Annotated in this window: 54 protein-coding genes, 1 tRNA gene and 1 riboswitch (2 of these 56 running past the window's edge); of the genes, 34 read left to right on the top strand and 21 right to left on the bottom strand. The window is 68.2% G+C overall.

What is annotated here, in order from left to right:
• On the bottom strand, positions 1-35 hold the 5' portion of the coding sequence (locus PWS46_RS19990; RefSeq protein ID WP_434622318.1) for an ABC transporter permease. The gene continues 1,108 nt to the left of window position 1, outside the view; the window shows 35 of its 1,143 coding nt (coding positions 1-35); its start codon is at positions 33-35; its stop codon lies beyond the left edge, outside the window.
• 183 nt (positions 36-218) lie between these two features.
• Here PWS46_RS19990 and PWS46_RS19985 point away from each other — a divergent pair, with 183 nt between their 5' ends.
• The 8 genes from PWS46_RS19985 (at position 219) to PWS46_RS19950 (ending at position 9,839) form a co-directional block, all read left to right on the top strand.
• Positions 219-551, top strand: a complete 333-nt coding sequence (locus tag PWS46_RS19985; RefSeq protein WP_434622316.1) for a (2Fe-2S) ferredoxin domain-containing protein — start codon at positions 219-221, stop codon at positions 549-551.
• A 241-nt stretch (positions 552-792) separates the two neighbouring features.
• Positions 793-1,707, top strand: a complete 915-nt coding sequence (locus tag PWS46_RS19980; RefSeq protein ID WP_434622315.1) for a DMT family transporter — start codon at positions 793-795, stop codon at positions 1,705-1,707.
• 33 nt (positions 1,708-1,740) lie between these two features.
• Positions 1,741-1,855, top strand: a riboswitch (TPP riboswitch).
• Between the two features lie 71 nt (positions 1,856-1,926).
• Positions 1,927-3,063, top strand: a complete 1,137-nt coding sequence (locus PWS46_RS19975) for an ABC transporter substrate-binding protein (protein WP_434622313.1) — start codon at positions 1,927-1,929, stop codon at positions 3,061-3,063.
• Between the two features lie 4 nt (positions 3,064-3,067).
• The gene (locus tag PWS46_RS19970) at positions 3,068-3,940 is read left to right on the top strand and encodes a branched-chain amino acid ABC transporter permease (RefSeq protein ID WP_434622312.1); all 873 of its coding nucleotides are present in this window, start codon (positions 3,068-3,070) and stop codon (positions 3,938-3,940) included.
• Positions 3,941-4,079: 139 nt separating this feature from the next.
• A complete protein-coding gene (locus tag PWS46_RS19965) occupies positions 4,080-5,783 on the top strand; it encodes a branched-chain amino acid ABC transporter ATP-binding protein/permease (protein WP_434622311.1) in 1,704 nt (567 codons plus the stop codon).
• Positions 5,780-6,481, top strand: a complete 702-nt coding sequence (locus PWS46_RS19960; RefSeq protein WP_434622309.1) for an ABC transporter ATP-binding protein — start codon at positions 5,780-5,782, stop codon at positions 6,479-6,481. Before PWS46_RS19965 ends, PWS46_RS19960 begins: the two co-directional genes overlap by 4 nt.
• Positions 6,482-6,607: 126 nt before the next feature.
• On the top strand, positions 6,608-7,936 hold the full coding sequence (locus tag PWS46_RS19955) for a hypothetical protein (protein ID WP_434622307.1): 1,329 nt from the start codon (positions 6,608-6,610) through the stop codon (positions 7,934-7,936).
• 61 nt (positions 7,937-7,997) lie between these two features.
• Positions 7,998-9,839 carry a chloride channel protein gene (locus PWS46_RS19950; protein ID WP_434622306.1) on the top strand — a complete coding sequence of 614 codons (1,842 nt, stop codon included), beginning with the start codon at positions 7,998-8,000 and terminating at the stop codon, positions 9,837-9,839.
• A 7-nt stretch (positions 9,840-9,846) separates the two neighbouring features.
• Here the strand turns inward: PWS46_RS19950 and PWS46_RS19945 are convergent, their stop codons facing one another.
• Together PWS46_RS19945 and PWS46_RS19940 are read right to left on the bottom strand one after the other, a co-directional pair.
• Complete coding sequence (locus tag PWS46_RS19945; protein ID WP_434622304.1) at positions 9,847-10,293, bottom strand: TIGR02588 family protein; 447 nt, start codon at positions 10,291-10,293, stop codon at positions 9,847-9,849.
• A 31-nt stretch (positions 10,294-10,324) separates the two neighbouring features.
• The gene (locus PWS46_RS19940) at positions 10,325-11,191 is read right to left on the bottom strand and encodes a TIGR02587 family membrane protein (RefSeq protein ID WP_434622302.1); all 867 of its coding nucleotides are present in this window, start codon (positions 11,189-11,191) and stop codon (positions 10,325-10,327) included.
• A 312-nt stretch (positions 11,192-11,503) separates the two neighbouring features.
• On the opposite strand from PWS46_RS19940, the gene coxB reads away from it, so the two are divergent.
• The 3 genes from coxB to PWS46_RS19925 are packed head-to-tail and all read left to right on the top strand — an operon-like array spanning position 11,504 to position 15,342.
• On the top strand, positions 11,504-12,409 hold the full coding sequence (gene coxB / locus PWS46_RS19935; RefSeq protein WP_434622300.1) for a cytochrome c oxidase subunit II: 906 nt from the start codon (positions 11,504-11,506) through the stop codon (positions 12,407-12,409).
• Positions 12,406-14,967: a cytochrome c oxidase subunit I gene (gene ctaD / locus PWS46_RS19930; RefSeq protein WP_434622298.1), complete on the top strand. Its 2,562-nt coding sequence runs from the start codon at positions 12,406-12,408 to the stop codon at positions 14,965-14,967. Before coxB ends, ctaD begins: the two co-directional genes overlap by 4 nt.
• Before the next feature lie 12 nt (positions 14,968-14,979).
• Complete coding sequence (locus PWS46_RS19925; protein WP_434622296.1) at positions 14,980-15,342, top strand: hypothetical protein; 363 nt, start codon at positions 14,980-14,982, stop codon at positions 15,340-15,342.
• 116 nt (positions 15,343-15,458) lie between these two features.
• Here the strand turns inward: PWS46_RS19925 and PWS46_RS19920 are convergent, their stop codons facing one another.
• The 3 genes from PWS46_RS19920 to PWS46_RS19910 form a co-directional block, all read right to left on the bottom strand.
• On the bottom strand, positions 15,459-16,151 hold the full coding sequence (locus tag PWS46_RS19920) for a peptidoglycan-binding domain-containing protein (protein ID WP_434622294.1): 693 nt from the start codon (positions 16,149-16,151) through the stop codon (positions 15,459-15,461).
• A gap of 141 nt (positions 16,152-16,292) precedes the next feature.
• A complete protein-coding gene (locus tag PWS46_RS19915; protein WP_434622293.1) occupies positions 16,293-17,462 on the bottom strand; it encodes a c-type cytochrome in 1,170 nt (389 codons plus the stop codon).
• A gap of 4 nt (positions 17,463-17,466) precedes the next feature.
• Positions 17,467-18,306: a cytochrome c oxidase assembly protein gene (locus PWS46_RS19910; RefSeq protein WP_434622291.1), complete on the bottom strand. Its 840-nt coding sequence runs from the start codon at positions 18,304-18,306 to the stop codon at positions 17,467-17,469.
• A 488-nt stretch (positions 18,307-18,794) separates the two neighbouring features.
• On the opposite strand from PWS46_RS19910, the gene PWS46_RS19905 reads away from it, so the two are divergent.
• The 3 genes from PWS46_RS19905 (at position 18,795) to PWS46_RS19895 (ending at position 20,867) form a co-directional block, all read left to right on the top strand.
• Positions 18,795-19,976, top strand: coding sequence for an OpgC family protein (locus PWS46_RS19905; RefSeq protein WP_434622289.1), 1,182 nt, complete (start codon positions 18,795-18,797; stop codon positions 19,974-19,976).
• A 97-nt stretch (positions 19,977-20,073) separates the two neighbouring features.
• Positions 20,074-20,517, top strand: coding sequence for an aspartate 1-decarboxylase (panD, locus tag PWS46_RS19900; protein WP_434622287.1), 444 nt, complete (start codon positions 20,074-20,076; stop codon positions 20,515-20,517).
• 53 nt (positions 20,518-20,570) lie between these two features.
• The gene (locus tag PWS46_RS19895; RefSeq protein ID WP_434622285.1) at positions 20,571-20,867 is read left to right on the top strand and encodes a hypothetical protein; all 297 of its coding nucleotides are present in this window, start codon (positions 20,571-20,573) and stop codon (positions 20,865-20,867) included.
• 109 nt (positions 20,868-20,976) lie between these two features.
• On the opposite strand, the gene PWS46_RS19890 is transcribed toward PWS46_RS19895, so the two are convergent.
• Entirely contained in the window at positions 20,977-21,603 is a 627-nt protein-coding gene (locus tag PWS46_RS19890) for an ATP-dependent Clp protease proteolytic subunit (protein ID WP_434622283.1), read from the bottom strand.
• A gap of 459 nt (positions 21,604-22,062) precedes the next feature.
• On the opposite strand from PWS46_RS19890, the gene PWS46_RS19885 reads away from it, so the two are divergent.
• The 5 genes from PWS46_RS19885 to PWS46_RS19865 all read left to right on the top strand — a co-directional run bounded on the left by PWS46_RS19885 (position 22,063) and on the right by PWS46_RS19865 (position 28,126).
• Entirely contained in the window at positions 22,063-22,908 is an 846-nt protein-coding gene (locus tag PWS46_RS19885) for a glycosyltransferase family 2 protein (RefSeq protein ID WP_434622281.1), read from the top strand.
• A gap of 94 nt (positions 22,909-23,002) precedes the next feature.
• Complete coding sequence (locus PWS46_RS19880) at positions 23,003-23,350, top strand: hypothetical protein (RefSeq protein WP_434622279.1); 348 nt, start codon at positions 23,003-23,005, stop codon at positions 23,348-23,350.
• Positions 23,351-23,453: 103 nt separating this feature from the next.
• Positions 23,454-24,611, top strand: a complete 1,158-nt coding sequence (locus PWS46_RS19875) for an efflux RND transporter periplasmic adaptor subunit (RefSeq protein WP_434622278.1) — start codon at positions 23,454-23,456, stop codon at positions 24,609-24,611.
• A 4-nt stretch (positions 24,612-24,615) separates the two neighbouring features.
• A complete protein-coding gene (locus PWS46_RS19870) occupies positions 24,616-27,729 on the top strand; it encodes an efflux RND transporter permease subunit (RefSeq protein WP_434622277.1) in 3,114 nt (1,037 codons plus the stop codon).
• Positions 27,730-27,745: 16 nt separating this feature from the next.
• A complete protein-coding gene (locus PWS46_RS19865) occupies positions 27,746-28,126 on the top strand; it encodes a response regulator (protein WP_434622275.1) in 381 nt (126 codons plus the stop codon).
• A 120-nt stretch (positions 28,127-28,246) separates the two neighbouring features.
• On the opposite strand, the gene PWS46_RS19860 is transcribed toward PWS46_RS19865, so the two are convergent.
• The 3 genes from PWS46_RS19860 to folK form a co-directional block, all read right to left on the bottom strand.
• Positions 28,247-28,405: a hypothetical protein gene (locus PWS46_RS19860; protein ID WP_434622273.1), complete on the bottom strand. Its 159-nt coding sequence runs from the start codon at positions 28,403-28,405 to the stop codon at positions 28,247-28,249.
• Between the two features lie 295 nt (positions 28,406-28,700).
• Positions 28,701-29,108, bottom strand: coding sequence for a dihydroneopterin aldolase (locus tag PWS46_RS19855; RefSeq protein ID WP_434622271.1), 408 nt, complete (start codon positions 29,106-29,108; stop codon positions 28,701-28,703).
• A gap of 124 nt (positions 29,109-29,232) precedes the next feature.
• Positions 29,233-29,763, bottom strand: a complete 531-nt coding sequence (folK, locus tag PWS46_RS19850) for a 2-amino-4-hydroxy-6-hydroxymethyldihydropteridine diphosphokinase (protein WP_434622269.1) — start codon at positions 29,761-29,763, stop codon at positions 29,233-29,235.
• A gap of 241 nt (positions 29,764-30,004) precedes the next feature.
• Between folK and PWS46_RS19845 the strand changes: the two genes are divergently transcribed.
• The 3 genes from PWS46_RS19845 (at position 30,005) to PWS46_RS19835 (ending at position 31,770) form a co-directional block, all read left to right on the top strand.
• Positions 30,005-30,433 carry a hypothetical protein gene (locus tag PWS46_RS19845; RefSeq protein WP_434622267.1) on the top strand — a complete coding sequence of 143 codons (429 nt, stop codon included), beginning with the start codon at positions 30,005-30,007 and terminating at the stop codon, positions 30,431-30,433.
• A gap of 160 nt (positions 30,434-30,593) precedes the next feature.
• Complete coding sequence (locus PWS46_RS19840; RefSeq protein WP_434622265.1) at positions 30,594-31,259, top strand: SRPBCC family protein; 666 nt, start codon at positions 30,594-30,596, stop codon at positions 31,257-31,259.
• Between the two features lie 130 nt (positions 31,260-31,389).
• Positions 31,390-31,770: a c-type cytochrome gene (locus PWS46_RS19835; RefSeq protein ID WP_434622263.1), complete on the top strand. Its 381-nt coding sequence runs from the start codon at positions 31,390-31,392 to the stop codon at positions 31,768-31,770.
• Between the two features lie 125 nt (positions 31,771-31,895).
• Here PWS46_RS19835 and pepN read toward each other — a convergent pair whose 3' ends face one another.
• The 10 genes from pepN to erpA form a co-directional block, all read right to left on the bottom strand.
• Complete coding sequence (pepN, locus tag PWS46_RS19830) at positions 31,896-34,553, bottom strand: aminopeptidase N (RefSeq protein ID WP_434622261.1); 2,658 nt, start codon at positions 34,551-34,553, stop codon at positions 31,896-31,898.
• Between the two features lie 139 nt (positions 34,554-34,692).
• Complete coding sequence (locus PWS46_RS19825; RefSeq protein ID WP_434622259.1) at positions 34,693-35,310, bottom strand: hypothetical protein; 618 nt, start codon at positions 35,308-35,310, stop codon at positions 34,693-34,695.
• Positions 35,311-35,335: 25 nt separating this feature from the next.
• A complete protein-coding gene (locus PWS46_RS19820) occupies positions 35,336-35,776 on the bottom strand; it encodes a hypothetical protein (RefSeq protein ID WP_434622257.1) in 441 nt (146 codons plus the stop codon).
• A 166-nt stretch (positions 35,777-35,942) separates the two neighbouring features.
• The gene (locus PWS46_RS19815) at positions 35,943-36,560 is read right to left on the bottom strand and encodes a hypothetical protein (RefSeq protein WP_434622255.1); all 618 of its coding nucleotides are present in this window, start codon (positions 36,558-36,560) and stop codon (positions 35,943-35,945) included.
• The gene (locus PWS46_RS19810; protein ID WP_434622253.1) at positions 36,557-37,255 is read right to left on the bottom strand and encodes a hypothetical protein; all 699 of its coding nucleotides are present in this window, start codon (positions 37,253-37,255) and stop codon (positions 36,557-36,559) included. Before PWS46_RS19810 ends, PWS46_RS19815 begins: the two co-directional genes overlap by 4 nt.
• Entirely contained in the window at positions 37,252-37,548 is a 297-nt protein-coding gene (locus PWS46_RS19805) for a peptidoglycan-binding domain-containing protein (protein WP_434622251.1), read from the bottom strand. Before PWS46_RS19805 ends, PWS46_RS19810 begins: the two co-directional genes overlap by 4 nt.
• A gap of 207 nt (positions 37,549-37,755) precedes the next feature.
• Positions 37,756-37,845, bottom strand: a tRNA-Ser gene (locus tag PWS46_RS19800).
• Between the two features lie 72 nt (positions 37,846-37,917).
• Positions 37,918-38,490 (bottom strand): hypothetical protein, encoded by a 573-nt coding sequence (locus PWS46_RS19795; protein WP_434622249.1) that lies wholly within the window; start codon positions 38,488-38,490, stop codon positions 37,918-37,920.
• A 120-nt stretch (positions 38,491-38,610) separates the two neighbouring features.
• Positions 38,611-39,384: an exodeoxyribonuclease III gene (xth, locus tag PWS46_RS19790; protein WP_434622247.1), complete on the bottom strand. Its 774-nt coding sequence runs from the start codon at positions 39,382-39,384 to the stop codon at positions 38,611-38,613.
• 48 nt (positions 39,385-39,432) lie between these two features.
• A complete protein-coding gene (erpA, locus tag PWS46_RS19785) occupies positions 39,433-39,789 on the bottom strand; it encodes an iron-sulfur cluster insertion protein ErpA (RefSeq protein ID WP_434622245.1) in 357 nt (118 codons plus the stop codon).
• Positions 39,790-39,981: 192 nt separating this feature from the next.
• On the opposite strand from erpA, the gene PWS46_RS19780 reads away from it, so the two are divergent.
• The 12 genes from PWS46_RS19780 to PWS46_RS19725 all read left to right on the top strand — a co-directional run bounded on the left by PWS46_RS19780 (position 39,982) and on the right by PWS46_RS19725 (position 52,826).
• Complete coding sequence (locus PWS46_RS19780) at positions 39,982-41,181, top strand: deoxyguanosinetriphosphate triphosphohydrolase (RefSeq protein WP_434622243.1); 1,200 nt, start codon at positions 39,982-39,984, stop codon at positions 41,179-41,181.
• A 58-nt stretch (positions 41,182-41,239) separates the two neighbouring features.
• Positions 41,240-43,000: an arginine--tRNA ligase gene (argS, locus tag PWS46_RS19775; protein WP_434622241.1), complete on the top strand. Its 1,761-nt coding sequence runs from the start codon at positions 41,240-41,242 to the stop codon at positions 42,998-43,000.
• Positions 42,997-44,040, top strand: a complete 1,044-nt coding sequence (locus PWS46_RS19770; RefSeq protein ID WP_434622239.1) for an SPOR domain-containing protein — start codon at positions 42,997-42,999, stop codon at positions 44,038-44,040. Before argS ends, PWS46_RS19770 begins: the two co-directional genes overlap by 4 nt.
• Entirely contained in the window at positions 44,012-45,112 is a 1,101-nt protein-coding gene (gene nagZ, locus PWS46_RS19765) for a beta-N-acetylhexosaminidase (RefSeq protein ID WP_434622237.1), read from the top strand. Before PWS46_RS19770 ends, nagZ begins: the two co-directional genes overlap by 29 nt.
• A gap of 16 nt (positions 45,113-45,128) precedes the next feature.
• Entirely contained in the window at positions 45,129-45,806 is a 678-nt protein-coding gene (locus tag PWS46_RS19760) for a site-2 protease family protein (protein WP_434622235.1), read from the top strand.
• Positions 45,807-45,816: 10 nt separating this feature from the next.
• The gene (locus tag PWS46_RS19755) at positions 45,817-46,659 is read left to right on the top strand and encodes a segregation and condensation protein A (RefSeq protein WP_434622233.1); all 843 of its coding nucleotides are present in this window, start codon (positions 45,817-45,819) and stop codon (positions 46,657-46,659) included.
• The gene (scpB, locus tag PWS46_RS19750; RefSeq protein WP_434622231.1) at positions 46,652-47,269 is read left to right on the top strand and encodes an SMC-Scp complex subunit ScpB; all 618 of its coding nucleotides are present in this window, start codon (positions 46,652-46,654) and stop codon (positions 47,267-47,269) included. Before PWS46_RS19755 ends, scpB begins: the two co-directional genes overlap by 8 nt.
• A gap of 160 nt (positions 47,270-47,429) precedes the next feature.
• Positions 47,430-47,669: a twin-arginine translocase TatA/TatE family subunit gene (locus PWS46_RS19745; RefSeq protein ID WP_434622229.1), complete on the top strand. Its 240-nt coding sequence runs from the start codon at positions 47,430-47,432 to the stop codon at positions 47,667-47,669.
• A gap of 75 nt (positions 47,670-47,744) precedes the next feature.
• A complete protein-coding gene (gene tatB / locus PWS46_RS19740) occupies positions 47,745-48,236 on the top strand; it encodes a Sec-independent protein translocase protein TatB (RefSeq protein WP_434622227.1) in 492 nt (163 codons plus the stop codon).
• A gap of 15 nt (positions 48,237-48,251) precedes the next feature.
• On the top strand, positions 48,252-49,043 hold the full coding sequence (gene tatC / locus PWS46_RS19735; protein ID WP_434622225.1) for a twin-arginine translocase subunit TatC: 792 nt from the start codon (positions 48,252-48,254) through the stop codon (positions 49,041-49,043).
• Positions 49,044-49,185: 142 nt separating this feature from the next.
• Entirely contained in the window at positions 49,186-51,870 is a 2,685-nt protein-coding gene (gene alaS, locus PWS46_RS19730) for an alanine--tRNA ligase (RefSeq protein ID WP_434622223.1), read from the top strand.
• A 113-nt stretch (positions 51,871-51,983) separates the two neighbouring features.
• Positions 51,984-52,826, top strand: a complete 843-nt coding sequence (locus PWS46_RS19725) for an AAA family ATPase (RefSeq protein WP_434622221.1) — start codon at positions 51,984-51,986, stop codon at positions 52,824-52,826.
• Between the two features lie 24 nt (positions 52,827-52,850).
• On the opposite strand, the gene PWS46_RS19720 is transcribed toward PWS46_RS19725, so the two are convergent.
• Positions 52,851-55,821 carry the 3' portion of an AAA family ATPase gene (locus tag PWS46_RS19720; protein ID WP_434622219.1) on the bottom strand. It continues 791 nt past the right edge of the window, so only the last 2,971 of its 3,762 coding nucleotides appear in the window; its start codon lies off the right edge, out of view — the gene reads right to left on this strand; the stop codon is at positions 52,851-52,853.

The following is a 55,821-nucleotide window of genomic DNA, read 5'->3' as shown; positions in this document are numbered from 1 at the left end:
CCCGGCTGTCCCTTACCCGACCCGCTCAGCAGCACCGGCGTCTCCTGGATTGCCCCCGCCGGGATTCTTAACCGCCAATGCTCTGCCGACCAAGCATTTCATCGCACCGGAAACACTGCGGGTGCCGTGAGTTAGAAGGATTACAAAACTCTTGCCGCAGCGCAGCAATCTGGCATGCTCCTAAACCATAATATTTTTACGGTTATGGAGCACGCCCGATGCCGCTCGACATTCCGCAGACCTTCCGCCACCACGTCTTCTGCTGTGCCCAACAACGCCCGCCTGGCCATCCGCGCGGCAGTTGCGCCGCCAAGGGCGCGCATCCGCTGTGGCAGCGGCTCGATCAGAAAATACAGGCGAAGGGGTTGGCCGACATCGGTATGGCGATGACGGGCTGCCTCGGCTTCTGCTCCGCCGGGCCGCTGATGGTGGTCTATCCGGAGGGCATCTGGTACCGGCCGGAAACGGCGGAGGACATCGACGAGATCGTCGAATCGCATCTGGTGAACGACACGCCGGTGGAGCGGCTGGTGATGGTGCTGACGAGGTAGAGTATTGGCTGACGATGCCCCCACCCCAACCCTCCCCCGCTGGGCGGGGGAGGGGGTAAGTGCTTGTTTCGAAAAATAGCGGCAGTCCCTCCCCCGCCCAGCGGGGGAGGATAGGTGGGGGCATTCGAAGCCTGAATCTCTCCAAGCCCACGCCTACCAGACCTGCGGTTGCGGCATTGGGACGCGGGCGGATTTGCCCATAATGTGGGCACCTTCCGCCATTGCCGTCCCGAACAGATCCATGACCGACGCCGAAACCGCCGACCTGCTGCCTGCCGAGGCCGATTCGGTTCCCTATGCCGTCGGCTGCTTCCTGGGTGCGATTCTGCTGTTCGCGGCGATGGACACGCTCATCAAGTTCCTGACCGCCGATTACCCGGTGCCGCAGCTGATGTTCGTGCGCTCGCTGGTCGCCTTCCTGCTGGTCGGCGGTTACACGCTGTGGCGCGGCGGCGGGATCGCGGCGATGCGGACGCGGCGGCCATTGGGCCATGTCTGGCGCGCCTTCGCCGGGCTGATCTCGATGGGATGCTTCTTCTATGCCTTCCGCGAACTGCCGCTGGCCGACGTCTATGTGCTGAGCTTCGCCGGGCCGCTGTTCATCACCGCCCTGTCCGCCCCGCTGCTGGGGGAGCCGGTGGGCTGGCGGCGCTGGGCGGCGGTGGTGGTCGGGTTCGGCGGCGTGGTGGTGATGGCGCAGCCTTCGGCCGGGGCGCCGCTGGTGCCGGTTCTGGTCGGTCTTTGCGCCGCCCTGTTCTATGCGCTGGCGGCGCTCGCCGTGCGCGGGCTGTCGCGGACGGAGACCAGCGCGTCCATCGTGCTCTATCTGCTGCTGACGACGACGGTGGTCAGCGGGGCGCTGACGGTGCCGGTGTGGACGGCGCCGACCGGCTTCGCGCTGGGGCTCATGGCGCTGGTCGGCGCGATCGGCGCCGGGGCGCAGGTTCTGCTGACCCAGGCCTTCCGCCGCGCGCCTCCGGCGGTGGTGGCGCCCTTCGAGTACACCGGCATGGTGTGGGCCAGCCTGTTCGGCTGGCTGGTGTTCGGCGATTTGCCGACCATGCCGGTGATCGCCGGCGCCATGGTCATCATCGGCAGCGGCCTCTACATCCTGCATCGTGAAACGCTGGTGGCGCGCCGCCGGCTGGGTTCTTGACAGGACGGGGCCGGCGGCGACACTCTCGCCGCCTGTTCACGGCTGGGGTGCCCCTGCCTTCGCCGGATCGGCGGATGCGGGGGCTGAGACAACACCCATCGAACCTGATCCGGGTCATGCCGGCGAAGGGAGCCGACCGGAACCCGACGGATCGGCCGCAAACGCCCCGTCCCCTCCGCGTCGCTCCGGCCGCCGGCGCGAGTTGAGGAGTTTTCGGTCATGCGGCGCGCGCTTTCCCTTCTGATCGGCCTGCTGGCGGCCACGTCCTGCCTGTCTGCGGCGGCGCGGGCCGACGATACGCTGTCCTTCCCGGTGCTGGTTCCGCTGACCGGTTTCCTGTCGCTGGAGGGCACCAGCCAGCGCAACGGCGCGGTGCTGGCGCTGAAGCAGACGCCGGCCGGCGTCGCCATCGCGTCGGAGGTCGTCGACACCGGCACCTCGCCCGAGGCGGCGGTGACGGCGCTGGAGCGGGCGGCCGGCAGCGGCACCGTCGGGGCGGTCGCCGCCAGCATGCTCGGCACCCAGATGCTGGCGATGCTGCCGCTGGCGCAGGAGTTGAAGCTGCCGCTGGTCACCGTGTCGGGCACCGCCTCGATCACCGAGCAGGGCAACCCCTGGGTCTTCCGCTTCTTCCCCGGCGACGCCGTGACCAAATCCGCCCACGCCCGCTATGTGGTGGAGGAGCTGGGCAAGCTGCATCCGGCGATCATCTATCAGACCACCGCCTATGGGCAGAGCGGCAAGACCCATCTCGACGCCGCCTTCAAGGCGCTGGGCGTCACCCCGGTGTTCGAGGAGGGGGTGGACCCGGCGGCCAAGGACCTGCTGCCGGTGCTGACCAAGGCGCTGGCCGCCAAGCCGGACGTGCTGGTGCTGCACCTTCATTCCGGCCCGACCGCGCTGCTGCTGCGGCAGGCGGCGTCCAGCGGCGTGACCCTGCCCATCGTCGCCGGCTCCGCCATGCATCAGCCGAGCACCGCGGCCCTGCTGGAACCGGCGGAGCTGAAGGGCGTCTGCGCCGAGACCGCGGCCTCGCCGATTTCGGGCGACACGCCGGAGATCAAGGCCTTCACCGACGCCTACCGCAGCGCTTTCGGCAAGGAGCCGGACGCCTTCGCGCTCGGCCAGTATGACGGCATGACCATGGTGCTGGAGGCGGTGAAGGCCGGCGCGCGGACGCCGGACGCCATCCGTAAGGCGTTGTCGACAGGGACGTTCAAAGGTCTCGCCATGACCTACAAGTCGGACGGCAAGGGCAACATGGCCCATTCCGCCGTCATCGTCTGCTATGACGGGACCAGCCGCGTGCCGACGCTGGTGAAGCGGTACGACGACCCGACACTCGCGGCGAAGTGAGCCGATGGCGGCGTTTCAACTGCTGGTCAACGGGGTGGCGCTGGGGGCGGCCTATGCCCTGGTGGCGCTTGGCTTCGTGCTGGTGCTGAACGCCACCTCGGCGGTGAATTTCGCCCAGGGCGATCTCGTCATGGCCGGCGGGCTGCTGGCGGTGGCGCTGGCTCCGCTGATCCCTCTGCCGGGCATCGTCCTGCTGCCGGTGGTTCTCGTGCTGATGGCGGCGCTGGGGCTGCTGCTGGCGCTGGCGGCCTATCTGCCGTTGCGGCGCCGGCCGCCGGTGTCGGTCTTCATCAGCACCATCGCGGTCGGCATCATCCTGCAGAACGGCGCGGCGATCCTGTTCGGGCCGGAGCCGCGCGCCGCGCCGCCGCTGTTCGGGGACGATACCCTTCATATCGCCGGGCTGGCGGTGCCGGAACAGTCGCTCGCCATCGTCGCGGTGGCGGCCCTGCTGATCGGCGCGCAGCAATGGGTGTTCGCCCGCACGCAACTTGGCCGCCGGCTGCGCGCGACGGCGCAGGACCCGGAGATGGCGCGGGCCTGCGGCGTGCCGGTCACCGCCATGATCCTGGTGACCTTCGCCATCGGTGCCGCCTGCGCCGGGGCGGCCGGGCTGCTGCTGGCCAACCGCTATTTCGTCACGCCGACCTCCGGCGGGGACCTGATCCTGAAGGCCTACATCGCGGTGACGGTCGGCGGCTGGGGCTCCGTGCCGGGGGCCGTGGTGGGGGCATTGCTGATCGCGCTGTTCGAGGTCGGGGTTTCGTCGGTGCTCTCCTATCCGGTGGCGCTGGGGGCCTTGTACCTGACGCTGCTGGCGATCCTGGTTCTGCGTCCGCAAGGGCTGTTCGGCGAAGCGGTGCGCCGCCGTGGCTGAACCACACTCCCCGCTGAACATCCCCTCTCCCCCCCGGGGAGAGGGTCAGGGTGAGGGGGTTCCGCTTGCCGGACGGTCCTCGCCGCGCGTCCCCCTCACCCCAACCCTCTCCCCGGGGGGGAGAGGGAGCAGGGTCGCGGTGGAGAGTGTCATTCTCACCGCCAGCGCGCTGGCGCTGCTGGTCTACGCGCTCGCCTTCGCTTCGCCCTATGGCCTCCGCGTCCTGACCGTGGCCGGGGTCTATGCGCTGGCGACTTTCGGCTTCCAGATCGTCTTCGGCCTGTGCGGTGCGCTGTCGCTGGCCCAGGGCGCTTTCTTCGGGGTCGGCGCCTATGTGACCGGCATTCTCGGCAGCCGCTATGGGCTCGGCTTCGAGGCGACCTTTCCGCTGTCGATGCTGGTTCCGTTTCTGCTGGCGTTGCCGGTCGGGTTGGCGGTGCTGCGGCTGGAGTCGCATTACTTCGCCCTGGCGACGCTGGGAATCGCGCAGGTGCTGCATCTGCTGGCGGTCAATCTGCCGGAGCTGACCGGCGGCTCCAATGGGCTCGCCGGGGTGCCGCCGGTGCTGCTGTTCGGCTGGGCGGTGCCGCGCGGGCTGCCGATGGCCGCGCTGGTCTGGGGACTGGTGGCGCTCGGCGGGTTGCTCGGCTGGCGGCTGGCGCGCGGGCGGCTCGGCCGGTCGCTGACCATGCTGCGCGACGATCCGCTGGCGGCGGGGACGCTGGGGCTGGATGTCGGGCGGCTGCGGCTGGCCGCCTTCGGCATCAGCGCGCTGTTCGCCGGGGCCGCCGGAGCGCTGGCCGTCCACACCCAGCGGGTCGTGTCGCCGGAGGTGCTGGAATTCCCGATCATGGTCTCCATCCTCACGATAGCCATCGTCGGCGGTCGGGGGCGGATGGCCGGAGCGGTGCTGGGCGCCGTGCTGCTGCTGCATCTGCCGGAATGGTTCCGCTTTTTGGAGCGCGGCTATCTGGTCATCTACGGCGCCGCGCTGCTGCTGACCATCGTGCTGGCGCCGGACGGGCTGACCGGGCTTCTGGACCGCCTTACGGCCCGCTTGGGCGGCGGCAAGCCCCGTGCGCTGCCGGAAGCGAGGGAGCCGCCGCTGTCCTCCGCGCAGCCGGAGGGGCTGGCGGTCGAGGGTTTGCGGAAATCCTTCGGTGGCGTGCGGGCGGTCGACCGTGTGTCGCTGGACCTGCGGCCTGGCACCATCACCGGGCTGATCGGGCCGAACGGGTCGGGCAAATCCACGGTCATCAACCTGCTGTCGGGGCTGGAGCGACCGGATGCCGGGCGGGTGCGGCTCGGCGGGCAGGACGTCACCGGCGCCCGCGCCGACCGGCTGGCCCGTGCCGGGCTGGCCCGCAGTTTCCAGGCGGCGGCGCTGCCCGCCGGGGCCGGCGTGCTGGAGGCGGTGGCCGCCGCCCGTCTCGCCTTCGATCCGGACGCCGCGACGGCGGAGGCGCATGCGCGCTGGGCGCTCGACCGGCTGGGCGTCGGCGAACTCGCCGGTCAGTCCTGCGACGGGCTGCCGGCGGCGCTGCGGCGGCGGGTGGAGCTGGCGCGCGCCCTGGTCCGCCGCCCGGCGGTCCTGCTGCTGGACGAGCCGGCCGCCGGCCTGACCGACGGCGAGAAGGCGGATCTGGCGGATCTGCTGCGCGTACTGGCGGAGGAGGGGATGGCGATCCTGCTGGTGGAGCACGACATGGGCTTCCTGCTGCCGCTGGCCGGCCGGGTGCTGTGCCTCGACCGCGGGCGGGTGATCTATGATGGGCCGGCCGATGGCGTGCGCCGGGATCAGGCGGTGGCGACGGCCTACCTCGGCCGGGCGGAGGTGGCATGAGCGCGCTGCTGTCCATCCGCAACCTGACCGCCGGTTATGGCGGGGCGAGCGCGCTCGACGATGTGTCGCTGACCGTCGCGGCGGGGGAGACGGTGGCGCTGCTGGGCGCCAACGGGGCGGGGAAGTCGACATTGTTGAAGGCGCTGCTCGGCCTTGTGCCGGCGCGGGGGGGGCTGCGTTTCGACGGCGCCGATCTCGGCCCGCTGGCGACCGAGGCGCGGGTGAGGCGCGGCATCGGCTATGTGCCGGAGGGGCGGCGGGTCTTTCCCGGCATGAGCGTGCGCGACAATCTGGAGGTCGCCGGCCTTTCCGCCGCCCGCGACCGCGCAAGGGATGTCGAACGCGTCTTCGCCCTGTTCCCCGACCTTGCCATCAAGAGCGGCGAGAGCGCCTGGCGCCTGTCCGGCGGCCAGCAGCAGATGCTGAGCCTTGGCCGCGCGCTGATGGGCCGGCCACGCCTGCTTCTGCTCGACGAGCCGTCGCTCGGCCTGTCGCCCAAGCTGGCGGACGAGGTGTTCTCCGCCGTCGGCCGCATCGCCGCCGCCGGCACCGCCGTGCTGCTGGCCGAACAGAGCGCGGCACGCGCGCTGGCGGTCGCGCCACGTGCCGTCCTGCTGCGGCTGGGCCGCGTCGTCGGCGACGGGCCGGTGGCGTCGCTGTCCGACGAAGCATTGCGCGGCGCATTCTTCGGGGGGTAGGGGCATCCCCCTGCGTGTCCCGTGCAACAGGTGCCAGCCTCCCGCAACAGGTAGGGCGGTTGGGCTTGCGGATGGGGGCGGTCGCGGATAGCTTCGCCGCCACAACCATCTATGGATTACCTCGAGATGACCGCCCGTCTTGCCGTCCCGCTGTCCGCGCTTCTCCTGTTGGGCGTGGCGTCGACTCCGGCGGTGGCGGAGCTGGTGCCGGTCGAGCCGAACATGCCGCCGGCCGCCTATTACGGGCTGCCCGAGCCGGAAGAGGAAATCCTGACTCCTGCCGCGCCGCAACAGGGCGCCAAGCCGGCCAATCCGTCTGCCCCGGGCACTCCCGGCGCCGACAAGGCCGCCGCTCCGCCGAAGCCGGAGGGGCCGGGCGAACTGATCGAGAGCTGGGACGGCGGCGCCGCAAAGAAGAAGGACGGCAGCTTCGCCTATTGCGTGGCGGAGGGGGAATTCACCTCCGGCCATGTGCTGATGTTCGCCCGCAGCCCGAAGGGGGAGACCAACATCGGCATCGGCATTCCCGGCGCCGACCTGCCGAAGGGCGGCGAATGGCCGGTGACCATCGAGGTCGACAAGAAGCTGAAGCGGGAACGCGTCGCCATCGCCTCGCAGCCGGACATGCTGGTGGTCTCCAACGGCAAGGACGAGGAACTGGTCAACGCCCTGATGGGCGGGAACGAGCTGGTGGTGTCGTCGGCCTCCGACCGCATCGCCTTCAAGCTGGATGGCACCAAGAAGGTGCTGAGCGATCTGAAGACCTGCGTCGACAAGGGTGGCAACGTCCCGCCGATCAAGGTCGCCGCCGGCCGGCCGGCGGAGAAGAAGAACCGCCTGCCGGAAGGGCTGGACAGCCTGCTGACGGCAGCCGGGGTGCATGACGCCGAACTGGTGCCGATGGACAAGGTCCCGCAGGAGCGCCGCCCGGCCGACGTCGCCTGGCGTTTCGGCCCCATCGTCGGCGGCATCCGCGAGCGCGCGGTGGGCGAGGGCGCCAAGATCGACGAGCTGTCGGACAGCTTCGCCGACGCCATGAAGCAGCGTTGCGAAGGCACGCCGACGGTCAGCCTGAACCCGTCCGAACAGGCCGGTGCGGTCTGGCTGCGCACCGGATCGGTCGATTGCGCGATGCCGCAGGGGAAGCTGCACGTCACGCTGAATTTCCTGCTGTCGCAGCGCCGGCTGTTCACCGTGATCTTCCATGAGGCCGGCGAACCCGATGTCGCGCTGGCCGACAAGGTGCGCGACAACCTCGCCCACGTTCTGCGCCGCGCCGGCACCGCGCCGGCACCCGTCACCACGGACGCGGCGCCGGGTCAGGCGGCACCCGTTCAGCCGGCACCTGCAGCGCAGGCCCCGCCGGTGCTCCCCGTCCCGGCTCCTGCCGTTCCGTCGGCGCCCGCGCCGGCGACGGTGAAGCCGCAGCCAAAACCGCAGCAAGCCAAGCCCTGACGGAACTCACGCCCTTCCGGCCCATTGTCCCCTTACGGAAGGGCTACCAATCAGCGTGATCATGCCTGACAACTCGGCCTCCCTCGAAGGTGTGGGCGACAACGCCCGCGCCGGCAACGACCCCTATGCGACGCTCGATGCGTCCGCAGCCACGACCGTGTCCGACCGCTGGAGCGTACGCAACAGCGTGCTGGCGGTGGTGGTCCTTGCCGCGCTGGTCGGCGGGGTGGTCGGGCTGGCGGTCGGGCTTCTCCACGAGGCGGTGCTGCTGATGCAGGCGCTGGCCTTCGACCTGCCGGAGGGCGAGCGTCTGGGGCAGGGCGCGCCCGACCTGCTGCGGACGCTGGGCGTTCCGGCCGTCGGCGGGCTGCTGCTGGGCATCCTGTCGATGCTGGTGCGGCGCTGGCGCCCCAACGCCATCGTCGACGCGGTGGAGGCGAACGCGCTCTATGGCGGCAAGATGTCGTTGATCGACAGCCTGCGGCTGACGGTGACGACGGCCCTGTCCAACGCCTCGGGCGCGTCGGTCGGCATGGAGGCCGCCTACACCCAGGCCGGCGGCGGGCTGGCGTCTTCGCTGGGACAGCGGCTGCGGCTGCGCCGGGCCGATCTGCGCACCATGGTCGGCTGCGGGGCGGCGGCGGCCATCGCCGCGGCCTACCACGCGCCGCTGGCCGGTGCCTTCTACGCCTTCGAACTGGTGCTGGGCGGCTACACGCTGGCGGTGCTGGCCCCGGTCGGAGCGGCGGCGGTGCTGGGGGTGGCGGCGTCTGCCCTGCTGACCGGCGGCGAGGTGCCGCTGGCGCTCGGCCGCCCGGTGGTGATCGCCAGCTGGGATTATGCCGCCTGCGGCGTCGTCGGCTTCCTGGCCGGCTGGCTCAGTATCCTCGCCATGCAGGCGGTGACGGTGGCGGAGCGTGGATTCAACCGGCTGCCGGTCCCGCGTTGGATGAGGCCGGCCATCGGCGGGGTGATGGTGGGCGCGCTGGCTTTGGCCGTGCCGGCGGTGATGGGCAGCGGCCCGGGCGCCGTCCCGCCGGAACTGGCGGGCGGCGCGCTGGCGCTGGCCTTGACGCTGGTGGCGAAGATCCTGGCATCGGCGCTGTCGCTTGGCTCGGGCTTCCGCGGCGGCCTGTTCAGCGCCTCGCTGTTCATCGGCGGGCTGTTCGGTGGCTTGCTGGGGCAGTCGACCTCCGCCTTCCTGCCGGGGCTGGGGATCGACAGCGGCCTGTTGCTGCTGGTCGGCATGGGGTCGGTCGCGGCCGGCATCGTCGGCGCCCCGGTAACCATGGTGCTGCTGGTGCTGGAGACGACGCAGGATCTGTGGGCGGCGTCGGGCGTGCTGATCGGGGTGGTGCTGTCGACGACCGTCGTGCGTCAGGCCTTCGGCTACTCCTTCGCCACCTGGCGCTTCCACCTGCGCGGCGTGCCGATCCGCGGCGCCTACGACATCGGCTGGCTGTCGGAACTGACCGCCTTCCGGCTGATGCGCCGCGACGCCAAGACGGTGCCCGCCACCCTGACGGTGGAGGCGCTGCGCCGCCTCTATCCGCTCGGGTCGACCAAGGCGGTCTTCGCGGTGGACGAGATGGGGCGCTATGCCGGAATCGTCGACATGACGATCATCCACGACCCCGACCAGGATGCGGAGGCGACGGAGACGCGGGTCGGCTCGCTGGCCTGCAAGGCCGACGCGGTCCTGATGCCCGGCGACGACGCCCGCACCGTGCTGAACCGCTTCGGCAGCGAGGAGGTGGAGGCATTGCCGGTGCTGTCCTCCCCCACCGACCGGCGGATCATCGGCTATGTCACGGAATCCTTCGCGCTCCGCCGCTATTCCCAGGCGCTGGAGCGGCAGCGCGGCGAGGATCTGGGCGAGCGGGGGCTTTGGGGGCGCGACTGACGGTCCCTCAAGGCTCGCTGTAGCCGGTGGGGACGATACGCAATTCGTAGCGGGCCGGGTCGTGCTGGAAGATCAGGCCGCCGAAGCGTTCGGAATAGGGCGGCAGATAGTCGAACTGTGCCTCCGCCGTCTCCACCACGCGGTCGCCGGACCGCAGCTCCCCGCGCACGATCAGCGTTGCGGCGGTCGCGGCGGTCCGGTTGCGAACCTGGAAACGGACGGTGTGGCCATGGCCGCCGGTCCGCGTTTCCATCACGGTCACGTCCATCTCGCCGGGGACCGAACTGTGTTCCTTGAGGGCGTATTGCACCATGTAGACGATCATCGCGGCGATCAGCAGCGCGCCGAGCCCCGCCACCACCCATTCCAGCGGAGAAGTCGGCGGTGCATGCTCCGCCCCGTCATTCCCTCGGGAATCCTTGGTCACCTGTGATTCGTCGCCGGTCGTCGCCATCGGCCTCTCTCCCCCCTTCACAGGACCGGTGTCACAGGATCAGGCGGGCCGCCGCCGCGCCGATTGCGCAGGGGAAGCCCAGGACCACGGTGGCGCTGATGATCTCCGCCAGTCCGGTGCCGTCGGTCCGGCCGAAGGTCCACAGCAGGTAAAGGCAGATCGCCAGCACGATGACGTAGCCGACGACGGTGAAGCGCAGGAACAGGCTCCAGAACCCGACTCCACCCGGCGGCTTCGACCCGCCGGGGAACTCCACCGCGTAGACGAAGGCGTGCATCAGCACCAGCGACAGCAGCAGCAACGCGATCTCCCGCCACGGGTCCATCATGTAGGACAGCAGGATCATTTCCTCCGTCGGGGCGACGTTGAGGCCGAGGAACAGCGCCCCCACCCCCATCAGGAACAGCTCCTGCGGATAGGTCATTGCGGTCTGGCGCTGCATGCTTTCGCTGCTCTTCTCGCCCAGCTGGTCACGGGCCAGCATGGCGCCGATGGCGGCGGGGAAGCTCTGCAGCGCGATCTTTCCGATGATCTCGCGCGCCGGCATGTCGGCGGACAGCACCTTGAAGATACCGAGGATGACGACCGACATCACCACCGCCACGGCGATGGTGACGAAGGCGTCGGCGATGTCGTCGCGCAGGCTGGCGGTGGATTTGAATCCGCTGACCACCGACAGACCGACCAGCAGCGGGATCAGCAGCACCAGCAGCAGGACCAGCCGCCAGGAGTCCATGGTGAAGCCGATCCACCACATCTCCATCGTCATCAGCATCGGCAGCGAGAAGATCAGCGCCCCGGCAAAGGCGCGCGCCAGACCGACGAGGAAGGAGCGGTTGTCCTCATAGGCCGGCTTCTCCGGTAACGCCGCGTCCGTCCGGCCCGTGTCGGCGGTCATTCATCGCCTCCTGAAACCACCCGCTCCAACCCCGCCGCGATTGCCGGGGCGGCATTTCCACCTTCAACGCTTACGGCCACGCACAGGTTTCGCGATTTCGCATGGGAACTTCGGATTGCCCACGAAACCGTCGAGCCTCGGCTGTGTTGACCCCGAGGGGGAGTTTGGGCTTGGCCCGGCGAAGGGGAGGCGATGGACATGACCAGGGCGAGCCGGCCAATTGCGCGACCCTCTCTGCGGCCCGGCTGGCCCGTTGCAGCGCTTGTCCTGGCCGGATTTGCTCTGGCGGGATGCGATGGGCGGCAGTCGGCGTTGGATGCCGCGGGCGTCAGCGCGCAGGAAATCCTGGTCACCAGTTGGATCCTGTTCATCGGCGGCGCCGTGATCTTCCTGGTGGTGATGGCGTTGGCGCTCTATGCCGCGCTGGTCCGGCCGGAGCGCTTTCCCGGCCGCCGCGCCTGGGTGATCGGCGGCGGCATCCTGTTCCCGCTCGTCACGCTGACCGCGCTCCAGCTTCATGAATTCGCCCTGGCCCGCCGGTTGGCGACCCTGACGCCGGAGCCGGCGCTGGTGGTGGAGGTCACCGGCTACATGTGGTGGTGGGACGTCCGCTATCTTGTGGAGGGGCAGGAGCCGCTGCGCGGCGCCAACGAACTCGTGCTGCCGGCCGGACGGCAGGTGGAACTGCGGGTCGCCAGCGCCGACGTCATCCACAGCTTCTGGGCGCCGAGCCTCGCCGGCAAGATCGACATGATCCCCGGCCATGTGAACCGGCTGCCGATCGTGGCACAGCGGCCGGGGCTTTACCGCGGCCAATGCGCCGAATATTGCGGCGCGCAGCATGCCCTAATGGCCTTCGACATCCGGGTTCTGCCGGCGGACGAGTTCGATGCCTGGATGGCGGAACAGCATCGCCCGGTGCGGGAACCGGCGACGCCGCAGCTTGCCCGCGGCCGCGACGCCTTCTTCTCTTTCGGCTGCCAGTCCTGCCACGCCGTGCGCGGGACGGAGGCGGCGGGGCTGGTCGGCCCGGATCTCAGCCGCGTTGGCGCCCGGCCGTCGCTCGCCGCCGGGACGCTGCCGACGCGGGTGGAGACCCTCGCCGCCTGGATTCAGGGCGCCCAGCACATCAAGCCCGAGAACCGCATGCCGTCCTTCGACGTGATGGATGGCGAGACCCTGCATGCCATGGCCGCCTGGCTGGAGAGCCTGAAATGACGCTGCGCACCGACGAGCCCCGCGACGAGTTCTCCGGCGGCGGACCAACTTCCCTGCCCAGCCCCACCCCCCGCCCCGCGGGGGAGGAGGATGCGCTGCGCCGCGTCTGGCGGCTGCCGCCGGGAATCGCGCGGCTGACGGCGGTGAACAACTCCAGCGTCGGCGTCTGGTACATCGCCACGGCGCTGCTGTTCTTCCTGATCGCCGGGGTGCTGGCGCTGGTGATGCGGCTGCAGCTGGCGGTGCCGGACAACGACCTGCTCGACCACAACACCTACAACCAGTTCTTCACCGTCCATGGCACCGGGATGATGTTCCTGTTCGCCGTGCCGATCGTGGAGGCCATCGGCGTCTATCTGCTGCCGTCCTTCCTGGCGGCGCGCGACCTGCCCTTTCCCCGGCTGTCGGCCTTCGCCTTCTGGGCCTATTTCTTCGGCGGCATCGCCTTTTTCTGCTCGCTGATCTTCGGGGCGGCACCCGATGGCGGATGGTTCATGTATCCGCCGCTGACCAGCTACGAGCATTCGCCGGGCATCAATGCCGATTTCTGGCTGCTCGGCATCGGCTTCATCGAGATCTCGGCCATCGCCGGCGCCATCGAGATCGTCGTCGGCATCCTGCGCACCCGCCCCCCCGGCATGACGCTGGACAAGCTGCCGGTCTATGCCTGGTCGATGCTGGTGATGGCGGGGATGATCATCTTCGCCTTTCCCGCCGTGATCGTCGCCACCGCGTTGCTGGAGATCGAACGCGCCTTCCATTGGCCCTTCTTCATCGCGGACAAGGGCGGCGACCCGCTGCTGTGGCAGCACCTGTTCTGGTTCTTCGGCCATCCGGAGGTCTACATCATCTTCCTGCCGGCGGCCGGGCTGGTGTCGATGATGGTGCCGACCCTGGCCCGCCGCCCGCTGATCGGCCACGATCTCGTGGTGCTGGCGCTGGTTGGGACGGGGTTCTTCAGTTTCGGACTGTGGGTCCACCACATGTTCGCCACCGGCATCCCGTCGCTGTCGCTCAGCTTCTTCTCCGCCGCCAGCATGGCGGTGGCGGTGCCGAGCGGCATCCAGGTCTTCGCCTGGATCGCCACGCTGGGGGCCGGGCGGGTGCAATGGACGGTGGCGACGCGATTCCTGTTCGGCTTCCTGTTCATCTTCGTCCTGGGCGGGCTGACAGGCGTGATGGTGGCGGTGGTGCCCTTCGACTGGCAGGCCCATGACAGCTACTTCGTCGTCGCGCATCTGCATTACGTGCTGATCGGCGGCATGGTGTTCCCGGTCTTCGCCGGGCTTTACCATTGGTGGCCGACGCTGAACGGCCGGCTGCTGTCGGAGCGGTTGGGAAACTGGGCGTTCTGGCTGATGTTCATCGGCTTCAACGTCGCCTTCTTCCCCATGCACATCAGCGGTCTGCTGGGCATGCCGCGGCGGGTCTACACCTATCCCGGCGATCTCGGCTGGAACCTGCTGAACATGGTGTCGACGGTGGGCGCCTTCGTGCTGGCGCTGGGCGTTCTGCTGGTGCTTGTGGACATGGCGCGGAGTGCGCTGGGCGGTGGGGAGAAGTCTCCCGCCAATCCGTGGAATTCCGGGACGCTTGAATGGCTTCCCAACGAGCTGTACGCCGTGCGCAGCATCCCGCACGTCAAGAGCCTCTATCCCCTGTGGGACAACCCCGATCTGCCGCGCGAGGTGCGTGAGGGCGCCCATTTCCTGCCCGGCGCGCCCACCGACCGGCGGGAGACCATCGTCACCAGCCCGATCGAGGCGAAGCCGCAATATCTGATGCCGCTGCCGGGGCCGCATTGGGCGCCCTTTCTGGCCGGACTGTTCACCGCCACCCACTTCATCTGCCTGACGCTGAAGTTCTATTATTTCTCCCTGGTCCCCGCGGTGCTGGCGGTCGGGATGGTGATCTGGTGGCTGTGGGGCCTCGACAAGGGGGCGGACCACCCGCCGCAGGATGTCGGCGGCGGCTGGCGCGTGCCGGTCTATGTGCAGGGGCCGAAGAACCACAGCTGGTGGGGCATGGTGGTGCTTCTGCTGGTGGACGGCACCGCCTTCGCCTGTCTGCTCTTCACCTATCTGTTCCTGTGGACGGTCAGCCCCGACGTCTGGCCCAAGGGGGGAGACGCGTTGCCGGGCCTGCCGTGGTTCGCCGGCGGGCTGGCGCTGTGGGGGCTGGCGGCGCTGGCCATCGGCTGGGCGCGCACGGCGGTGGATCGCAACCGGCATGGCCGGGTCCGTCTCGCGCTGATCCTGGCCTGGGCGGCGATGGTCGGCGGCATTCTGTTGGACGCCACTGCGCAGATGCAGACCGGCCTTGTCGGCGCGGCCAGCGCCTATGGCGCCATCGCGTATATGCTGGTGGCATGGCAGGGCTTCCATGTCGCGGTGATGACGCTGATGCTAGGCTACACGCTGGCGCGCTCCGCCGCCGGGCTGCTGCATTCGGAGCGGCGGGTGACCTTCGACAACACCATGCTGATGGGCTGGTACAGCGCGGCGCAGGGTGGAACCGCCCTGCTGCTTCTGCACCTGTTCCCCCGTCTGGCGATCTGAGGGAGGAGCGCCATGGCAAGCCGCAGCTTTCCGGGCATCTTCATCGGGATGCTGGCGCCCTTCCTGACTTGGGCGGCGCATTTCGGCGTGGTCTATGGCATCAACGGGATGGTCTGCGCGCGCAGGGTCGAGGATGCGCGGCTGCTGGGCTTTCCGATGTCCGTGGCGCTGGTCGGCATCGCGACGCTGCTCGCGCTGGGCTGGGTCGCGGTTCTGCTGGTGAAGGCGTGGCGCGGTGCCGGGCCAGGGAAGCATGTCGGCGCCGCCGATCCGCGCCGCTTTGCCCGCTGGTTCGCCATCGCCGGATCGGGTGCGGCACTGATCGCAATCCTGTGGGTCGGCATGCCTGCCCTGATGGTCCCCGCCTGCGGCTGAGCGGCCGCCCCAAAAGAACTTCGCCGGTTCCCGGACTCCGCGACGGCTTGAGGTGCCGTCGCGATGCCCCGGAACCGGCGAAGAGGACCGGCGTTCGGTTGGCTGTGAAGCCGGGGTTACTTGGTGCCGTTCTGGCCCATCGAGCCCTGCGGGGTGGTCTGGTTCTGCGGGGTGTCGCTGGGCATCGCGTTGCCCTGCGGGTTGCCGGTGTTGCCCATCGAGCTGCTGTTGCCGGTGTTGTTCATGTTGTTGCGGGTGCCGCCGGTGCTGCCCGCGCCGGTGCTGCCCGAGGTGCCCATGCCGTTCTCGTGCAGGTTCAGCGCGGCCATCGTCCGCTCGTCGGCGCGGCCGGTGGCGCGCAGGCCGTTGTCGCGCTGGAACTTCATCAGGGCGCTGCGGGTGTTGGCGCCCCAGACGCCGTCGACGGCGATGTCGCGGCCGTCGTTGCGGTCGTTCAGCGCCTGCTGGAGTTCACGCACCTGCTCGTGGCTCATGCCAGAGGACATGCGGTGGCGGGAGGAACGATTGGAGGACGAATCGTCCGACATATCCTCTCGCACCTCGCGGGTGGCGCGGTCGGTCACGCGGTCGGTCTTCTTGCTGAGGCTTTCGTCCATGCTGTTGCCGGCCACCGCACCGCCGACGCCGCCCACCACCGCGCCGACCGGGCCGCCGACGACGGCGCCGGCCACGGCACCGGTGCCGGCGCCCGTCGCCGTCCGCGAGGTATCGGTGCTGCCGCAGGCGCTGAGGGCGAACAGGGCGCCGGCGGCGGTGGCGGTCATGACGATCTTCGAAATCCCACGCATGGTTGCCATCCTTCTCGATTACGATTCGATGTTGGCGACCCGCCGCCCGGTGCGGCCTGTACTGTCCTGCCGCACGGCAAGCGACAGCTGGGTCATGCGATGAACAATCAATAGCGGGCCTTCTTGTTCCATGACGTCAGTTCAGGATTTTCCGTCTTCACCCTTCGCCATGGCGCGTTCGGGGGCGCGGCGGGAGTAATACTCCGCCACTGCATCGATCTGTTCATCGGTCATGCGGCGGACGGCGGCCTCCATGATGCGGGACAGCGCCGTGTTGCCGTGCGCCCCGTCGCGCCACAGCCGCAACTGGGCAGCGATGTAGGATGCATGCTGCCCGTCCAGCGACGGGTATCGGGGGTCACGGGCATGCCGGGTGTCACCGTCTGCCCCCGCATGGCAGCCGGAACAGGCGGCGACGCCATCCTCCGGGGCGCCGGACTCTGCGATCCGCCGGCCCAAGTCCAATAGCTCCGGAGCGGGATCGGCGGTCTTAACCGTTGCCGTTGCAGGCTTTTGCGCCGCGTAATGCCCGGCCAGTGCGCGGATTGCGTCTTCGTCCAACCCGGCAGCCACCGGCTGCATGATGCCGCTGAATCGGTTGCCGTCGGCGTAGGCCTGCAGCGTCTCGCGCAGATACTCCGCCGACTGTCCGGCGATCTGCGGGAAGGCGCCGATGCCGTCGCCATTCCCGTCATAGCCATGGCAACGGGCGCAATCCTGCAGGGTCTCCCCCAAAGTGTCGTCCATCGGACCGCCGGCCGCGCCGGTCAATTCGGCCATCCGGGCTTGGTCGTCCGCCTGCGTCCGACCGAAAGCGAGGCCGTGGTATTCTTCCGCGCTCATCCCTTTGAGCCGCAGGAGAAAGGCGGTAACCGCCCAGGGCTCGTCCTTGCGCTGCTGGGCCGGCCAGGCCGGCATGCCGGCATATTTGATGCCGTGCAGCGTGATCCAATACAGCTCCCGCGGCTTCCACTCCGCCACCTTGTCGGCCAGATAGGGCGGCTCCGGCATCATGTGGCGGGAGATCGGGTTGCGCGGCGTGTCGGGGGCGCCGTGGCAGGGAGCGCAGCCGTCCTCGTAATGGCCGGCGCCGCGGCGGACCAGCGCCGGGTCGTCCAGGTCGGGCGGCTCGCCGACGGACGCGGCGTGCGTCTCCACCGAACGGCGCATCGCCATTTCGAAGAACATCTCGACCGGCGTCCAATGCGCCTTGCTCGCCGCCACGCTGTAGAGGCCCGACCACGCGAACAGGAGTCCGCCGATCCCGGCCGCCACGCCGGCGATGGCGAGTGTCTTCAGGGTCCGCCGCATCCTATCAACCAACCTTTCCGCTGGAGAGCTGCCCGTCGTCCCGCTGACTTTCGTCCCCAGGGCGCAGCCAGCGGGCCGCGCCGGCCAGCACCAGCGCGACATAGGCCAGCGCGCCGACGACACCCATGATCAGGCCGCCCAGCTGCTGGTCGGCCAGCGGCGACAGGCCCCAGGGCGTGGTGGTTGTCAGATGGTAGGGAAACAGCGGTGTGCCGGCGAAGATCAGCAGCGCCGCCAGCATCGCCAGATGGACCGAGGTGCCGAAGGCCGCCAGAAGACCGCGCAGGCGCATGGCATCGTCGGTCGGGGCCAGGACCGTCCGCCATGCGGCCGCCGCCCCGGCGAACAGCGTGCCGTGCATCAGCCACAGCACGGCGTCGTTCGCCAGCGCCGCCATGTAGGGGCCCGGCAGATGCCAGACCCACAGCGTGATGCCGAACAGTCCCCAGGCGAACTCCGGCTTGCCCAGCGGCCTTGCCATCCTGCGCAGCGGTTCCGGCCACCGCACCGTCCCAGCCGGCCACCCGAGCACGAACAGCGGGGCCGCGACCTGGATCGTCAGCAGATGCTGGGCCACGCGGGCGGAGAACAGGGCGGAGGTCAGGCTGCACAGCGGGGAGACGAAGGCGACGCCCAGCACCAGCCAGCCGGCGGCAAGGCATATGGACCGATGATGGGCATGTCCGCCACCGTCGGCCGAACGGCGCGCCACCACCGTAAAGCCGATCGCAGCCAGGGCAAAGGCGGTCAGCAGCACCGGATCGCCGTTCCAGGCGGTCGACAGCTCGCCCGGCACCGGTGGGACACCGCAGTAGGGAACGAAGGGAAGGCTGTCTGTCGCCATGGCGCGGCCTCGCGGGTTCCGGTGGGGACTCTGCATGCTGTCCAATAACCGGCATGGCGGGATGTTCCCGGAAAAGGCGACGCTTCAGGAGGTGAATGCCCCGAAAGGCGGGGAGCGGATCGGCCGCCGGGGTGTTGACCCGCGATGGCCAATCGGAAACGCGGCCGGAGACCGCCTTGCCCGCCGCCTTGCCCGCCGCACCCGCGCCTGACGCGCAGTCGGACAATCCTTGTGCCCAGCCGATAACGGGGTGGTTGCCGCAGCTCTCCTGAGAAGGGCTTAACGCTTTTCCCCTCCGGCGCCGCGTTGGAAGGGTTCCCCCATCGCGTTGGACACCCGGCCGGCGAAAATGTCCATGGTGGGCTACATCCGCCGTGGCGGTGCCGAACCTTCGGTGGTCCGGCGCCACCGCGATTCGTCTGCTGACCCCCCTCAGGGCGGCATCCGCCCCGCCGGGGAGCCCGCCACAGCAGGAGAGGCACGGCTGCATGCAGCAACGTCAGGCACGCGACGCACGTCTCGATCTCTTCAAGGGCGTGGCCCTTCTGATCATCTTCATCAACCATGTCGGCGGAAATCCGCTGGCAAAGCTGATGCCCGCCCGCTTCGGCCCCTCCGATTCGGCCGAGATCTTCGTCTTCATCTCCGGCTACGCCATCGCTCTGGCCTATGGTCCGGTGCTGGCGGAGCGCGGGTTCGCCGCCTGCCAGCGCAAGGCGCTCGGCCGCTGCCGGCAGTTGTGGACGGCCAACATCATGACCATGCTGGTCAGCGCGCTGGTTGTCGCGCTCGCCGTCCATGTCGGCGACCTGCCGATGGAGGCGTCGAACCGGCTGGAGAGCTTTGAGCCGCTGTTCGAAACCCCGGTGACCGCCATCGCGTGGCATCTGGTGCTGCTGTATCTGCCCTTCGCCTTCGACATCCTGGCGCTTTACATCCTGCTGGTGGCGGTGGCGCCGCTGTTCCTGTGGACCTATGCCCGCTTCGGCTACGCGGCGGTGGCGCTGTCGCTGGTGCTCTATCTGGTCGCGCAGGCGGCGCCCGGACTGATCCCGCCCAACCTGTGGGACGAGGATTGGAACTTCAGCCCGCTGGCCTGGCAATGCGTGTTCTTCCTCGGCACCAGCCTGGCGCTGGTGGTGCGCAGCGGCCGGGTCCGGCTGCCGCGGTCCCGCTGGCTGCTGGCCGGGTCGCTGGCTCTGCTGGCCGGCATGGCGCTGTGGAAGTTCGCCGCCTCCGACATCGGCCATGCGATGACGCCGGCGGCACTGCAAGGCTGGCTGCCGGAGCAGACCATCCCCTGGGCCGACAAGGACACGCTGGGGCCGATGCGGCTTCTGCATTTCCTGGCGCTGGCCTGTGCGGCGGCGCTGCTGGTGCCACGCGAGGCGGGGTGGCTGCGCTCCGCCCCCGCCCGTCTGCTGATCGCCTGCGGCCGGCATTCGCTGCCGGTCTTCTGCGTCGGTGTCGTACTGTCCATCGCCGGCACCGCCGTGCTGCTGGCCGAGCGGAATTCCGTGACGGTGCTGGCGGTCAATCTGGCGGGGATCGCCGTGCTGCTGGCGATGGCGATGGTGCTGGAGCGGCGGCGGACCCGCCTCCAGAAGGTGAAGCAGGCGCCATCACCCATGCCGTCGCAGTCGGGCGCGGCCCTGCCGGAGACTCCCTAGAGTCATTCCGTGGTGCAGCGAGACTCCGCTTGCCCTTTCCATCATTGCCGTTACAAACGAGCGCGACGGGCGGAACCGCATTCGTGGGGGCTGGGCGATGATCAAGGTGGTACGGGCGAAGCTGCATGGCATCCGGGTGACGGACGCCAACCTGAACTATCAGGGCTCCATCACCCTGGACCCGGAGCATTGCGAGGCGGTGGGCATTGTGCCGCTGGAGTTCGTGGAGATCTGGAACAAGAATTCCGGCACCCGCATCAGCACCTATGTGATCTATGGCGAGCGCGGGTCGCGCGCCTGCGTGCTCAACGGCTCGGCGGCGCGCAGTTGCCAGCCCGGCGACGAGGTGATCATCGCCGCCTCCTGGTACTGCCAGCCGACCGAGATCGCGGCGCTGAAGCCGCGCGTCCTGACCTTCAACGCCGACAACAGCATCGCCAAAGCCCTGCATTACGATGTGACGGCCCTGGAGGAGGGGCGTTACGGCTTCGCCATCCGTGACGGCCTCGTCCCGACGGAGGCGCTGGAACCGGCGGAATGACGGCTACGGCCGAGCTTCTTGAAACCTGCGCCGGGTAGGCGCATATTTTGGGAATGCAATTCAATCCGGCCATACCGTCCTACCAGACGCTGAAGCCAATGCCGCAGCTGACGCCCGCGGCGCAGATCGCCATGTCCCCGGCGGTCCAGGCGGCGCAGCAGGTGGCGCCGCCGGTGCGTACCCAGACGGTGGCCGCGCCCCCGGCCATCGGAAAGTCCGACCAGTCCCGCGATACCCGCAGCGGCACCGAGAGCAAAGAGGCCGTCGACACCAATGCCGGTGCGCTTGCCGCCCGGGTGAATGCCCAGGGCTATCGCCAGCGCGGATCAATGCTGGACGTATCGGTCTGAGGAAGCGCATTGCCGTCATCGTTTCAGCTTCGAGGCTGTTATCGGAAATGAAAAAGGGCACTTTCCCGCGAAGGAGAAAGTGCCCTTTTCTGTTGGATAGACCCAACCGTTACTTCAGCTCGTCCATCGTGTTGATGACGTGGCTGACGATGCCGTAATCCTTCGCCTCTTCGGCGAACATCCAGTAATTGCGGTCGGTGTCCTTGGCGACCTTTTCATACGGCTGCCCGGTCTCACGCGCGATGATCTTGTTCAGACGCTCGCGCATGCGGATGATTTCCTTCGCCTCGATGGCGATGTCCGTCGCCCGGCCGCCCGTTCCGCCCAGCGGCTGGTGGATCAGGAAGCGGGTGTTGGGCAGGCAGAAGCGGTCTTCCTTTTTCGCCGCCAGATAGATGTGGCAGCCGGCGCTGGCGACCCAGCCCGTGCCCAGCATCTTCACCCGCGGCTTGATGAAGCGGATCATGTCGTGGATGGTGTCGCCCGCCTCGACATGGCCGCCCGGCGAGTTGACCACGACGGTGATGTCGTCGTCGTTCTCATGGGCGAGAGCCAGCAGTTGGGCCGACACGACCTGCGCCAGCTTCATGTCGATCTGACCGAAGATCAGGACCGTGCGCGCCTTGAACAGGCTCTGCTGCACGGCGGCGAACTGCGGCTGGGCGCTTTCCTTCGACTTCTCGTCCGGTTCCTTTTCAGGTTCGTCGTCGAACCGGGTGTATCCGACCTGCGCCATTGATGTTCTTCTCCCTGGTATCGGAAGCGGGGTATCGGGACCGGGATGCGCCGCCGGAGGAGACCCCCGGCCGCTGTCCCGCTGCCGCATGCGCCTTGCCTGCTTCACCACATAGCCCGTCCGGCCTTCATGTTCAACGTCCGCCGGGCCAAAATCGATGGGTAAGGCCATGGGTAAGGCCATGGGTGGTGGTGGGGCCGGATGGAACGTTTGGAACAGCGTGCAACAGTTTTCCGGGGATGTTCCACTGTTCCATTCACCGAACACGCGGGTGTCCTTCCTGTCGGCGCGGCACGATGTCTCTTCCTACCACGCGGCATCTCGGCGGGTAAGGGGCGGTTGCAAAGCCGGGCATGAGCGGGGAGCGGCATGGCCGCGCAGCATTGACGCCATTCGCCGCCCACGGCCAAACTCCGCCGTGGGAATGGATGGCGTGAGAATGGTTGGGAGTGCGGCGGAATGCGTGGGAACGGAACGGGCGTATCGGTCATCATCGCGGCCCACCGCGCCCATGAGACCATAGCCCGCGCGGTGCAGAGCCTGCTGGATCAGGATTGGACGGCGTGGGAGGCTGTGATCGTCAGCGACGACGGCACCGATTACCAGCCGACCCTGCTGGCCGCCGGAATCGACGATCCGCGGCTGGTCTTCGCGAGCACCGGCCGGGTCGGCGCCGGGGCGCCCGCCGCGCGCAATGCCGGGCTGGATGCGGCGCGGCTGGCGCTGGTGGCGCCGCTGGACGCCGACGACCGCTTCCGCCCCGGCCGGCTGACGGCGCTGGCGCCGCTCGCGCTCGCCCATGGTGCGGCCTTCGACAATGTCGCGGTGGTGCGCGACGAGGACAATTCGCCGCTGCTGCGCCTGTTTGAGGAGGGGAAGGCCCCGGCCCTGCTGGACGGCGAGGGATTCGTGGCGACCTCCGTGCCGATGTTCCCGGTGGTGCGGCGCGAACTGGTGCCGGGCTGGGACGACGACGTGAACTTCTGCGACGACGTGGTCTTCAATGTCCGGGTGCTCGACGCCACCGGCCCGGTGCCGCTGGTGGCGACGCCCTTTTACGAATATCGCCAGCGCGCCGGCTCCATCACCTTTTCCGCCGACAGCGGCGAGCGGGCGGAGCGCTGTTACCGCCATGTGCTGGACCGGCTGGCCGGCGACGGGCTGGGTATCCGGGACGAGGTCCTGCGACAGCTCTTCGCCGGGTCGATCGCCGCCAAGCGTGCCCGCAACGCCGCCTATGAGGCCGCCTTCAAGGCCGGCCGCTGCGCCAATTTCCAGGAGTTCCTGGCGCTGGAGACCGGGTAAACCCGGAAAACCCAAGCTCCTGCTGGTTTTGCTTTACCATTTTGTGTCAGTCTTGCTGCGTTGCACATCGCCGGACCGGACACGGGTAAACTCCATGAACGCCCCGACCTGCTGCCTCGCCCGCATCCCCGCCAATGGGAAGTTCTGGCTGAAGAACGCGCGGGTCCATGACGGATTATGTGACATCCGGATCGAGAATGGCTGCGTCCGCGCATTGGTGGGCGCCGGCGAGTCGCCCTGCTGTGCACCGGGTCTCGACCTGGAAGGCGGGGAAGTCCGGCGGATGGATGGCGACGAACCGGTGGCGGCCGGCGATTCCGCCGACCTGTGGGTGACGCTGTGCGGCGGCAAGACGGTACCGATGCGGGCCGGCCGGCTGGAGAGCGGTGGACCTCAGGTCGTGGCAGCCACAAACGGACCGGCGGACGGTTCTGATCGCTGAACCTTCTCGACTCCGGATGTGAACTGAACGATATAGTTCAGTTTGCCCGGCGCCCCTTTCGGTTGCGCTGCGGCAAGGTGAAACCCGTCCGGATCCCGGTCCCATGCGCCACACGCTTCGCATCGCTGCTCTCCTCGTCCTGGCGGCTCTCGCCGGCGGGGCTTACTGGTATTTCGTGAAGCAGGGCGGGACGGTCGCCGGGCTGACCGCGATGGTGACCGGTGCCGTGTCCGGCGGTGCGCTCGCTACCGGCGGCGCCTCGGGGGGAGCCAAGCCGCCGGGCGGCGCGCCGCCGATGCCGGTGGAGGCCGTTCCGGTCCGCATCGGCATGGTGGAGCGGACGGTGACCGCCGTCGGCTCGCTGCTGTCCAACGAATCGGTGGTGATCCGGCCGGAAATCGCCGGCCGCATCAGCGAGATCGCCTTCAAGGAAGGACAACGCGTCGCCAAGGGCACCGTGCTGGTCCGGCTGGACGACGCCATCGCCCGCGCCACCCTGGCACAGGCGCAGGCAAGCATCGCCTTCTCCCGTGCCGAACTGTCGCGTGCCGACCAGTTGATGCGCCAGAACACCGGTCCCATGCGCAACCGCGAACAGGCGGCCGCCAAGCTGCTGGCCGACGAGGCGGCGGTGCAACTGGCCAAGGCGCAGCTCGACAAACAGGTCATCACCGCGCCCTTCGACGGCGTGCTGGGCCTGCGCAAGGTGTCGGTCGGCGACTTCGTCCAGGCCGGCAAGGACATCGTGAATCTGGAGGACATCGACACGCTGAAGCTGGACTTCCGCGTGCCGGAGATGTTCCTGCAGGCGGTGAGGGTCGGGCAGATGGTGAAGGTGGCGGTGGATGCCTTCGGCGGGCGCAGCTTCGACGGCACCGTCTATGCCATCGACCCGCTGGTGGACGTGAACGGCCGCGCGCTGGCGATCCGCGCCCGCGTGCCGAACCCGGACGGCTCGCTGCGCCCCGGCCTGTTCGCGCGGGTGTCGCTGACGCTGACCACGGTGCCCGACGCGGTGCTGGTACCGGAACAGGCCATCGTCGCCTTCGGCAAGGACCAGTATGTCTTCAAGGTGGTCGACGGCAAGGTGGCGCAGACCCGCGTGACGCTGGGCGAACGCCGCAATGCGGAGGTGGAGATTTCCAAGGGTCTCGCCCCCGGCGACATGGTGGTCACCGCCGGCCAGTTGAAGATCCGCGACGGCGCGCCGGTCAGCGTGGTCCCCAGCAAGCCGGCCCCAAACGCATCGTCGGGGAGCTGAACCGATGATCCTGTCCGAGATTTCCGTTCGCCGTCCCGTCCTGGCGACGGTGATGAGCCTCGCCCTGATGCTGATCGGCATTGTGTCGTACCAGCGCCTGTCGGTGCGCGAATATCCCAAGATCGACGAACCGGTCGTCACGGTGGAGACGACCTATAAAGGCGCCTCGGCCCAGATCATCGAAAGCCAGGTCACCCAGACGCTGGAGGACAGCCTCGCCGGCATCGAGGGCATCGACGTGATGTCCTCGATCAGCCGGGCGGAGAAGTCGCAGATCACCCTGCGTTTCCGGCTGGACCGCAACGTCGATGTCGCCGCCAGCGACGTGCGCGACCGGGTGGGGCGCGTCCGCGCCGCCCTGCCATCGGAGATCGACGAGCCGGTCATCGCCAAGGTGGAGGCCGACGCCCAGCCGATCATCTATCTGGCCTTCTCCTCCGACCGGCATTCGCCGCTGGAGGTGACGGACTTCGCCGACCGCTACGTCAAGGACCGGCTGCAGAACCTGCCCGGCGTGGCGCAGGTCCGCATCTTCGGCGAGCGCCGATTCGCCATGCGGCTGTGGCTCGACCCGCAGCGGATGGCCGCCTACCGGGTGACGCCGCAGGATGTCGAGAACGCGCTGCGCCGGCAGAATGTCGAGATCCCGGCCGGCCGCGTCGAAAGCGTGGCGCGCGAGTTCACCGTGGTGTCGGAAACCGACCTGCGCAGCCCGGCCGAATTCGAAAACATCATCCTGCGCGACGATTCGGGCTATCTGGTCCGGCTGCGCGACATCGGCCGGGCGGAGCTGGGGGCGCTCGACGAGCGGGTCAGCGCCCGCTTCAACGGCCGCGGTGCCGTCGCCATCGGCGTGGTGAAGCAGTCCACCGCCAACCCGCTGGACGTGTCGAAGGCGGTCAACGAGGCGCTGCCGAAGATCCGCGCCGCCCTGCCCGAGGGCATGGGGGTCGATGTCGGCTACGACAGCTCGGTCTTCATCGCCAAGTCGATCGACGCGGTGTTCCACACCATCTTCGAAGCGATCATCCTGGTCGTGCTGGTCATCTTCTTCTTCCTGCGTTCGCTGCGGGCGACGCTGGTGCCGTTGGTGACCATCCCGGTGTCGCTGATCGGCGGCTTCGCCCTGATGTACGCCTTCGGCTTCTCCATCAACACGCTGACCCTGCTGTCGATGGTGCTGGCCATCGGCCTCGTCGTCGACGACGCCATCGTCATGCTGGAGAACATCTTCCGCTATGTCGAAGAGGGGATGAACCCGTTCCAGGCGGCGTTGAAGGGATCGCGCGAGATCGGCTTCGCGGTCATCGCCATGACCATCACGCTGGCGGCGGTGTACGCGCCCATCGGCTTCATGACCGGGCGCACCGGGCGGCTGTTCACCGAATTCGCGCTGACGCTGGCCGGCGCCGTCATCGTGTCGGGCTTCGTCGCGCTGACGCTGTCGCCGATGATGTGCTCCAAGCTGCTGAAGCATGAGACCAAGCACGGCTTGCTCTACCGCGCCATCGAACGGTTCCTGGAGGGGATGACCAACGGCTATCGCCGGCTGCTGCGCCTGTCGCTGCGGGCACGGCCCGTGGTTCTGCTGATCGGGCTGGGCGTCGCCGCGGCCAGCTATGTGCTGTTCACCGGCTTGAAGTCGGAACTGGCGCCGGTGGAGGACCGCGGCACCATCGTCGGCATCGCCATCGCGCCGGAAGGCTCGACGCTCGACTACACCATGGGCTACGCCCAGCGGATGGAGGCGCTGTTCCGCCAGATCCCGGTGCTGGAGAAGTTCTTCGTCGTCGTCGGCTTCCCCGTGGTCAACCAGGGCATCGCCTTCGTCCGCCTGATCGACTGGGACGAGCGCGACGTGAAGCAGCAGGCGATCACCGCCCAGCTGTTCCCCAAGATGTTCGGCATCCCCGGCATCCTGGGCTTCGTCACCAACCCGCCGTCGCTGGGGCAGAGCCCGATCGACAAGCCGGTCAACTTCGTCATCCAGACCTCGCTGCCGTTCGAGGAGCTGCAGACGATGGTCAACGGCATGATGGCGGAGGCGCGCAAGTTCCCCGGCCTGACCAACCTCGACACCGATTTGAAGCTGAACAAGCCGGAACTGCGTGTCACGCTCGACCGCGACAAGTCGGCCGATCTGGGGGTGGATGTCGATACCGTCGGCCGCACGCTGGAAACGCTGCTGGGTGGACGGCAGGTGACCCGCTTCAAGAAGGACGGCAAGCAGTATGACGTGATCGTCCAGGTCGCGAACGTCGACCGCCGGAACCCGGACGACATTGCCGGCATCTATGTCCGCGGAGGCACCTCGGCCACCGGCGGGCCGGGCCAGATGATCTCGCTCGCCAATCTGGTGAAGGTCGAGGAGCGGGTGGCACCGAAGGAGCTGAACCACTTCAACAAGCTGCGCTCCGCCACCATCACCGCGACGCTGGCGCCGGGGACTTCGCTGGGCGAGGCGCTGTCGGTGATGCAGGCGGCGGCGAACAAGGTGCTGCCGGCCACCGCCCAGACCGACTATGCCGGGCAGAGCCGCGAGTTCCGCGAATCGGCGACCGGGCTCTATTTCGTCTTCGTGCTGGCGCTGGCCTTCATCTATCTGGTGCTGGCGGCGCAGTTCGAGAGCTTCATCGATCCCTTCGTCATCATGCTGACGGTGCCGCTGTCGATGACCGGCGCGCTGGCCGCCCTGCAGATGAGCGGCGGGACGATGAACGTCTACAGCCAGATCGGCCTCGTCACCCTGGTCGGCCTCATCACCAAGCACGGCATCCTGATCGTGGAGTTCGCCAACCAGCTCCAGCGTGCGGGTACCGACATCCGCAAGGCGGTGGAGGAAGCCGCCGTGCTGCGCCTGCGGCCGATCCTGATGACCACCGGCGCCATGGTGCTGGGCGCGCTGCCGCTGGCCTACGCCAAGGGGGCGGGTGCCGAAAGCCGGCAGGCCATCGGCGCCGTCATCGTCGGCGGCATGACGCTGGGCACGCTGCTGACCCTGTTCGTCGTGCCGACGGTCTACAGCTATTTCGCCCGCAAGAAGCCGATGCGGGATGATGCTGCGGAGCCGGGGGCGGATGGCGGCTCGGCCCACGGCCTGCCCCATCCGGCGGAGTGAGGAGGGAACCGGCGCCATGGCCAGCGTGCTGATCATCGACGACGACGACGTGGCCCGTGCGGTGCTGCTGCGCACGCTGACGATGGCCGGCCATGAGGCGGTCGGCGCCAGCGACGGGGTGGAGGGGATGCAGCGTTTTCGCGACCGGCCGGCCGGCCGGCCCGTCGATCTGGTCATCACCGACATCTTCATGCCGAACCAGGAAGGGCTGGCGACGATCATGGAGCTGCGGCGCGGCGCGCCGTCGCTGAAGATCATCGCGATTTCCGGCGGCGGCGCCCGCGCGTCGCTGGACGTGCTGCCGGTGGCGGAGGCGCTGGGCGCGCACCGCACCCTGCGCAAGCCTTTCACCCCAGCCGAGGTGATGACGGTCGTGCGCGAGGTTCTGGAGGGGTGAAGCGTCGCCGCCGAATTGCGAAGCGCCGCTCTCCGGGGAAAGCGGCGCCTCACAGAAAGGGGTTCAGCCGAAGGTTTCTGACCGGGCTTTATCCAGCACTTGGGTCAGTGTGGCCGCAGGTCAGGCGGCGAGCCGTTCTTGCTGTACTCGGCGGCTCCGGCGAAGGCGTTCGAAAAGTTGCTGGACGCTGTCGGGGCTGATCCCATCGCGCGCCATCACGGCGATCACGATCGGATCTTCGAGCAGTTCGGAAAGGGTCGGCGTCGTGCTGCGGTCCATGCGTCCCTCCCTTAGAGTCCGGCTTCCGGGGCCGTTGCCGTCCCGGAAGGGGGATCGGCGGACGGTCGAAGCCGGCAATGGCGATTGGCCTAATCCCTGCTGCGCTCTCGTCTCGGCTTTCGGTATCCGGATCGCCGCCGGGGATATACCCCGTCCGGTCCGGATTGTGGGTCTAAAATACAATATGGCGACCATAACTCAGACCAGGTGGTATTGTCACCCGTCCTTTTGTCAACAGGCGCTATATCTTTGTGTAATGCAGTAATGAGCGGCGGCGCGATGGCGGCGGGCGCGCTCAGGCCAGTCCCGGCCGGCCGCGCGTCAGCCCGGCGCCGGCCGCCGAACCGGCCGAGTCGGCCGCGGGAATGGTGACGTCGACCTGGACCCGGCGCACTTTGGCGTGGGACAGGCAGAGGTCCGCGGCGCGGTCGGCCAAGTATTCGGCGCCCGATATGTTGGATTCGGCACAAAGACGACGCAAGTCTTCGACGATGTCCTCGTAAGACATCACCGCGGCGATGTCGTCGGGAAAGCCGGGTCCGGGATGGGTCACGGTCAGCGTCAGGTCGAAGCGGACCTGCGGCCGGTCGGTGCGGCCGGCAAGATCCACGGCGGCGGAGAAGCCGCGCACCAGAATGGTGTAGGTGAGCGGCGCGCCGCCCGGCTGGACCAGCATGGTCCGTTTCACGCTATCGTCCGACAACACACTCTCCCGGCCGGCGGGCGGGCGCCGGCGTTGCGTTCAGGCCGGCACTATAAGCGGTGCGGCTGCTGCATGCCACCGCACTCGGAGAGTGCATCCGCCACCGCACTCGGAGAGGCGTTCGTCACAGCGTCTCGGCGATGCGGACGACGGTCTCGCGGCCGGGAACCTCGTCGCGCAGGGCGTCGATCCGCCGGTTCAGCACCGGGTGGACGATGTCGGCGGCGATGTCCGCCAGCGGGCAGAGGACGAAGGCGCGCTCCACCATGCGGGGGTGGGGGACTTCCAGATCCGGCTCCGCCACCACGCGGTCGGCGTAGAGCAGGATGTCGAGGTCGATCGGACGCGGGCCGAAGCGCAGGCCGCCGAGATCGCGGCCCAGCGTCGCCTCGATCTCCTTCAGGAAGCGCAGCAACTCCGTCGGGCCGAGGCGGGTGGTGCCGCGCACCGCCATGTTCAGGAAGGCCGGCTGGTCGGTCACATACATCGGCGCCGTCTCGTACAGCGCGGACTGCGCGTCGATCTCCACCGCCGCGCCCAGCCGCCGGATCGCCTCGGCAAGGTTGGCGGCGCGGTCGCCCATGTTGCCGCCGAGCGCGAGATACACCGTCACGGCGGAGGCGGCGGGAGAAGGGGGAGGCATAAGCTCGGCCATGGCGTCGGCGGTTCCGATATGCTGGTATGGACTGTGGGCGGAACTCCTAGCAAATCCGCGCCCGTCCGTCACTTCCGGGCCGCATTGCTCCTTCGGGGAACGGACGGGCGGCGGCGGGGTTTCAGCACTGTATCAACCGGTTGAGAAGAACCCGGCGATGACACGATATTCTGGTGGAGGACGAGACATGGGCCAAGGGACGGGTAAGGCCAAGGGTAGGGCGAGGACCGTGGGCGCGGCGATGATCCTTCTCGGTGGCACGGCCGCCATCCTCGCCGGCTGCGCCACCGGCCCCGATCCGGAGATCGCGCGCCGCGCTCAAACCGCCATGGTCGGCATGCCCAAGGCCGACCTGCTGGCCTGCGCCGGCGTGCCGGATCGTCAGGCGACGGCGGCGGGCCGCGAATACTACACCTACGTCGCCCGTCCGGCAGTCGCCTACAGCCCCGGCAGCAGCATCGGCATCGGGGCCGGCAGCTTCGGCGGCAGCGGCGGGGTGGGGCTCGGCCTCGGCTTCGGGGTGCCGGTCGGCGGCAACACCGCGGTCGGCTGCGAGGCGACCATGGTGATCGGCCCGCGCGGCACGGTGGAGCAGGTCAGCTATCCGGCCGGTGCCACTCTGTCGGCCTGCACGCCGATCGTCAGCAACTGCATGGCGCCGCGCGGGTGAGGACGCCCGCCGCTGTAAGACTTTGAGATGAGACGGCCGGGGCTGTCGCAGCGCCCGGTAATGCCATATTCTCGACCGTAACCCCGGCCGCAGCCGGGGCACGAGACGCCCGCAAAGGGCCGCATCAGGGTAGGCAATTGGGTTGGAGGAACCACGAACCATGGATATGAGCGGAAGCCACCGGATCGAGGCCAGCCGCGACGCGGTGTGGGCGGCGCTGAACGATCCGGAAATCCTGCGCCAGTGCATCCCCGGCTGCGAGGAGGTGGTCCGGCAGTCCGACACCGAGATGACGGCCAAGGTCGTCGCCAAGGTCGGCCCGGTCAGCGCCAAGTTCGCCGGCAAGGTCACCCTGTCGGACCTGGACCCGCCCAACGGCTACACCATCACCGGCGAAGGGTCGGGCGGGGCGGCCGGATTCGGCAAGGGCGGCGCCACCGTGACGCTGGCCGACGATGGCGGCGCCACGCTGCTGAGCTACACCGCCAAGGCCCAGGTCGGCGGCAAGCTGGCGCAGATCGGATCGCGGCTGGTCGACGCCACCGCCCGCAAGATGGCGGAAGAGTTCTTCGCCCGCTTCACCAAAATCGTCGGCCCGGCGCCCGCCGAACTGGTACCTGCGGAGGCTGCCCCGGTGGCGACTGACGCTGCTGTCGCCGCGCCACCGCCTCAGCCCGCCACCCGCATGGCGGAGCCGCCGCCGGAAATCCCGCTGCCGCTGCCGGTCGGGCGCGGCAAGGGGGGCGGAACCGGCAATTTCTACGTGCCGTGGGCGGCCATTCTTGTGGTTGTGGTTCTGTTCGCGGCGCTTGCCTGGATGAATTAGCGCGGCAAATTGTTCATTGGTCGTACGGCTGCATCAAAGGGGGTTTGAGCCCCCTGCGGAATGTGTATTCTGCCGCGCAATTCCGGCCGGCGCCGTCGGCCGGTGGATCCATCGGAAGGGAAGCCGAAGAATGAAGAAGCTGTTGATGGGCGTTGCCGCCGTCGCCGCGGTCGTGATGGGTGCCGGTGCCGCCCAGGCGGCCGATGCCGCGGCCGGCAAGGATGTCTTCAAGGTCTGCATGGCCTGCCACACCGCCGAGCAGGGCAAGAACAAGGTCGGCCCGTCGCTGTTCGGCGTCGTCGGCCGTCCGGCCGCGTCGATCGAGGGCTTCAAGTACTCGGCCCCGATGAAGGAAAAGGGTGCCGGCGGTCTGGTCTGGACCCCGGAGAACCTGGACGCCTACATCAAGGCGCCGAAGGAAATCGTCCCGGGCGGCACCATGGCCTTCGCCGGCCTGAAGGACGACGCCAAGCGCGCCGACCTGATCGCCTTCCTGTCGGAGCAGAAGTAAGACCGCATCCCCCGCCCGGCGCCCAAGGGCATCGCGGCGGGGGAGCCTGCGGACGGCGGAAGGGCCGGTGGCGATGCCGCCGGCCCTTTGCTTATGCGCACGGTCCTTGGCGGGCCCCCCGAGTCTCAGCCGGCGGCCTCAAGGCTCTTGCTCGCGACCTCGTAGACGTCCGGCGACAGGCCCGGCGTCGCGACGATCCGCTGCAACTCCGCCTTCATCAGCCCCTGACGGGCCGCGTCATAGCGCCGCAGGCGGGAGAAGGGCCCCATCAGCCGGGCTGCAACCTGCGGGTTCATCGGGTCCAGACGCAGGACCTGATCGGCCAGGAAGCGATAGCCGGCGCCGCCGGCATCATGGAAGCGCACCGGGTTGCCGTTGGCGAAGCCACCGATCAGCGCATAGACCTTGTTCGGGTTCCGGATCTCGAAAGCCGGATGGCCGAGCAGGGCGGTGACGCGGGCCAACGTGTCGGCCCGGTTGGACATCGCCTGCACGCTGAACCACTTGTCGACCACCAGCGCCTCGCCCTTCCAGCGCTCGTAGAAGTCGGCCAGCGCCTTCTCTCCTTCCGGCGAGGCGGCGTTGGACAGGAACTGCAGCGCCGCGATCTCGTCGGTCATGCCCTGGGCGCTGCGGTACTGGGTCAGGCACAGCTCCAGCGCCTCCGCATCCTCCAGCGCCATCAGATAGGCGAGGCACAGGTTCTTCAGCGCCCGCTTGCCGATGGCCTCGGCATCGACCGAGAAGGGCTCCTGGCTGCTGTTGCGGCGGTAGAGATCGAGGAACTTCGCCCGCAGGCGCCCGGCCAGCGTCTTGCGGGCGAATTCCCGCACCGCATGGATGGCGTCCGGATCGACCACCGGCATCTGGGTGCCGAGATAGGCCTCGGTCGGCAGCACCAGCGCCTGGGCGGCGAAGGCACGGTCGCGCTGCGCATCGTCCAGGATCTTGGCGAAGGCGTCGGCATAGCCCTCCGGCAGCACCAGATCGCGCCCGGCCTGCTGATCGGCGACCAGATTGAGCAGGATGCGGGTGCCGAGAATCTGCCCGGCCTCCCACCGGTTGAAGGCGTCGCTGTCATGCGCCATCAGGAAGGTGAGGTCGGCGTCGGTCAGGTCGGTCTTCAGCTTCACCGGTGCCGAGAAGCCGCGCAGCAGCGACGGCACCGGCCGGGCGGTGATGTCGCGGAAGGTGAAGCTCTGGTTTTCCGCCGTCACATGCAGGATGCGGCTGGTGCCGGCGGCGCTTTCCTCGCCCTCCAGGCGCAGCGGCAGGTCCTGCCCGTCGGGGCCGAGCAGGCCGACCACCAGCGGGATGTGCATCGGCTGCTTGGTCGGCTGGCCCGGCGTCGGCGGCACCGTCTGCTTCACTGTCAGGGTGTAGGTCTTGGCGGACGAATCATAGCTGCCGGCGATGTCCAGTTCCGGCGTGCCGGACTGGCGGTACCACAACTGGAACTGGGTCAAATCGACGCCGCTGGCATCGGCCATGGCGGCGACGAAATCGTCGCAGGTCACCGCCTGTCCGTCATGGCGCTGGAAATAGAGATCGGTGCCCTTGCGGTAGTTTTCCGGCCCCAGCAGGGTGTGGATCATGCGGATGACTTCCGCACCCTTGTTGTAGACGGTGGGGGTGTAGAAGTTGTTGATCTCGACATAGCTGTCCGGGCGCACCGGATGGGCCATGGCGCCGGCATCCTCCTGGAACTGTACGGTGCGCAGCCCCTGGACGTCGGCGATGCGCTTCACCGCGCGGGAATGCATGTCGGACGAGAATTCCTGGTCGCGGAAGACGGTCAGCCCTTCCTTCAGCGACAGCTGGAACCAGTCGCGGCAGGTAACGCGATTGCCGGTCCAGTTGTGGAAATACTCGTGCGCGACCACCGCCTCGATGTTGAGGAAATCGGTGTCGGTCGCGGTCTCCGGCTTCGCCAGGATGTATTTGGTGTTGAAGACGTTGAGCGACTTGTTTTCCATCGCCCCCATGTTGAAGTCGCCGACCGCGACGATGTTGAAGATGTCGAGGTCGTATTCCAGACCATAGACCTCCTCATCCCAGCGCATCGACTTGATGAGCGAGCGCATGGCGTGGTCGATCTTGTCCTCGTTCCCCGGCTCCACATAGATGCGCAGGGTCACGTCGCGTCCCGAGGCGGTGCGGAAATGGTCCTCGCCATGGACGAGCTTGCCGGCGACCAGCGCGAACAGGTAGCAGGGCTTGGGGAAGGGGTCCTCCCAGCGCGCCCAGTGGCGCCCGTCCTCCGAATCGCCGGAAGCGGCGAGGTTGCCGTTGGACAGCAGCACCGGATAGCGCGCCTTGTCGGCGGTGATGGTGGTGCTGTAGCGCGCCATCACGTCCGGCCGGTCCATGAAGTAGGTGATCTTGCGGAAGCCTTCCGCCTCGCATTGCGTGCAGAAGTTGCCGGAGGACTTGTAGAGCCCTTCCAGCGCCGTGTTCTCCTGCGGCTTGATGCGGACGATGGTTTCCAGGGTGAAGCTGTCCGGCACCTGCAGCACGATCAGGTGATCGGGGGTGACGGTAAAGTCGTCCGGTCCCAGCGTCCGGCCGTCCAGCGCCACCGACACCAGATCCAGCCTCTGCCCGTCGAGCGACAGCGGTTCCGTCGCGGCATCGGGGCGGGCCGGGTTGCGGCGGATCGCCAGCACCGCGCGGACGGTGGTGACATCCTCGCCCAAGTCGACGAACAGGTCGACCGTGTCGATCAGATGCGCCGGCGGGCGATAGTCCTGAAGCCGGATGGCCTTCGGCGTGCCTTTGTCCATGTGCCTTGTCTCTGGTCTGTGTCTGTCTTGCGGATCAAGCCGTTCGGGACAGGTCCGAGGAACAGGGACTGTAGCAAGGCGGAACCGGACTGTCTTGAGTGGGAATGGGGGAGGGGCGCGGCGCGCCCCCTGGAATGCCCTATCTCTTGACCTGCGCGACCTTCAGCAGGGTGAAGGCGCCCATCTGGTCGATGTATTGCTGATAGAAGAAGCGCCATTTCTTGCCGTTGCGGACGCCCACCAGCGTGACCTTCACCGCGTCAGTGCCCGGCACGTTCATGTATTGCGACTTGTGCAGGGTGGTGCCGTGCATGCGCATGCCCTGACGCAGTCCGGCCTCGTCGATCCGTCCTTCCGCGGTCTGCAGATTGCCGTGGGAGGCGGAGTAGGTGCCGCCGCCATGGTCGCTGAAGCCGAAGGAGCAGCCGTCCATCGTTGGCGTGAACATCACGTCAGCCTCGTCCTCCAACACGACGAGATGCTTGAAGTCCTGGTCGTAGGGCAGCCAGTAGGCGTTCCAGCTGCCCGGCCGGTTGCCCTGGTCGTAGCGCACCGACCAGACATCGACGTTCTTGGTCGAGAATTGCGAGACGATGCCGGTGCCCTTGCGGGTGCAGGTCATGCCGTCGTCGCTGAGGCTGAAGCTCTTGACGCCGCCGACGCGGTAGTTGGGCTGGTAGGACTGATACTGGATCCAGATCAGGTTGTTCTTGAGGAAGCTTTCCGGGTTCGCGACCAGATCGGCGATGTTCGGCATGTGCGCGACTTTCCTGCGAAATGGATCAGATAACGCCGGTAACGGACCGCTTGTATCCGGCCTCCGTCTCGTTGCCGGACAGGAACCAGTAGGCCTTCATCAGCGCGAACTGCTGGTTGTCGTCGCGCAGCAGCACATAGGCGCAATAGACGGTGCCGTCGTCCGGCCGCAGGAAGGCGGAGATCCACGGATTCTGCCGGGTGCCGATGTGCGCGGCATGGCCCAGCTTGCGCGTGATGTCGTTGCGGTAGCCGACCAGCACCGCCGCATGGCCCTGGCGGAAGGGCAGAGCCGACAGTTCCTGATAATTCTGCAGAATGCGCGGGTTGCCGTCGCCTTCCTCGGCATACCACTGCGCCACCTCCATGTACTCGTTGGCCCGCGCGTTCGCACGGTCGTACCGCGCCTGCTTCTGCCGGTCGGTATGACCGGCGGCCGTCTTTTTCAGAAAGCTGATGAGTCCCATGGTCCGCGCCCCTTCCGTAACCCGGATTGGACGCTAGCAGAGCAATCGGGGAGGCGCAAAAGGGCGGGGGTCATATGAAGGTATGCGGTTTGGCGGCAGGGTTGGGAGAGGGCTGAGGAAAACGGAATTCAAACGTCTTGCCGCGCTTTTCCGATCTTCTGTCCAGTCAACGCGACGCCGGCGTAATGACCGTGTTGCCGCGGACCACCGCGCCACAGTCCCTGCGCCACCCCCGCATGTTGTAGGGCGTGCATTGCGGCGGGAGTGGTGACTTGGGGACATAGCGAAGCAGATCTGCCGGTGCCATGTCCTCGATCCGGATCGCTGCGGCTCTAATCAGTTCGCAGTCATCTCTGAAAAGAAAATTCGCCTCCCTTTTCTTTTTTGTCTCAGAAAGTGACGGGTCACCTTCCACTGCCTGTCGTGCCTTATCCATGATATCTATAAGGATGGGCGGGGGAGTAAACCTGCTATTGCCTGGACCGTAACCCAGACCAATCGCCTCGGCGATTTTCCAGTCATTGTTGATGATAAAGTCATCAACATCATGAAATCTGATGAAGACGCTATCCCCAACACGAATATGGGGAAAGCCATCCTCCGCCATTGCCTCCGTCATTTTGTCGACGAACACCTGCCGCATCGGTCCATCGAAGTAATGGCGGACTTTCCAGCCTCCACAAGAGGGCCGATAGCGCTCGATAGGCGCATAGATCAGCGTAAGGACAAGGGCGACCGGAAATCCGACGACCACCAGCCACCGCCGGCCGCCCCACCGCGTCATTCGAGCAATCCCCATAAGGCTTTGAGTAGCGTTATCGTCCCATCGGGTTCGTACCGCGCTTGCGCTTCGACAGTCTGCCGTCTCCGGTAGTCCATCGCAAACGGTTTTGCCAATCCCGCCCTCTCAAGCACGCGCGCTTCGGGACTGCCGATTTGGCCGGGATTAAAATCGAACTCTTCGGTGTCGTGCTTTTCATCACCCAGTCGATTTAGCACGTTGCCAGAAATAGTTAGATAGTCACCGTTCCGGGTGGCCGTGAAATCTCCATCTGACCGAATGCCGCTGCGGCCAAAGGAAAAATACGTCGATGGCCGGCTGAAATTATACGTGTTAAATGAGTTGATATTCCTGTCCCAGTTGTCTTGAAATGATGCTGATTGTCCGTCCTGCAATCCGAGAAGTTTTTCCCTGACACCGGGCTTTTTAGTCATGCCCGTAAAAGTGTTGCTCTCAAACATAGTTCGGTTGTGGTCGATGGCGTCGTCGTAGGCTGGATGTTTGCTCATCTCCTCCGCCGTATAGGACTCCGTTCCGCCTTCGCCCGACCGGTAGCGGCGCAGGTTGTCGGCGGCGGTGTCATATCCAAACAGATCAAAAAGCCCCTCCGCGATGTCCATGAATTCATTGGCGCTGTCTTCCGCCGATTGATTGAACTCGTCGTCGGAAACGCCGTACAGATTGTAGATGGGACTCATCGGCGGGCCCTCCCGAACAAGCGGGCAAGTTCAACGCACAGCGCGCATTCGGTCTCTCCGCCAGGTACCAAGACGCCGTCGCGACGCAATCCACGATCCCGCTGATAATTCAAGATCGCCTCGTTCAACGAGCGGTCAATGTAGGGATTGGGTGCGCTACCGTGATTGTAGCGGCCAAGGCGGCGGAGTGCTTCCTTCACCCAGAGAATGTCCTTCGGGTTGTTGGGTAGGCCGTTGCCGGCGCGGTCACTGAGGTTGGAGGTTTGGCGGCTACGCACTTGGGGTTGGTGCATGGATGCCTCGTCCGGTAGGGTCACCAGACATGCTTATATTCCTTTACCGCGGCCGGTTGCAAGACTTTGATCCTTTTCTGATCACTCAAATACGAATGCAATGGGAGCGAGGCCACCGTGGACGAGCAAATTCGCCCTGCGGCCATAGCGAACCACTGCTGACGCCGGCGTGCGGAGAAAAATTTGAATTCGAAATTTTTGTGGTGGTGGCGGATGGGGTGGGATTCGAACCCACGGTAGGCTTGCACCTACGCCAGTTTTCAAGACTGGAGCCTTAAACCACTCGGCCACCCATCCTTCGGCCCACGGGAGTAGCGAATGCGTCGCGGTGGGTCAAGTGTCGCGCGAAGGCTGCTGCGATTTGCCCCCTCAATTCCGGATCGGGCGGCCCAGGGTGCGCAGGCGGCGGGTTGGTTTGGGCGGGCTGGGGCTGTCGGAGAAGTCGGGCAGGCTGGGGGCGCGGGCTATCGTCTTGCGGATCAACTCCGCCGTGGCGTCCAGATCGTCCAGAATCTCCGGCGCCACGCGGTCGGCATAGCGGGGACCCAGCAGGCGGGTGCGGGTCTGGTCGATGCTGCGCAGTTCCGGCTCGAACAACTCGCGGGCGCCGATGGGCAGGACCTGATCCTCGCGCATGCCGGAGAAGTAATTGCGCATCGCCCGCACCAGCATGCGGGTCAGCAGCAGATCCATCCGCTCGAATTCGGCACGGAGGTCCGACAGGCGCGACTCGTCGACGCCGTGCAGATGCTCCTCGGTCAGGGCGAACAGGGCGCGGATCTCCTCCACCTTGCGGCGGAAGTCGAGGAAGGAGGCGAAGCGGTCGTCGCCCATGTCGCGCTGGGCGCGCTCGGCAAGCTGGGAGGCCTCGGTCGCCTGACGCTCCAATGCCGCCAGCAGAGACTTCACCCGTTCCCGGCCGTTGTCGCGCCCCCACGCCATGCCTGCCCGTCGCTCCCCCGATGACCGCGCCCGCCCGGTTGTCGTCCGGCGCGCGAGGTCATCCTAGAAGCGAAAGTTTTAACAAAATGCTTTTTTGTTACGCGGATTCCACAGCCGCGGTCAGGCGTCGCGCAGGTCCAGGATGACGGGGGTGTGGTCGGAGGCCTTTTCCAGGCCGCGCGGGCCGCGGTCGATGGTGCAGCCGGCCAGACGGTCGGCGGCCTGCGGCGACAGCAGGAAATGGTCGATGCGCAGGCCGTTGTCGCGCGGCCAACCGCCGGCCTGATAATCCCAGAAGGTATAGGCGCGGTCGTCGTCATGCAGGGCGCGGTACGCCTCGGTCAGGCCGAGATTCAGCAGGGCGCGGAACTTGGCGCGCGATTCCGGGCGGAACAGCGCGTCGCCGGCGAATGCCTGCGGCGAATAGACGTCGCGCGCCTCGGGGATGATGTTGTAATCGCCGCCCAGCACCACCGGGATCTCCTGGGCCAGCAGGGTCCGGGCATGCTCGTACAGCCGATCCATCCAGCGCAGCTTGTAGGCGAATTTCTCGCCCGGCACCGGGTTGCCGTTGGGCAGGTAGAGCGAGGCGATGCGCACGCCCGACACGGTGGCCTCGACATAGCGGGCCTGCTCGTCCTCCGGCTCGCCCGGCAGGCGGGTCAGCAGGTTCTCCGCCGGGGCCTTGGACAGCAAGGCGACGCCGTTGTAGGCCTTCTGCCCGACGGCATTGACGTGGTAGCCGAGATCCTCGAAGGCCGAGGCCGGGAAGGCGGCAGTCTCGCATTTGATTTCCTGGAAGAGCACGACGTCCGGGGACGCCGTGCGCAGCCAGTCGGTGATCAGCGGAAGGCGGGCCTTCGCCGAGTTGACGTTCCAGGTGGCGATCTTCACGAAACAGGCCTGCCTTTTCTTTTCGTTATCCGGCTTCAGACCGCGGCCTTAGACCGCGAAGGAGTTGCCGCAGCCGCAGGATGCGGTGGCGTTCGGGTTCTTGATCTGGAAGGCGGCGCCCATCAGGTCCTCGACATAATCCAGCGTCGCGCCGGCCAGCAGGTCGAGCGAGGCGTCGTCGGTAACCACCTTCGTCCCGTCCTTCTCGAAGACATGGTCCTCGTCGGTCGCGGTCTCGTCGAAGGTGAAGCCGTACTGGAAGCCGGAGCAGCCGCCGCCGGAGACGGTCAGGCGCAGCATCAGGTTGGGATTGCCCTCCTGCTCGATCAGGAAGGCGACGCGCCTGGCGGCGCTTTCGCTGACGCCGAGGACGCGGGCATCGGTGGGCAGTGCGGTGTCGGGCATGGGGTGGCCCCTCTGGTGCGGTGCGGGAGTTGCGACAAATGTAAGGGGGATCGGGGGCTTCGTCAAAGTATGGGCACCAATGCGCCAAACCGTTGCGCTTCTGGCACGCTTGTCCGCCGCCGGCGCCGGGGGGCGGGGCATAGCACGCCTTCGCCGTTGCGCCTGCGTTTTCCCGCCGGTAGTGTCCGCCCCATGACGGCGGACTGTTCCCACGATCGGCTGGCTCCCTTTGCCTGCAACCCGGCGGACACGCGCGGGCGGCTGGCGGCGGAGCCTGAAAGCCCGACGCGCTCGTGCTTTCAGCGCGACCGCGACCGAATCGTGCATTCCGGGGCCTTCCGCCGGCTGAAGCACAAGACGCAGGTCTTCGTGTATCACGAAGGCGACTATTACCGCACCCGGCTGACCCACAGCCTTGAGGTTGCGCAGATCGCGCGGTCGATCTGCCGCACGCTGGGCCTGAACGAGGATCTGGCGGAGGCGGTGGCGCTGGCCCACGACCTTGGCCACACCCCCTTCGGCCATGCCGGCGAGGACGCGCTGAACGCCTGCATGGAGCCGTTCGGCGGCTTCGCCCACAACGACCAGACCCTGCGGATCCTGACGCGGCTGGAACGGCGCTATGCCGAGTTCGACGGGCTGAACCTGACCTGGGAAGCGGTGGAGGGCGTGGTCAAGCACAACGGCCCGCTGCTGCCGCTGCTTCCCGGCCATCGCCTGCCGACCACCATCGCCGCCTTCCAGGGCGAGTGGGATCTGGAACTGCACACCAATCCGGGGGCCGAGGCGCAGGTGGCGGCGCTGGCCGACGACATCGCCTACAACAACCACGACATCGACGACGGCCTGCGCGCCGGCCTGTTCACGGTCGAGGAGGTGGCGGAGCTGCCGCTGGTCGGCCCGATCATCCGCGAGGTGTGCGACCGTTATCCGGGGCTGGAGCGCTCGCGCCTGATCCACGAGACGGTGCGGCGGATGATCAACGCCATGGTCGTCGATCTGGTGACGGAGACGCGGCGGCGGCTGGCGGAGCACAAGCCGGGCAGCGCCGCCGAGTTGCGCGCCCTGCCGCTGGCCATGGTCAGCTTCTCCGACGGGATGCTGGAGGCGCAGCGGCCCTTGCGCGCCTTCCTGCGCCAGCGCATGTACCGGCACTATCGCGTGAACCGCGAGATGAGCAAGTGCAAGCGCGTGGTGCGCGCCCTGTTCGAGCTGTTCATGGACGAGCCCAACACCCTGCCGACCGAATGGCAGCGCGACATATCGAAGGCAGGCGGCGACGCCGACCTTGCGGTACGCGCCCGCCATGTGGCCGACTATATCGCCGGCATGACCGACCGCTACGCGCTGGCCGAACATGACCGGCTGTTCGACCTGCATGTGAAAACCTGACACGTGAAGACCTGAGCCGGACGGCTCCTGTGACCTCCTGAAAAGACGACCTGAGACGATGAATATTTTCAAGGCCTTCGAGACCGATATTCGCAAGCTGCTGGAAGAGCTGGCCGCCGAGGGTGCGATCCCCGCCGGGCTGGACAGCAGCCGTCTGACGGTCGAGCCGCCGCGCGAGGCCTCGCATGGCGACCTGTCCACCAACGCCGCCATGATCCTGGCGAAGCCGGCGAAGATGGCGCCGCGCGCGTTGGCGGAGATGCTGGTCGCCAAGCTGAAGGGCCGCGCCGACGTGGCGTCGGTGGAGATCGCGGGTCCGGGCTTCGTCAACCTGCGCCTGACGCCGGACGTCTGGCGCGACCGCATCCGCGACGTGCTGACCGCCGGCACCGCCTATGGCGACAGCGAATTGGGTGGCCGGACGCCGGTCAATGTGGAGTATGTGTCGGCCAACCCGACCGGCCCGCTGCACGCCGCCCATGGCCGCGGCGCCGTGTTCGGCGACGCGCTGGCCTCGCTGCTGGAAAAGGCTGGTTACGCCGTCACCCGCGAGTACTACATCAACGATGCCGGCGCCCAGGTCGACGTGCTGGGCCGCTCCACCTTCATCCGCTACCGCGAGGCGCTGGGCGAGGAGGTGGGCGAGATCCCGGCCGGCCTCTATCCCGGCGAATATCTGAAGGAGGTCGGTCAGGCCCTGGCCGAGCGCGACGGCAACCGCTGGGTCGGCACCGACGAGTCCGAATGGCTGCCGGCCTGCCGCGATTTCGCGATCTCCATGATCATGGACTGGATCAAGGAGGATCTCGGCGTTCTCGGCGTCACCATGGACGTCTACAGCAGCGAACGCGCGCTGGTGACGGCGGGTGCCGTCCAGACGGCGCTGGCGGCGCTGGAGGAACGCGGCCTGATCTACACCGGCGTGCTGGAGCCGCCCAAGGGCAAGAAGCCCGAGGATTGGGAGCCGCGCCCGCAGACCCTGTTCAAGTCCAGCGACTTCGGCGACGACGTCGACCGGCCGCTGAAGAAGTCGGACGGCTCCTTCACCTATTTCGCCAACGACATCGCCTATCACTATGACAAGTACAAGCGCGGCGCGGCTTCGCTGATCGACGTTCTGGGCGCCGACCATGGCGGCTATGTCAAGCGCATGCAGGCGGCGACGCGTGCGATCTCCGGCGGCGAGGCCGAACTGGACGTGAAGCTCTGTCAGCTGGTCCATCTGATGCAGGATGGTCAGCCGGTGAAGATGTCCAAGCGTGCCGGCACCTTCGTGACCCTGCGCGACGTCATCGATCAGGTCGGCAAGGATGTGGTCCGCTTCATCATGCTGACCCGCCGCAACGACCAGACGCTGGACTTCGACTTCGCCAAGGTGACGGAGCAGTCGAAGGACAACCCTGTCTTCTACGTGCAGTACGCCCACGCCCGCTGCCGTTCGGTCCTGCGCCACGCCGCGACGGCGCTGCCGCAACTGGACCAGACTCCGGCGGCGCTGGCGGCCTCGGCCAACCTCGCCCGGCTGGATGCGGAGGAGGAGATGGCGCTAGCCAAGCGCATGGCCACCTGGCCGCGCGTGGTCGAGGCGGCGGCGGAGGCGCATGAGCCGCACCGCATCGCCTTCTTCCTCTATGATCTTGCCAGCGACTTCCACGCGCTGTGGAACCGGGGCCGCGACGATGCCTCGCTGCGCTTCCTGATCGAGGGCGATGCGGAGCTGACGACGGCCCGTCTGGCGCTGATCGCCGCGGTGGCGACGGTCATCGCGTCGGGTCTGAAGGTGATGGGTGTCGAACCGGTGGAGGAACTGCGTTCATGAGGTACGACGGCGACGTCAACTACGCGGCCAATCCCTACGGGATGCCGCCCCGACAGGCCGCGAGCAAGCGCGGGCTGCTGGCGCTCGGCTTTGCCGTGGTCGGCGTCGTTGCCTTCGCCGGTACGGCGGTGGTGGCCCTGCGCGGGCATGACCGGCTGTCCGGCGACGGCCCGCCGCTGCTGACCGCCGATGCCACCCCGGCCAAGTCGCGTCCCGACCAGCCCGGTGGGATGGAGGTTCCGCACCAGGACATCCTGGCCTATGAGCGGTTGCGCGACCATGACGGCGGGCGCGGCAATCAGGTGGAGCGGCTGCTGCCGCCGCCGGAGGTGCCGCTGCCGCGCCCGGTGGTGACGCCGCAGATGCCGGCCGTGGTGCCGTTGCCGTCGGTCCCGTCGGTGGCCCAGCTGCCGCCGGGCGCCACCGCCACCGTACCGCGCGACAGCGTCGCGGCGGCGGTCGCGGCTGCCACCCCGCTGACCGCGCCGGAGCCGGCGCCCGGCCTGTCCACCGCGGATCCGGCCGCCGCGCCGCCGGTTCAGACGCAATCCAGCCAGGCACCGGCCAGCGTCGCCGCCAAACCGCAGCAGCCCCTCCCCGCCGCTCCGCCCAAGCCGGTCACTCAGCAGCAGGCCTCCACGGCGAAGCCGCCCGCTCCGCCGCCGGTCCAGCAGACGGCCGCTCCGTCGATGGGACAGCTGATCGCCAAGCTGGAGGCCGCCTCGCTGCCGGCCGCCCCGGCCAAGGCGGCGCCTCAGCCGGCGAAGGCGGCACCAGCCGTTGTCGGCGGCAGCGGCGGCTGGCGGGTTCAGCTGGCGTCGGTGCGCAGCGAAGGCGAGGCTGCGGCCGAATGGCGCCGTCTGGCCGGACGCCACTCCGATGCGCTGGGCGGCCTGTCGATGCATGTCGCGAAGGTCGATCTCGGGCCGAAGGGCATTTTCTACCGGGTGCAGGGCGCCGGCGCCGACGAGGCGCGGGCCAAGTCGGTCTGCGCCCAGTTGCGCGCACAGAATGTGGGGTGTGTGGTTGTCCGTCCCTGAGTCTGTGGGCTCCGCTTCCGTGGGTCCCAATGCGGTTGACCGTCCGCGCGCGGTCGTCTTCGGCTGCGCCGGGCTGGAGGTGACGGCCGATGAGGCCGCCTTCTTCCGCGACGCCGATCCGCTCGGCTTCATCCTGTTCCGCCGCAATTGCGACAGCCGCGACCAGATGCGCCGGCTGGTGGCCGATCTGCGCGCCAGCATCGGCCGAGCCGATGCCCCGGTGCTGATCGACCAGGAAGGCGGCCGGGTCGCGCGCATGCGCCCGCCGCACTGGCCGGCCCACCCGCCGATGGGCGTGTTCGGCACGCTCGCCGGACGCGATGCCGCCGGCGGGCGCGATGCCGCCCAAGAGGCCGCTTGGATCAACGGCCGGCTGCTTGCCCATATGCTGACGGAGGTCGGCATCACGGTGGATTGCGCCCCCGTCTGCGACGTGCCGGTGGAGGGTGCGCATGACATCATCGGCGACCGCGCCTTCTCGCGCGATCCCGCCCTGGTGATTGCGCTGGCCCGTGCCACCGCCGACGGGCTGCTGGCCGGCGGCGTGCTGCCGGTGGTCAAGCATATCCCCGGCCATGGCCGCGCATTCGCCGACAGCCATGCCGAGCTGCCTGTGGTGGAGGCCGACCGCGCGACGCTGGAAGCCACCGACTTCGCCCCGTTCCGCGCGCTGGCCGACCTGCCGCTGGCGATGGTGGCCCATGTGGTGCTGAAGGCCATCGACCCGAATGCTCCGGCCAGCACCTCCGCCATCGTGGTGCGCGAGGTGGTGCGGGGGCCGTCCATCGGCTTCGGCGGTCTGCTGTTCAGCGACGATCTGTCGATGAACGCGCTGCAGGGCGACCCGAGGTCGCGGGCGGAAGCGGTGCTGGCGGCCGGCATGGATGTCGTGCTCCACTGCAACGGCGATCTGGCCGAGATGCGCTCGCTGACCGACGCCGTGCCGGTGCTGAGCGGGGCCGCGGCCGAGCGCTGGGCGCGGGCGGAGGCGATGCGCCACGCGCCGGAGCCGGCGGACATCGCGGCATTGACGACACGGCTGGCCGAGCTTCTCGGCACGGCCCAAGCCTGACGGACGGGAGCGGACGATGGAGGAATGGATCTTCCAGGTGACGGCCGTGGCCCTGCCGGCCATCCTCGCCATTACCTTTCACGAGGCGGCACACGGCTTCGTCGCCTGGAGGCTGGGCGACGACACCGCCTATCGCCTTGGGCGCGTCACCTTCAACCCGATCCGCCATATCGACCCGTTCGGGACGATCCTGCTGCCGGCGCTGATGTATTTCACCACCGGATTCGTCTTCGGCTGGGCAAAGCCGGTGCCGGTCAATTTCGCCCGGCTGGACCATCCGCGCCGCGACATGGTGTGGGTGGCGCTGGCCGGTCCGGGGACCAACTTCCTGCTGGCGGTGGCGTCGGCGGTGCTGTGGCGGCTGGTCAATCCGGAAAACAGCATGATCGAGCTGTGGATCCGTTCCGCCGCCGAGGTGTCGGTGCTGGTCAACGTCATCCTGATGGTGTTCAACCTGATCCCGCTGCCGCCGCTGGACGGCGGGCGGGTCGCGGTCGGCATCCTGCCGGACTTCCTGGCTCTGCCGCTGGCGAAGCTGGAGCGTTTCGGGCTGCTGATCCTGATGGCGGCCTTCTTCCTGCTGCCGATGCTTGGGCGGCAGATCGGCATGGACCTCAGCGTCATGCATTGGGTGCTGGGCCCGCCCGTGGATGCGGTGATCGACTTCATCCGCATCCTGACCGGCAACGACTGAAAGCGATCATATGGCTGATCTCGTGGCCGATCTGGCGGCGGGGCGCGTGGGCGAAACCACTGCTGCCGCGGAGGCATCGCCGTCGGAGCAGCTTCTGCTGGTGCTTGACGGCTTCGAGGGGCCGCTCGACATGCTGCTGGCGCTGGGGCGTGACCAGAAGGTCGACCTGACGCGCATTTCCATTCTTGAACTGGCCGACCAGTATCTCCGCTTTGTGGCGGAGGCGCGGAAAGTGCGGCTGGAACTGGCGGCCGACTATCTGGTGATGGCGGCGTGGCTGGCCTATCTGAAGTCGCGCCTGCTGCTGCCCGAACCGGAGGGGGAGGAGCCGTCCGGCGAGGATATGGCGGCGGCGCTCGCCTTCCAGCTTCAAAGACTGGAGGCGATGAAGGGGGTCGCGGAGAAGCTGTTCGCCCGTCCGCGCCTGGGCATCGACGTCCACCCGCGCGGCGCGCCGGAGGATTTGGACCAGCAGCGCAAGTCGGTCTACGAGGTCACGCTGTTCGACCTGCTGCGCGCCTATGGGCAACAGCGCGCCCGCAAGGACGCCGGTGTCCTGCACATCGCCCCGGTCCGCCTCTATTCGATGGAGGAGGCGGTGCGGCGCCTGTCCGCCCTGCTGGGCCGCATGCCGGACTGGGCGACGCTGGCGAGCTTCCTGCCGGGCGGGGAGGGCGGCGGGCTGCTGACCCGCTCCGCGCTGGCCGCCCATTTCGCGGCGACGCTGGAACTGGCGAAGGCCGGCCGGGTGGAACTGCGCCAGGAGGGCGCCTTCGCCCCGCTCTACGTCCGCGGGCGCTCCGGCAATCCCCAGGGCGGCGATAATTCGGAAGAAGCACAGTCCCATGATTAAGGAAGTCATCAACGCCCGCGAGGCGGAGGCCCGCATCGGCAGGCTGCGCCTGCTGGAGGCGCTGCTGTTCGCGTCGGCCGAGCCGCTGGACGAGGAGACGCTGGCCGGACGGATCGGGACGGAGGTCGGCCCGCTGCTGGAGGAACTGCGCGCCCATTACGCCCCGCGCGGCGTCAATCTGGTGCGCACCGGCGGCGGCTGGGCCTTCCGCACCGCGGTCGATCTGGCGCCCGAGCTGCGGCGGGAGGAGGAGGTGTCGCGCAAGCTCTCCCGCGCCGCCATCGAAACGCTGGCGATCATCGCCTATCACCAGCCGGTGACCAGGGCCGAGATCGAATCCATCCGCGGCGTCGCCACCAGCAAGGGCACGCTGGACCTGCTGATGGAACATGGCTGGATCCGGCCGGGCAAGCGGCGGGAGACGCCGGGCCGGCCGCTGACCTGGATCACCACCGACCATTTCCTCGACCATTTCGGGCTGGAGACCCTGCGCGACCTGCCCAGCGTCGACGACCTGCGCGCCGCCGGCCTGCTGGACAGCCGCCCGGTGCTGCTTGGGCTGGGGACCACCGGCGACGACAGCGCGCTGGGGACCGACGAGGACGCGTGACTTCCGGCCGGGACCGCGTTTTTAGGGGTGTGCTGCGCGAATTCCCGTGAAAGCTCAATGACAACCGTTTAAGGATGGTGGGGCGAACGTTGCGGCTCCACGGCCTTTCTGCCATAGTGCCGCCCCGCCGCTAAGGCCGTTCAAACGTGATAGGCGCGCCATGGGTTCTTTCAGCATCTGGCACTGGATCATCGTTCTTCTGATCGTTCTTCTGCTGTTCGGCGCCGGTAAGTTGCCGAAGGTGATGGGCGATCTCGCCAAGGGCGTGAAGTCCTTCAAGGCGGGACTGCAGGACGACAGCGACGATGCCGCGCCCGGCAGCAATGCCAAGACCATCCCGAACCAGCCGGCCAACACGGCCGATACCGCGGCCAAGAAGGACGAAGCGGTCCGCAACTGACCGGCGGGCGCGCGGGCGCCCGTTCGGAACGCCGCGCGCCGACCCTGCCCACCGCATTCGTGAAGCCGGAAGAACATGTTCGACATCGCTTGGTCCGAACTGATGGTGATCGCCGTCATCGCCCTTGTGGTCATCGGACCCAAGGATTTGCCCAAGGCGATCTTCACGCTCGGCAAATGGGTGCGTAAGGCCAGAGGCGTCGCGCGCGAGTTCCAGACCCACATCGACGACATGATGCGGGAAACCGAGTTGGACGAGCTTCGCAAGGAAGCGCTGAAGACCCGTGACCTGAACATCAAGAAGATGATGGAGGACACCATCGACCCCAAGGGGGAGGTGGGCAAGGCCTTCGATCCCAAGAGCTTCGATGTCGGGCTGAACGGCCATCAGGGCAGCACCCCGGAGCCGGACCTGCCCCAGGCGCCGCCGCCCTCCGCTCCGGCGGTGACGGACAGCGTGGCGCCTTCGGCGGCCCCTTCGCCGATCACCACCGAGCCACCGCAGCCGGTTCCGGCCCCGCGGCCGGATGCCGTGGCCTCCGCCCAGCCGACCGACAAGCAGACCTGAAGATAAAGACGGGCCATGACCGGCGAAACGCAGCAGGACGAACTCGAAGACAGCAAGATGCCGCTGATCGATCACCTGATCGAGTTGCGGAACCGGCTGATGTGGTCGATCGGGGCAATCCTGATCGCCTTCCTGCTGTGTTATGCGGTGTCTGACAAAATCTACAACTTCCTGGTTCAGCCGCTGGCCGACCTGCTGGCGGGGCAGGGGCGGCGGATGATCTACACCGGCCTGACGGAAGCCTTCTTCACCTATGTGAAGGTGGCGTTCTGGGCCGGCTGCTTCATCTCCTTCCCCATCATCGCCGCCCAGATCTGGATGTTCGTGGCGCCGGGGCTGTACAAGCACGAGCGCAAGGCGTTCCTGCCCTTCCTGGTGGCGACGCCGGTGATGTTCCTGACCGGCGCCGGCATCGTCTATTACTTCATCTTCCCGATGGCCTGGCGCTTCTTCCTGGGATTCGAATTCCATCCCGGTGGTGACGGCAACGCCCTTCCCATCGAGTTCGAAGCGCGCGTCGGCGAATACCTGCATCTGGTGATGTCGCTGATCTTCGCCTTCGGCATCGCGTTCCAGCTGCCGGTGCTGCTGACCCTGCTGGTCCGCGTCGGTATCATCAGCACCGACGCCCTGGCATCGAAGCGGCGCTATGCCATCGTCGGTGCCTTCGTCGCCGCGGCGGTGCTGACTCCGCCGGACGTCATCAGCCAGGTCAGTCTGGCGCTGCCGCTGATCGCTCTCTATGAAGTCGCGATCATCGTCGGCCGCCGGATCGAAAAGGCGCGGGCCGAGGCGGAAGCCCAATAGCCGGCCGGGCATTCATCCGCCCCTTTTGTCTGCCGTGACGCAGGGTAATAATCCGTCCGTCGTGGACATGCCGCCATTCTCGCGCTAAAAGCACGGTTCGGCCAATGGAAGGCCGCAGCCGCGCACCCGGAGCCTTGACCGTATGCAGACCGCCAACGACATCCGTCGCACGTTCCTGGATTTCTTCGCCAAGCAGGGCCATCAGAAAGTCGATTCGTCGCCGCTCGTGCCGCGCAACGACCCGACGCTGATGTTCACCAACGCCGGCATGGTCCAGTTCAAGAACGTCTTCACCGGTGCCGAGACGCGGCCGTACAAGCGCGCCGTCACCTCGCAGAAATGCGTGCGCGCCGGCGGCAAGCACAACGACCTGGACAATGTCGGCTACACCGCGCGGCATCACACCTTCTTCGAGATGCTGGGGAATTTCTCCTTCGGCGATTACTTCAAGGACGACGCCATCGCGTTTGCCTGGAACCTGATCACCAAGGAATACGGGCTGCCGGCCGACAAGCTGCTGGTGACGGTCCACACCTCCGACGAGGATGCGGCGGCGATCTGGCGCAAGGTCGCCGGCCTGTCCGACGACCGCATCATCCGCATCCCGACCGACGACAATTTCTGGCGCATGGGCGACACCGGCCCCTGCGGCCCGTGCTCCGAGATCTTCTTCGACCATGGCCCGTCCATCGCCGGCGGCCCGCCGGGCAGCCCGGACGAGGATGGCGACCGCTTCATCGAGATCTGGAACCTCGTGTTCATGCAGTATGAACAGCTGGGTCCGGACAATCTGGTGCCGCTGCCCAAGCCGTCGATCGACACCGGCATGGGGCTGGAGCGTCTGGCCGCCGTCCTGCAGGGCAAGCACGACAACTACGACATCGACCTGATGCGGGCGCTGATCATGGCGTCGGCGGAGGCGACCAAGACCTCGCCGGACGGCGCGCATGCCGTGTCGCACCGCGTCATCGCCGACCATCTGCGCTCCACCGCCTTCCTGATCGCCGACGGCGTGCTGCCGTCGAACGAGGGCCGCGGCTATGTGCTGCGCCGCATCATGCGCCGCGCCATGCGCCACGCCCACATGATCGGCGCGCGCGAGCCGTTGATGCACCGTCTGGTCCCGGCGCTGATCCAGCAGATGGGCGACGCCTATCCGGAGCTGAACCGCGCCCGCGCCCTGATCGTCGAGACGCTGAAGCTGGAGGAGACCCGCTTCAAGCAGACGCTGGAGCGTGGCCTGCGCCTGCTGGAGGACGAGGTCGGCCATCTGGGTGAGGGACAGCCGCTGGCCGGCGACGTCGCCTTCAAGCTGTACGACACCTACGGCTTCCCGCTCGACCTGACGCAGGACGTTCTGCGCGGCCAGGGCCGGGCGGTCGATGAGGCCGGCTTCAAGGCGGCGATGGACGAGCAGCGCCGCAAGGCTCGCGAATCCTGGGCCGGCTCGGGCGAGGTCGGCACCGAGAAGCTGTGGTACGAGATCAAGGACGAGTTGGGCGCCACCGAGTTCTTCGGCTACGACACCGAGGTGGCCGAGGGCAAGGTGACCGCCATCGTCAAGGGCGATGCCCGCGTCGAGGCCGCTGCCATCGGCGATCAGGTGATGGTCGTCGTCAACCAGACGCCCTTCTATGGCGAATCGGGCGGTCAGGTCGGCGACGCCGGCGTGATCTTCTCCGCCGGCGGGGCCGAGGTCGCGGTTTCCGACACGCTGAAAAAGCTGGGCGCGGTGTGGGCGCATGTCGGCACCGTCACCAAGGGCACGCTGAGCGTCGGCGACGTGGTCGAGCTGCGCGTGGACACCGAGCGCCGCGCCGCCATCCGCGCCAACCATTCCGCCACCCACCTGCTGCACGAGGCGCTGCGCCACCGGCTGGGCGACCATGTCACCCAGAAGGGCTCGCTGGTGGCGCCGGAGCGCCTGCGCTTCGACATCAGCCAGCCGACCGGCCTGTCCGCCGCCGACATCGCCGCCATCGAGGACGAGGTGAACCGCCGCGTCCTGGCCAACAGCGAGGTCATCACCCGCCTGATGTCCCCGGACGAAGCCCGCGCCCAGGGCGCCATGGCTCTGTTCGGCGAGAAGTACGGCGACGAGGTCCGCGTCGTCTCCATGGGCGGCCCGCATGGCGAGATCGACCGCGACTACTCCATCGAGCTGTGCGGCGGCACCCATGTCCGCCGCACCGGCGACATCGGCGTGTTCAAGATCGTCTCCGAGGGCGCCGTCGCCGCCGGTGTCCGCCGCATCGAGGCGCTGACCGGCACCGGCGCCAAGGCGTGGCTGTCCGAGCGCGACCATCTGCTGACCGAGGCGGCGAGCGTCCTGAAGGTCAAGCCCGACGAGGTCCCGTCCCGTGTGGCGGCCCTGGTCGAGGAGCGCCGCAAGATGGAGCGCGAACTGGCGGAGCTGCGCCGGCAGGTTGCCCTTAGTGGAGCGATGGGGGGCGGCGGTGCCAAGGCCGACGGCGGCAACGAGGCCAAGGACATCGCCGGCGTGAAGTTCGCCGCCCGCGTGGTCGAAGGCCTGCCGGCCAAGGACCTGAAGCCGATGGCCGACGAACTGAAGAAGCAGGTCGGCTCCGGCGTCGTGGTGCTGATCGCGTCCAACGAGGGCAAGGCCTCCATCGTCATCGGCGTGACCGACGACCTGACCGGGTCTTTGAGCGCCGTCGATCTGGTCCGCGTCGGCGCCGAGGCGCTGGGTGGCAAGGGCGGCGGCGGCCGGCCGGACATGGCGCAGGCCGGCGGCCCCGACGCCTCGCTGGCTCCGGCGGCGGTCGAGGCCATCGAAAAGGCGATCGCGGCCAAGAAGGCCTCCTGATCGAACAGAAAAACGGCCTCCGGATCGCTTCGGGGGCCGTTTTTCTGACCGCGAAATTCCTCGCCGCCCTGTTTATCGTGGACCGAACCATCGTCGCTTGAGGGAGCAGGCCCATGCGCTTCACCGGAACCGACCGCTATGTCGCCACCGACGACCTGATGGTGGCGGTCAACGCCGCCATCACGCTGGAGCGGCCGCTTCTGGTGAAGGGTGAACCCGGAACCGGCAAGACGGTGCTGGCGGTGGAGATCGCCCGCGCGCTGAACAAGCCGCTGCTGTCCTGGCATGTGAAGTCGACCACCAAGGCGCAGCAGGGCCTTTACGAATACGACGCGGTCAGCCGCCTGCGCGACAGCCAACTGGGCGAGGCGAAGGTCCACGACATCGCCAACTACATCGTCCGCGGAAAGCTGTGGGAGGCCTTCGAGGCGCCGGAGTCTCCGGTCCTGCTGATCGACGAGATCGACAAGGCCGACATCGAGTTCCCCAACGACCTGCTGCTGGAACTCGACCGCATGGAGTTCCACGTTTATGAGACCCGCCAGACGATCAAGGCGGCCAAGCGCCCCATCGTCATCATCACCTCCAACAACGAGAAGGAACTGCCGGACGCCTTCCTGCGCCGCTGCTTCTTCCACTACATCCGCTTCCCCGACCGCGAGACGATGGAACGCATCGTCGAGGTCCATTACCCCGGCCTGAAATCCGCGCTTCTGCGCGAGGCGCTGAACCTGTTCTACGACCTGCGCGAAGTTCCGGGGCTGAAGAAGAAGCCGTCCACGTCCGAGTTGCTGGACTGGATCAAGCTGCTGATGGTCGAGGACGTCGACCCCGAGACCCTGCGCGCCAAGGACGCCCGCACGCTGATCCCGCCGCTGTGCGGCGCACTGCTGAAGAACGAGCAGGACGTGCACACGCTGGAGCGGCTGGCGTTCCTGGCCAAGCGGGGGCGGTGAGGGGCGGGCAGCACTTGCCCCCACTCAAACCCCCTCCACCTCCTCCATCGCCACGCCCAGCGCCGTCCCCGCCACCGACTGCACCGTCACGCGGCTGCGCCCGCCGCCCAGTGGCATCACGCGGATCTGCGTGCCGATACGCTCGACCATCGCCGGGACATGGCTGATGACGCCGACCTGACGGCCACCGGCCTGTAGGGCCTCCAGGCAGGACAGCGCCACGTCCAGGCTGTCCGGATCGAGCGTGCCGAACCCCTCGTCGATGAACAGCGTTCCGATCCCACCCGCAGTTCCCGCCGCCATCGCCGACAGGCCGAGCGCCAGGGCCAGCGACACCAGAAACAGCTCGCCGCCCGACAGGCTGTGCACACCGCGCCGCTCATCGCCCATCTCGCGGTCGACCACCTGGATTTCCAGATCGGCCCCCGCCACCCGCTCCAGCCGATAGCGGCGGGCGAGGTCCTCCAGATGCCGGTTGGCGTGGGTCAGCAGCAGGTCCAGGCTCAGGCTCTGGGCGAAGTTGCGCATCTTCTGCCCGTTCGCCGAGCCGATCAGCTGCGCCATCTTGCCCCACAGCGCACAGCGCGCCTGCTGCGCCTCGATCTCCACCCGCAGCCCGGCCAACCGCTGCCGGTTTCCGTCATCGGCCTCCAGCCGTCCACGTGCCGAGCCCAGCCGGTCGCGGTCCCGCTCCAGCACCGCGCGGGTGCTCTCCGCAATGGTGCCGGCCTCCTCGGCGCTCAGCGCCGGCCCGCCCGCGCCGTGGTGATCGGCGCGCTGCCGCCGCCGCTCGGCCACCACCAGCGCCGCGTCGCCGCGCGCCCGCTCCAGCACCGCCAATGCCAGCTCTTCCGCCTCCAGTTCGCTCTCCGCCGTGGCCAGTAGCCGGCGAACCTCATCCAACCCGACGCCGCGCTCCGCCGCCGCGCGCTCCAGGCGTTCGACGGCCGCCCGCGCCTTGTCGGCGCACTGCCGCGCCGCCTCGCCCCGGGTCTCGCGCTCACGCTCCGCCGCCGACAGCCGCGCGACGGCGTCCTGCCGTGCGAACGTGGCTTTCTCCACCAGGGCCTCGGCCTCGTGCCGCGCCCCGGCCAGTGTCTTCCGCACCACTGCCACCGGTTGCCCGCCCAGTAGGGCGCTCCGCGTTGCCCGCGCCTCCGCCAGCCGACCGGCGAGATCGTCCGCCCGCTTGCGCGCCTCCTCCTCGGCCCGCAGCGCGGCGTCCACCTCCGCCGTCTGCACCGCCAGCTCGGCGGTGGACCGTTCCACCTCGCGTGTGGCACGGGCCAGCGTGTCGCTCTTCTCCCGGTATTCGGCCACCCGCGCCGCCAATGCGGCACGATATCCGTCCGGCTCCCGCTCCAGCCGCACCCGCCAGTCGGCGTCCCCCGCCAATCCCTCATCCAATTCGGCCAGGGCGGCGTCCCGATCTGCCATTGCCCGCTCCAGGGCCGCCACCGCCAGCGCCAAGGCCTGCCGTCCGTCGGCCAGCCGCTGACGGTTCGCCTCGCACTCCGCCGCCAGCCCGGCCGCCGCGGTTTCGAGCCGCCGATGTTCCTGTTGAGCGGCATCCACCCGCCTGCGATGGTCGAGTGCCCATTCCTCGTCGGCCGCAATGGCCGCCAGCCGCCGGTCCACCTCCTCGACCGCCTTGCGGATGTCGGCCAGCGTGCCGTCCTCGGCCTGCCATCCTGCCGCCGTCGCCTGCTCCGTCCAGCGCAGGTTCAGTCCGTCGGCTTCCCGCGCCATGGCGGCGAGACGGGCCGTCAGTCCCTCGGTGCCCTTGTGTGCCGCCGCTTCGGCCGCCTCCAGCGCCGCATGGCGGGCGACCGTTGCGGCCAGCGCTTCACGCAGTTCGGCAAGTCGCTTTTCCTGATCCTGCGTCACCCGGCCGAGCGGAGTCGCCCCGGCCTCCACCCAGGGATGCTCGGCCGATCCGCAGACCGGGCAGGGCTCTCCCTCCACCAACCGCCCGCGCAGGCTTTCCACATCCTCGCGCTGGGCCAGCATCAGCCGTTGCAGAGTACGCTCAGCCTCCTCGACCGCCGCCCGTTGCCCGGTTCGGCGTTCGGCAAGTTCCCGCGCCGCCGTCCCGTCGCGCTCCGCCTCGTCCATCAGCCGCAGCCGCTCACCCTCCGCCGCGTCGCGCTCGGCGGCCAGCCGCTGCCGAGCTTCGCCGGTGGCGAGAAGCGCCAGCAGCCCCTCCCGCCGCGCCCCCGCAATGGCCCGCGCCTGCCGCGCCTCCTCCAGCGACGGCACCGACTCGCCCCGAAGGCTTTCCAGCGCGCGCTCCGCCGCTTGGCAGCGCTCGCGCGCTTCCGCCAGCCGGGCGTCCGCCACCTCGGCGGTGGCGGCGGTCGCCGCAAGCTCCCGCTCCAGCCGCCCGCGCTCCCGTTCCGCCGCCTCGCCGGTCCGCGTGTCGACGACGGCGCGCGCCAGCAGCCGGTCCCACCGCTCCCACTGCCCGGCCACCGCAGCGAGGCCGGCCTGCTCCCGCAGCCAGACCTCCAGCCTCGTCACGTCGTTCCGCGCCGCCGACAGCGTGGTTTCGATGTCGCGCACCGTCTTCCGTGCCGCCCCGGCTCGCTGCGCCGCCACCTTCGCCGCTGCCTCGGCAGTCTCCTGCTCGCCGGCCAGCAGCGCGATCCGTCCATCCAGATCGGCCGCGCGTTCAAGGTCGGGTTCGGCCTTCATCTCGGCCGAGCGGGCATCCTCGAACCGTCGCCGGGCTTCACCATGGCGGGCGGTTGCGTCCTCCACCGCAAGCCGGGCCACGTCCCAGGCTGCCGCCGCCCGGTCGACCGCCGTTGCGGCCTCCGCCGCGTCGCAGTTCGCCCGGTCGGCATCGGCCAACAGCGGCCGAAGCGGCTGCAGGCCGCGCAGCTGGGCCGCCATTTCGCGTCGCTCCTCCGCCTCGTCCCAGGCCCGCTCCGCCGCCTCCGCCGCCTCGACCGCCTTGCTCTCCGCCGCCGCAAGCTGCCCGTCGCGCTCATGC

The organism is Azospirillum sp. B2RO_4, from assembly GCF_051124815.1.
Taxonomy (GTDB): domain Bacteria; phylum Pseudomonadota; class Alphaproteobacteria; order Azospirillales; family Azospirillaceae; genus Azospirillum.
The sequence above is the reverse complement of the archived record's forward strand: the minus strand, read 5'-3'. Positions and strand labels throughout refer to the sequence as shown.

Bases quoted from the DNA above. Each gene is read 5' to 3' on its own strand.
- tatB (WP_434622227.1), top strand. From the start codon at position 47,745: ATGTTCGACATCGCTTGGTCCGAACTGATGGTGATCGCCGTCATCGCC.
- PWS46_RS19910 (WP_434622291.1), bottom strand. From the start codon at position 18,306: ATGGCGACAGACAGCCTTCCCTTCGTTCCCTACTGCGGTGTCCCACCG.
- PWS46_RS19725 (WP_434622221.1), top strand. From the start codon at position 51,984: ATGCGCTTCACCGGAACCGACCGCTATGTCGCCACCGACGACCTGATG.
- erpA (WP_434622245.1), bottom strand. From the start codon at position 39,789: ATGCCCGACACCGCACTGCCCACCGATGCCCGCGTCCTCGGCGTCAGC.
- PWS46_RS19890 (WP_434622283.1), bottom strand. From the start codon at position 21,603: ATGGCGCAGGTCGGATACACCCGGTTCGACGACGAACCTGAAAAGGAA.
- PWS46_RS19925 (WP_434622296.1), top strand. From the start codon at position 14,980: ATGGCAAGCCGCAGCTTTCCGGGCATCTTCATCGGGATGCTGGCGCCC.
- ctaD (WP_434622298.1), top strand. From the start codon at position 12,406: ATGACGCTGCGCACCGACGAGCCCCGCGACGAGTTCTCCGGCGGCGGA.
- PWS46_RS19880 (WP_434622279.1), top strand. From the start codon at position 23,003: ATGAACGCCCCGACCTGCTGCCTCGCCCGCATCCCCGCCAATGGGAAG.
- PWS46_RS19810 (WP_434622253.1), bottom strand. From the start codon at position 37,255: ATGAGTCCCATCTACAATCTGTACGGCGTTTCCGACGACGAGTTCAAT.
- pepN (WP_434622261.1), bottom strand. From the start codon at position 34,553: ATGGACAAAGGCACGCCGAAGGCCATCCGGCTTCAGGACTATCGCCCG.
- folK (WP_434622269.1), bottom strand. From the start codon at position 29,763: ATGGCCGAGCTTATGCCTCCCCCTTCTCCCGCCGCCTCCGCCGTGACG.
- PWS46_RS19915 (WP_434622293.1), bottom strand. From the start codon at position 17,462: ATGCGGCGGACCCTGAAGACACTCGCCATCGCCGGCGTGGCGGCCGGG.
- PWS46_RS19845 (WP_434622267.1), top strand. From the start codon at position 30,005: ATGATCCTTCTCGGTGGCACGGCCGCCATCCTCGCCGGCTGCGCCACC.
- PWS46_RS19905 (WP_434622289.1), top strand. From the start codon at position 18,795: ATGCAGCAACGTCAGGCACGCGACGCACGTCTCGATCTCTTCAAGGGC.
- PWS46_RS19960 (WP_434622309.1), top strand. From the start codon at position 5,780: ATGAGCGCGCTGCTGTCCATCCGCAACCTGACCGCCGGTTATGGCGGG.
- PWS46_RS19940 (WP_434622302.1), bottom strand. From the start codon at position 11,191: ATGACCGCCGACACGGGCCGGACGGACGCGGCGTTACCGGAGAAGCCG.
- PWS46_RS19865 (WP_434622275.1), top strand. From the start codon at position 27,746: ATGGCCAGCGTGCTGATCATCGACGACGACGACGTGGCCCGTGCGGTG.
- PWS46_RS19825 (WP_434622259.1), bottom strand. From the start codon at position 35,310: ATGCCGAACATCGCCGATCTGGTCGCGAACCCGGAAAGCTTCCTCAAG.
- PWS46_RS19870 (WP_434622277.1), top strand. From the start codon at position 24,616: ATGATCCTGTCCGAGATTTCCGTTCGCCGTCCCGTCCTGGCGACGGTG.
- PWS46_RS19770 (WP_434622239.1), top strand. From the start codon at position 42,997: ATGAGGTACGACGGCGACGTCAACTACGCGGCCAATCCCTACGGGATG.
- PWS46_RS19840 (WP_434622265.1), top strand. From the start codon at position 30,594: ATGGATATGAGCGGAAGCCACCGGATCGAGGCCAGCCGCGACGCGGTG.
- panD (WP_434622287.1), top strand. From the start codon at position 20,074: ATGATCAAGGTGGTACGGGCGAAGCTGCATGGCATCCGGGTGACGGAC.
- PWS46_RS19760 (WP_434622235.1), top strand. From the start codon at position 45,129: ATGGAGGAATGGATCTTCCAGGTGACGGCCGTGGCCCTGCCGGCCATC.
- PWS46_RS19950 (WP_434622306.1), top strand. From the start codon at position 7,998: ATGCCTGACAACTCGGCCTCCCTCGAAGGTGTGGGCGACAACGCCCGC.
- PWS46_RS19955 (WP_434622307.1), top strand. From the start codon at position 6,608: ATGACCGCCCGTCTTGCCGTCCCGCTGTCCGCGCTTCTCCTGTTGGGC.
- PWS46_RS19815 (WP_434622255.1), bottom strand. From the start codon at position 36,560: ATGACGCGGTGGGGCGGCCGGCGGTGGCTGGTGGTCGTCGGATTTCCG.
- PWS46_RS19805 (WP_434622251.1), bottom strand. From the start codon at position 37,548: ATGCACCAACCCCAAGTGCGTAGCCGCCAAACCTCCAACCTCAGTGAC.
- scpB (WP_434622231.1), top strand. From the start codon at position 46,652: ATGATTAAGGAAGTCATCAACGCCCGCGAGGCGGAGGCCCGCATCGGC.
- PWS46_RS19895 (WP_434622285.1), top strand. From the start codon at position 20,571: ATGCAATTCAATCCGGCCATACCGTCCTACCAGACGCTGAAGCCAATG.
- PWS46_RS19820 (WP_434622257.1), bottom strand. From the start codon at position 35,776: ATGGGACTCATCAGCTTTCTGAAAAAGACGGCCGCCGGTCATACCGAC.
- PWS46_RS19975 (WP_434622313.1), top strand. From the start codon at position 1,927: ATGCGGCGCGCGCTTTCCCTTCTGATCGGCCTGCTGGCGGCCACGTCC.
- nagZ (WP_434622237.1), top strand. From the start codon at position 44,012: ATGTGGGGTGTGTGGTTGTCCGTCCCTGAGTCTGTGGGCTCCGCTTCC.
- tatC (WP_434622225.1), top strand. From the start codon at position 48,252: ATGACCGGCGAAACGCAGCAGGACGAACTCGAAGACAGCAAGATGCCG.
- argS (WP_434622241.1), top strand. From the start codon at position 41,240: ATGAATATTTTCAAGGCCTTCGAGACCGATATTCGCAAGCTGCTGGAA.
- PWS46_RS19980 (WP_434622315.1), top strand. From the start codon at position 793: ATGACCGACGCCGAAACCGCCGACCTGCTGCCTGCCGAGGCCGATTCG.
- alaS (WP_434622223.1), top strand. From the start codon at position 49,186: ATGCAGACCGCCAACGACATCCGTCGCACGTTCCTGGATTTCTTCGCC.
- PWS46_RS19885 (WP_434622281.1), top strand. From the start codon at position 22,063: ATGCGTGGGAACGGAACGGGCGTATCGGTCATCATCGCGGCCCACCGC.
- PWS46_RS19985 (WP_434622316.1), top strand. From the start codon at position 219: ATGCCGCTCGACATTCCGCAGACCTTCCGCCACCACGTCTTCTGCTGT.
- PWS46_RS19835 (WP_434622263.1), top strand. From the start codon at position 31,390: ATGAAGAAGCTGTTGATGGGCGTTGCCGCCGTCGCCGCGGTCGTGATG.
- PWS46_RS19745 (WP_434622229.1), top strand. From the start codon at position 47,430: ATGGGTTCTTTCAGCATCTGGCACTGGATCATCGTTCTTCTGATCGTT.
- PWS46_RS19970 (WP_434622312.1), top strand. From the start codon at position 3,068: ATGGCGGCGTTTCAACTGCTGGTCAACGGGGTGGCGCTGGGGGCGGCC.
- PWS46_RS19860 (WP_434622273.1), bottom strand. From the start codon at position 28,405: ATGGACCGCAGCACGACGCCGACCCTTTCCGAACTGCTCGAAGATCCG.
- PWS46_RS19875 (WP_434622278.1), top strand. From the start codon at position 23,454: ATGCGCCACACGCTTCGCATCGCTGCTCTCCTCGTCCTGGCGGCTCTC.
- PWS46_RS19780 (WP_434622243.1), top strand. From the start codon at position 39,982: ATGACGGCGGACTGTTCCCACGATCGGCTGGCTCCCTTTGCCTGCAAC.
- PWS46_RS19795 (WP_434622249.1), bottom strand. From the start codon at position 38,490: ATGGCGTGGGGGCGCGACAACGGCCGGGAACGGGTGAAGTCTCTGCTG.
- PWS46_RS19755 (WP_434622233.1), top strand. From the start codon at position 45,817: ATGGCTGATCTCGTGGCCGATCTGGCGGCGGGGCGCGTGGGCGAAACC.
- PWS46_RS19945 (WP_434622304.1), bottom strand. From the start codon at position 10,293: ATGGCGACGACCGGCGACGAATCACAGGTGACCAAGGATTCCCGAGGG.
- PWS46_RS19920 (WP_434622294.1), bottom strand. From the start codon at position 16,151: ATGCGTGGGATTTCGAAGATCGTCATGACCGCCACCGCCGCCGGCGCC.